General features: G+C 58.7%; 56 protein-coding genes (2 of these 56 running past the window's edge). 30 read left to right on the top strand and 26 right to left on the bottom strand.

Annotated features, from left to right (window positions below; all coding sequences use genetic code 11):
* The 5 genes from AWM69_RS18135 to sdhC form a co-directional block, all read right to left on the bottom strand.
* A protein-coding gene (locus AWM69_RS18135) for a 2-oxoglutarate dehydrogenase E1 component (protein ID WP_048382455.1) crosses the window boundary here: on the bottom strand, positions 1-1,130 show its beginning. It extends 1,702 nt beyond the left edge of the window; 1,130 of the gene's 2,832 nt are visible here — the first part of the coding sequence; its start codon is at positions 1,128-1,130; its stop codon lies beyond the left edge, outside the window.
* A gap of 260 nt (positions 1,131-1,390) precedes the next feature.
* Entirely contained in the window at positions 1,391-2,095 is a 705-nt protein-coding gene (locus AWM69_RS18130; protein ID WP_131653173.1) for a succinate dehydrogenase iron-sulfur subunit, read from the bottom strand.
* Positions 2,096-2,106: 11 nt separating this feature from the next.
* A complete protein-coding gene (gene sdhA, locus AWM69_RS18125; RefSeq protein ID WP_048382453.1) occupies positions 2,107-3,885 on the bottom strand; it encodes a succinate dehydrogenase flavoprotein subunit in 1,779 nt (592 codons plus the stop codon).
* Positions 3,886-3,888: 3 nt separating this feature from the next.
* A complete protein-coding gene (gene sdhD, locus AWM69_RS18120; protein ID WP_048382452.1) occupies positions 3,889-4,257 on the bottom strand; it encodes a succinate dehydrogenase, hydrophobic membrane anchor protein in 369 nt (122 codons plus the stop codon).
* Positions 4,251-4,625 (bottom strand): succinate dehydrogenase, cytochrome b556 subunit, encoded by a 375-nt coding sequence (sdhC, locus tag AWM69_RS18115; RefSeq protein ID WP_074702887.1) that lies wholly within the window; start codon positions 4,623-4,625, stop codon positions 4,251-4,253. Before sdhC ends, sdhD begins: the two co-directional genes overlap by 7 nt.
* 362 nt (positions 4,626-4,987) lie before the next feature.
* Between sdhC and gltA the strand changes: the two genes are divergently transcribed.
* Positions 4,988-6,277 carry a citrate synthase gene (gene gltA, locus AWM69_RS18110; RefSeq protein WP_131653174.1) on the top strand — a complete coding sequence of 430 codons (1,290 nt, stop codon included), beginning with the start codon at positions 4,988-4,990 and terminating at the stop codon, positions 6,275-6,277.
* Between the two features lie 596 nt (positions 6,278-6,873).
* On the opposite strand, the gene AWM69_RS18105 is transcribed toward gltA, so the two are convergent.
* The 3 genes from AWM69_RS18105 to AWM69_RS18095 form a co-directional block, all read right to left on the bottom strand.
* Entirely contained in the window at positions 6,874-8,532 is a 1,659-nt protein-coding gene (locus tag AWM69_RS18105) for a cation acetate symporter (protein WP_218727829.1), read from the bottom strand.
* Positions 8,529-8,840, bottom strand: a complete 312-nt coding sequence (locus AWM69_RS18100; protein ID WP_131653176.1) for a DUF485 domain-containing protein — start codon at positions 8,838-8,840, stop codon at positions 8,529-8,531. Before AWM69_RS18100 ends, AWM69_RS18105 begins: the two co-directional genes overlap by 4 nt.
* A 222-nt stretch (positions 8,841-9,062) precedes the next feature.
* Positions 9,063-9,920 carry a glycine betaine ABC transporter substrate-binding protein gene (locus AWM69_RS18095; RefSeq protein ID WP_218727827.1) on the bottom strand — a complete coding sequence of 286 codons (858 nt, stop codon included), beginning with the start codon at positions 9,918-9,920 and terminating at the stop codon, positions 9,063-9,065.
* 285 nt (positions 9,921-10,205) lie between these two features.
* On the opposite strand from AWM69_RS18095, the gene AWM69_RS18090 reads away from it, so the two are divergent.
* Positions 10,206-11,765: a beta (1-6) glucans synthase gene (locus AWM69_RS18090; RefSeq protein WP_218727825.1), complete on the top strand. Its 1,560-nt coding sequence runs from the start codon at positions 10,206-10,208 to the stop codon at positions 11,763-11,765.
* A 67-nt stretch (positions 11,766-11,832) separates the two neighbouring features.
* On the opposite strand, the gene AWM69_RS18085 is transcribed toward AWM69_RS18090, so the two are convergent.
* Positions 11,833-12,204, bottom strand: coding sequence for a hypothetical protein (locus AWM69_RS18085; RefSeq protein WP_218727824.1), 372 nt, complete (start codon positions 12,202-12,204; stop codon positions 11,833-11,835).
* Between the two features lie 230 nt (positions 12,205-12,434).
* On the opposite strand from AWM69_RS18085, the gene AWM69_RS18080 reads away from it, so the two are divergent.
* Entirely contained in the window at positions 12,435-13,733 is a 1,299-nt protein-coding gene (locus AWM69_RS18080) for a serine/threonine protein kinase (RefSeq protein WP_131653183.1), read from the top strand.
* Complete coding sequence (locus tag AWM69_RS18075) at positions 13,726-14,514, top strand: VacJ family lipoprotein (protein ID WP_131653184.1); 789 nt, start codon at positions 13,726-13,728, stop codon at positions 14,512-14,514. Before AWM69_RS18080 ends, AWM69_RS18075 begins: the two co-directional genes overlap by 8 nt.
* A gap of 36 nt (positions 14,515-14,550) precedes the next feature.
* On the opposite strand, the gene AWM69_RS18070 is transcribed toward AWM69_RS18075, so the two are convergent.
* Both AWM69_RS18070 and AWM69_RS18065 read right to left on the bottom strand, forming a co-directional pair.
* Positions 14,551-15,699, bottom strand: a complete 1,149-nt coding sequence (locus AWM69_RS18070; protein ID WP_218727822.1) for a patatin-like phospholipase family protein — start codon at positions 15,697-15,699, stop codon at positions 14,551-14,553.
* A 15-nt stretch (positions 15,700-15,714) separates the two neighbouring features.
* Positions 15,715-16,647, bottom strand: coding sequence for a lipid A biosynthesis lauroyl acyltransferase (locus AWM69_RS18065; protein WP_131653188.1), 933 nt, complete (start codon positions 16,645-16,647; stop codon positions 15,715-15,717).
* Positions 16,648-16,766: 119 nt separating this feature from the next.
* Between AWM69_RS18065 and minC the strand changes: the two genes are divergently transcribed.
* The 7 genes from minC to AWM69_RS18030 all read left to right on the top strand — a co-directional run bounded on the left by minC (position 16,767) and on the right by AWM69_RS18030 (position 23,587).
* A complete protein-coding gene (minC, locus tag AWM69_RS18060; protein WP_131653190.1) occupies positions 16,767-17,501 on the top strand; it encodes a septum site-determining protein MinC in 735 nt (244 codons plus the stop codon).
* A gap of 199 nt (positions 17,502-17,700) precedes the next feature.
* On the top strand, positions 17,701-18,513 hold the full coding sequence (minD, locus tag AWM69_RS18055; protein ID WP_131653191.1) for a septum site-determining protein MinD: 813 nt from the start codon (positions 17,701-17,703) through the stop codon (positions 18,511-18,513).
* 3 nt (positions 18,514-18,516) lie between these two features.
* Positions 18,517-18,771 carry a cell division topological specificity factor MinE gene (gene minE / locus AWM69_RS18050; RefSeq protein ID WP_048382438.1) on the top strand — a complete coding sequence of 85 codons (255 nt, stop codon included), beginning with the start codon at positions 18,517-18,519 and terminating at the stop codon, positions 18,769-18,771.
* Between the two features lie 90 nt (positions 18,772-18,861).
* Positions 18,862-19,497 (top strand): RluA family pseudouridine synthase, encoded by a 636-nt coding sequence (locus AWM69_RS18045; RefSeq protein WP_048382437.1) that lies wholly within the window; start codon positions 18,862-18,864, stop codon positions 19,495-19,497.
* Between the two features lie 197 nt (positions 19,498-19,694).
* Entirely contained in the window at positions 19,695-20,984 is a 1,290-nt protein-coding gene (locus AWM69_RS18040; RefSeq protein WP_218727820.1) for a M18 family aminopeptidase, read from the top strand.
* Between the two features lie 145 nt (positions 20,985-21,129).
* Positions 21,130-21,312, top strand: coding sequence for a hypothetical protein (locus tag AWM69_RS18035; protein WP_048382435.1), 183 nt, complete (start codon positions 21,130-21,132; stop codon positions 21,310-21,312).
* 118 nt (positions 21,313-21,430) lie between these two features.
* Positions 21,431-23,587, top strand: a complete 2,157-nt coding sequence (locus AWM69_RS18030; protein WP_131653193.1) for a mechanosensitive ion channel domain-containing protein — start codon at positions 21,431-21,433, stop codon at positions 23,585-23,587.
* 131 nt (positions 23,588-23,718) lie between these two features.
* Here the strand turns inward: AWM69_RS18030 and AWM69_RS18025 are convergent, their stop codons facing one another.
* Positions 23,719-24,438 (bottom strand): UTRA domain-containing protein, encoded by a 720-nt coding sequence (locus AWM69_RS18025; protein WP_218727843.1) that lies wholly within the window; start codon positions 24,436-24,438, stop codon positions 23,719-23,721.
* Between the two features lie 346 nt (positions 24,439-24,784).
* Between AWM69_RS18025 and AWM69_RS18020 the strand changes: the two genes are divergently transcribed.
* The 6 genes from AWM69_RS18020 to AWM69_RS17995 all read left to right on the top strand — a co-directional run bounded on the left by AWM69_RS18020 (position 24,785) and on the right by AWM69_RS17995 (position 30,054).
* Positions 24,785-25,852 (top strand): ABC transporter substrate-binding protein, encoded by a 1,068-nt coding sequence (locus AWM69_RS18020; RefSeq protein ID WP_131653194.1) that lies wholly within the window; start codon positions 24,785-24,787, stop codon positions 25,850-25,852.
* Positions 25,853-25,944: 92 nt separating this feature from the next.
* Complete coding sequence (locus AWM69_RS18015) at positions 25,945-26,760, top strand: alkaline phosphatase family protein (protein WP_218727818.1); 816 nt, start codon at positions 25,945-25,947, stop codon at positions 26,758-26,760.
* On the top strand, positions 26,757-27,593 hold the full coding sequence (locus AWM69_RS18010; RefSeq protein WP_048382431.1) for an ABC transporter permease subunit: 837 nt from the start codon (positions 26,757-26,759) through the stop codon (positions 27,591-27,593). Before AWM69_RS18015 ends, AWM69_RS18010 begins: the two co-directional genes overlap by 4 nt.
* A complete protein-coding gene (locus tag AWM69_RS18005) occupies positions 27,580-28,380 on the top strand; it encodes an ABC transporter permease (protein WP_218727816.1) in 801 nt (266 codons plus the stop codon). Before AWM69_RS18010 ends, AWM69_RS18005 begins: the two co-directional genes overlap by 14 nt.
* Positions 28,377-29,366 carry an ABC transporter ATP-binding protein gene (locus AWM69_RS18000; RefSeq protein WP_218727814.1) on the top strand — a complete coding sequence of 330 codons (990 nt, stop codon included), beginning with the start codon at positions 28,377-28,379 and terminating at the stop codon, positions 29,364-29,366. The genes AWM69_RS18005 and AWM69_RS18000 overlap by 4 nt, the downstream gene beginning before the upstream one ends.
* 34 nt (positions 29,367-29,400) lie before the next feature.
* Positions 29,401-30,054: an HAD family phosphatase gene (locus AWM69_RS17995; protein WP_218727813.1), complete on the top strand. Its 654-nt coding sequence runs from the start codon at positions 29,401-29,403 to the stop codon at positions 30,052-30,054.
* A gap of 291 nt (positions 30,055-30,345) precedes the next feature.
* On the opposite strand, the gene AWM69_RS17990 is transcribed toward AWM69_RS17995, so the two are convergent.
* Positions 30,346-31,308, bottom strand: coding sequence for an NAD(P)H-quinone oxidoreductase (locus AWM69_RS17990; protein WP_131653198.1), 963 nt, complete (start codon positions 31,306-31,308; stop codon positions 30,346-30,348).
* A 138-nt stretch (positions 31,309-31,446) separates the two neighbouring features.
* On the opposite strand from AWM69_RS17990, the gene AWM69_RS17985 reads away from it, so the two are divergent.
* Positions 31,447-33,528, top strand: coding sequence for a carboxy terminal-processing peptidase (locus tag AWM69_RS17985; RefSeq protein WP_218727812.1), 2,082 nt, complete (start codon positions 31,447-31,449; stop codon positions 33,526-33,528).
* 114 nt (positions 33,529-33,642) lie between these two features.
* On the opposite strand, the gene AWM69_RS17980 is transcribed toward AWM69_RS17985, so the two are convergent.
* From AWM69_RS17980 to AWM69_RS17965, 4 genes are all read right to left on the bottom strand, one after another.
* Positions 33,643-34,098 (bottom strand): tetratricopeptide repeat protein, encoded by a 456-nt coding sequence (locus tag AWM69_RS17980; protein WP_218727811.1) that lies wholly within the window; start codon positions 34,096-34,098, stop codon positions 33,643-33,645.
* Positions 34,098-34,466 (bottom strand): hypothetical protein, encoded by a 369-nt coding sequence (locus tag AWM69_RS17975; RefSeq protein WP_131653201.1) that lies wholly within the window; start codon positions 34,464-34,466, stop codon positions 34,098-34,100. Before AWM69_RS17975 ends, AWM69_RS17980 begins: the two co-directional genes overlap by 1 nt.
* The gene (locus tag AWM69_RS17970; RefSeq protein WP_131653202.1) at positions 34,463-34,813 is read right to left on the bottom strand and encodes a helix-turn-helix transcriptional regulator; all 351 of its coding nucleotides are present in this window, start codon (positions 34,811-34,813) and stop codon (positions 34,463-34,465) included. The genes AWM69_RS17975 and AWM69_RS17970 overlap by 4 nt, the downstream gene beginning before the upstream one ends.
* A gap of 426 nt (positions 34,814-35,239) precedes the next feature.
* Positions 35,240-35,962, bottom strand: a complete 723-nt coding sequence (locus AWM69_RS17965) for an FKBP-type peptidyl-prolyl cis-trans isomerase (protein ID WP_131653203.1) — start codon at positions 35,960-35,962, stop codon at positions 35,240-35,242.
* 267 nt (positions 35,963-36,229) lie between these two features.
* Here AWM69_RS17965 and AWM69_RS17960 point away from each other — a divergent pair, with 267 nt between their 5' ends.
* Together AWM69_RS17960 and AWM69_RS17955 are read left to right on the top strand one after the other, a co-directional pair.
* A complete protein-coding gene (locus AWM69_RS17960; protein WP_218727810.1) occupies positions 36,230-38,044 on the top strand; it encodes a di-heme-cytochrome C peroxidase in 1,815 nt (604 codons plus the stop codon).
* A 43-nt stretch (positions 38,045-38,087) separates the two neighbouring features.
* On the top strand, positions 38,088-39,224 hold the full coding sequence (locus AWM69_RS17955) for a catalase family protein (RefSeq protein WP_218727809.1): 1,137 nt from the start codon (positions 38,088-38,090) through the stop codon (positions 39,222-39,224).
* Between the two features lie 54 nt (positions 39,225-39,278).
* Here the strand turns inward: AWM69_RS17955 and cysB are convergent, their stop codons facing one another.
* From cysB to AWM69_RS17935, 4 genes are all read right to left on the bottom strand, one after another.
* Complete coding sequence (cysB, locus tag AWM69_RS17950) at positions 39,279-40,253, bottom strand: HTH-type transcriptional regulator CysB (protein ID WP_048382419.1); 975 nt, start codon at positions 40,251-40,253, stop codon at positions 39,279-39,281.
* 113 nt (positions 40,254-40,366) lie between these two features.
* Positions 40,367-40,867 carry a universal stress protein gene (locus tag AWM69_RS17945; RefSeq protein WP_131653206.1) on the bottom strand — a complete coding sequence of 167 codons (501 nt, stop codon included), beginning with the start codon at positions 40,865-40,867 and terminating at the stop codon, positions 40,367-40,369.
* Between the two features lie 94 nt (positions 40,868-40,961).
* On the bottom strand, positions 40,962-41,879 hold the full coding sequence (locus AWM69_RS17940) for a 5'-nucleotidase (RefSeq protein ID WP_218727808.1): 918 nt from the start codon (positions 41,877-41,879) through the stop codon (positions 40,962-40,964).
* Between the two features lie 38 nt (positions 41,880-41,917).
* Complete coding sequence (locus tag AWM69_RS17935; RefSeq protein ID WP_048382416.1) at positions 41,918-42,244, bottom strand: thioredoxin family protein; 327 nt, start codon at positions 42,242-42,244, stop codon at positions 41,918-41,920.
* A gap of 58 nt (positions 42,245-42,302) precedes the next feature.
* Here AWM69_RS17935 and AWM69_RS17930 point away from each other — a divergent pair, with 58 nt between their 5' ends.
* Together AWM69_RS17930 and AWM69_RS17925 are read left to right on the top strand one after the other, a co-directional pair.
* Positions 42,303-42,749, top strand: coding sequence for a PilZ domain-containing protein (locus AWM69_RS17930; protein ID WP_218727807.1), 447 nt, complete (start codon positions 42,303-42,305; stop codon positions 42,747-42,749).
* A gap of 131 nt (positions 42,750-42,880) precedes the next feature.
* Positions 42,881-43,957 carry a 3-deoxy-7-phosphoheptulonate synthase gene (locus AWM69_RS17925; RefSeq protein WP_218727806.1) on the top strand — a complete coding sequence of 359 codons (1,077 nt, stop codon included), beginning with the start codon at positions 42,881-42,883 and terminating at the stop codon, positions 43,955-43,957.
* An 86-nt stretch (positions 43,958-44,043) separates the two neighbouring features.
* On the opposite strand, the gene AWM69_RS17920 is transcribed toward AWM69_RS17925, so the two are convergent.
* Positions 44,044-44,325, bottom strand: coding sequence for a GNAT family N-acetyltransferase (locus AWM69_RS17920; protein WP_048382414.1), 282 nt, complete (start codon positions 44,323-44,325; stop codon positions 44,044-44,046).
* A gap of 453 nt (positions 44,326-44,778) precedes the next feature.
* Here AWM69_RS17920 and oprI point away from each other — a divergent pair, with 453 nt between their 5' ends.
* Positions 44,779-45,030 (top strand): outer membrane lipoprotei OprI, encoded by a 252-nt coding sequence (oprI, locus tag AWM69_RS17915; RefSeq protein WP_003172710.1) that lies wholly within the window; start codon positions 44,779-44,781, stop codon positions 45,028-45,030.
* Between the two features lie 126 nt (positions 45,031-45,156).
* Here oprI and AWM69_RS17910 read toward each other — a convergent pair whose 3' ends face one another.
* The 3 genes from AWM69_RS17910 to AWM69_RS17900 form a co-directional block, all read right to left on the bottom strand.
* Complete coding sequence (locus tag AWM69_RS17910) at positions 45,157-46,170, bottom strand: L,D-transpeptidase family protein (protein ID WP_218727805.1); 1,014 nt, start codon at positions 46,168-46,170, stop codon at positions 45,157-45,159.
* Positions 46,171-46,266: 96 nt separating this feature from the next.
* The gene (locus AWM69_RS17905; RefSeq protein ID WP_003446817.1) at positions 46,267-46,560 is read right to left on the bottom strand and encodes a hypothetical protein; all 294 of its coding nucleotides are present in this window, start codon (positions 46,558-46,560) and stop codon (positions 46,267-46,269) included.
* Between the two features lie 58 nt (positions 46,561-46,618).
* Complete coding sequence (locus tag AWM69_RS17900; protein WP_218727803.1) at positions 46,619-47,224, bottom strand: arylesterase; 606 nt, start codon at positions 47,222-47,224, stop codon at positions 46,619-46,621.
* A gap of 10 nt (positions 47,225-47,234) precedes the next feature.
* Here AWM69_RS17900 and AWM69_RS17895 point away from each other — a divergent pair, with 10 nt between their 5' ends.
* The 3 genes from AWM69_RS17895 to greB are packed head-to-tail and all read left to right on the top strand — an operon-like array spanning position 47,235 to position 50,954.
* Complete coding sequence (locus tag AWM69_RS17895; protein ID WP_218727801.1) at positions 47,235-47,918, top strand: ABC transporter ATP-binding protein; 684 nt, start codon at positions 47,235-47,237, stop codon at positions 47,916-47,918.
* The gene (locus tag AWM69_RS17890; RefSeq protein WP_218727799.1) at positions 47,918-50,422 is read left to right on the top strand and encodes an ABC transporter permease; all 2,505 of its coding nucleotides are present in this window, start codon (positions 47,918-47,920) and stop codon (positions 50,420-50,422) included. The genes AWM69_RS17895 and AWM69_RS17890 overlap by 1 nt, the downstream gene beginning before the upstream one ends.
* 34 nt (positions 50,423-50,456) lie before the next feature.
* Entirely contained in the window at positions 50,457-50,954 is a 498-nt protein-coding gene (greB, locus tag AWM69_RS17885) for a transcription elongation factor GreB (protein WP_048382409.1), read from the top strand.
* A 16-nt stretch (positions 50,955-50,970) separates the two neighbouring features.
* On the opposite strand, the gene AWM69_RS17880 is transcribed toward greB, so the two are convergent.
* A complete protein-coding gene (locus AWM69_RS17880; RefSeq protein WP_131653212.1) occupies positions 50,971-51,744 on the bottom strand; it encodes an AraC family transcriptional regulator in 774 nt (257 codons plus the stop codon).
* Between the two features lie 355 nt (positions 51,745-52,099).
* On the opposite strand from AWM69_RS17880, the gene AWM69_RS17875 reads away from it, so the two are divergent.
* The 4 genes from AWM69_RS17875 to AWM69_RS17860 form a co-directional block, all read left to right on the top strand.
* The gene (locus AWM69_RS17875; RefSeq protein ID WP_131653213.1) at positions 52,100-53,746 is read left to right on the top strand and encodes an APC family permease; all 1,647 of its coding nucleotides are present in this window, start codon (positions 52,100-52,102) and stop codon (positions 53,744-53,746) included.
* A gap of 54 nt (positions 53,747-53,800) precedes the next feature.
* Positions 53,801-54,727 carry a 4-hydroxyproline epimerase gene (locus AWM69_RS17870; RefSeq protein ID WP_131653214.1) on the top strand — a complete coding sequence of 309 codons (927 nt, stop codon included), beginning with the start codon at positions 53,801-53,803 and terminating at the stop codon, positions 54,725-54,727.
* A 75-nt stretch (positions 54,728-54,802) separates the two neighbouring features.
* Positions 54,803-55,750, top strand: coding sequence for a dihydrodipicolinate synthase family protein (locus AWM69_RS17865; RefSeq protein ID WP_048382406.1), 948 nt, complete (start codon positions 54,803-54,805; stop codon positions 55,748-55,750).
* Positions 55,751-55,870: 120 nt separating this feature from the next.
* Positions 55,871-56,967, top strand: the 5' portion of a protein-coding gene (locus AWM69_RS17860) for an aldehyde dehydrogenase (NADP(+)) (protein ID WP_218727797.1). The gene runs 481 nt beyond the window's last position; only the first 1,097 of its 1,578 coding nucleotides appear in the window; the start codon lies at positions 55,871-55,873; its stop codon lies beyond the right edge, outside the window.

The raw sequence follows: 56,967 nt of genomic DNA, 5'->3' as shown, positions 1-56,967 counted from the left end.
TGGAAGGTTTCCATGACCACGCCCTGACCTGCGAATGCAGCGTCACCGTGGATGGAAATCGGCAGAACCTTGTCGCCCGCCGCGTCGTTACGACGGTCCTGACGAGCGCGGACCGAACCTTCAACCACTGGAGAAACGATTTCCAGGTGGGAAGGGTTGAACGCCATTGCCAGGTGAACTTCGCCACCGGAGGTCATGACGTTGGAGGAGAAGCCCTGGTGATACTTGACGTCACCCGAACCCAGCTCGATTTTTTTCTTGCCTTCGAACTCGTCGAACAGGTCGCGCGGGTTTTTGCCGAAGGTGTTCACCAGGACGTTCAGACGGCCACGGTGGGCCATGCCGATAACGACTTCCTTGGTGCCGTAGTTGCCCGAACGCTGGATCAGCTCGTCCAGCAAAGGAATCAGGCTTTCGCCGCCTTCCAGGCCGAAACGCTTGGTGCCCGGGTACTTGGTGCCCAGGTACTTTTCCAGGCCTTCTGCAGCAGTCACACGCTCAAGCAAATGACCTTTGACTTCAGCCGAGTAGGTCGGGCGGCCACGTACGCTTTCGAGGCGCTGTTCAAACCAGTGGCGCTGCTCGGAATCGACGATGTGCGTGAACTCTGCGCCAATGGTGCGGCAATATGTCTGCTGCAACGCTTCGAGAATTTCGCGTAGGCTCGCTTCCTCTTTGCCGATGTACAGGTCGCCGGCACGGAAGGTCGTATCAAGATCGGCATTGGTCAAGCCGTAATGATTGATCGACAGGTCTGCAGGTGCAGGACGCTGCCACAGCCCCAGCGGATCAAGCTGGGCTGCCTGGTGGCCGCGCATCCGATAGGCCTGGATCAATCGCAGCACTTCAACCTGCTTCTTCTCGTGCTCACTGCTCACGCTCCCGGCAGAAACCGGTTGGGCGCGGCGCTGGTTCTTTGCCAGCAGCACGAAATGATCGCGGATTGTGGAGTGCGAAACATCGATGGCAGAGTTGCCGTCATTCGGCAACGTCTGAAAGTAGGTGCGCCACTCTTCTGGCACAGCGTTAGGGTCGTGCAGGTAGAGCTCATAGAGCTCTTCCACATAGGCAGCGTTACCACCTGAAAGATAGCCGCTGTTCCACATGCGCTGCATCACGCTTTCTTGCATGCTTGGTCACCCTCGGTTAGGGGACACCATCGGCGAAAACACCAGAGCATGCTTGAAAAAGTCCGAATACAGCGACTAAAACAAGCCACTTAGGATCACGCTGATAGTCCGGGTACCAGCCCGGATGCCCCTGCTGGTCTCATTTCTTCAAAATAAGAGCCGCAGCTTCATGAGCTGTTGCTCAGGTTAAAACCACGGCGCCGGTTGAAGCCTGCGCCGCAGTATCTACGGTTACAGCGATGCTGCGGTACAGCCGTGTATCAAATGCCGCTTTGCAGCAGCATGCTACGCACGTGACCGATGGCCTTAGTCGGGTTCAGGCCCTTCGGACACACGTTGACGCAGTTCATGATCCCGCGGCAGCGGAATACGCTGAACGGGTCATCCAGTGAAGCCAGACGCTCTGTGGTCCTGGTGTCACGGCTGTCAGCCAGGAAACGATAGGCTTGCAGCAGTGCAGCAGGGCCCAGGAACTTGTCCGGGTTCCACCAGAAGGACGGGCACGAGGTCGAGCAGCAAGCGCACAGGATGCACTCGTACAGACCGTCGAGCTTTTCACGCTCTTCTGGCGATTGCAGACGCTCAATGGCCGGAGCCGGAGTATCGTTCTGCAGGAACGGCTTAACTTTTTCGTATTGCTTGTAGAAGATGCTCATATCGACGACCAGGTCACGGATAACCGGCAAACCTGGCAGAGGACGAACGATCAGCTTGTTGCCTTTAACGACAGCGGACAGCGGCGTTACGCACGCCAGACCGTTTTTGCCGTTGATGTTCATGCCGTCGGAGCCGCAAACGCCCTCACGGCAAGAGCGACGATAGGAGAAGCCCTCGTCCTGCTCTTTGATCAAGGCCAGCACGTCCAGCACCATCAGGTCTTTACCGTGGGTATTGACCTCGAACTCTTGCATGAACGGCGCGGCGTCCTGATCCGGGTTGTAGCGATAAACACTGACTTTCAACATATCGGCCACCCTTAGTAAGTACGAACCATAGGTTCGAAGGTCGGAACGGTTTTCGGCGAGAAGTTCACCGAACGCTTGGCTACGCGCTTCTCACCCGGGAAGTACAGGGTGTGGCACAGCCAGTTAACGTCGTCACGATCTTCGAAGTCTTCACGGGCGTGAGCACCGCGCGATTCTTTACGGACTTCAGCAGCGATTGCAGTTGCTTCAGCCACTTCGAGCAGGTTTTGCAGCTCAAGGGCTTCGATACGGGCCGTGTTGAATGCCTGGCTCTTATCGTTGATCTTCACGTTGGCAATGCGCTTGCGCAGGTCTGCGAGCTGGGCAATACCCTTCTGCATGTATTCGCCAGTACGGAATACACCGAAGTAGTTCTGCATGCAGCTTTGCAGTTCTTTACGCAGGGTTGCGACGTCTTCGCCGTCGGTACGCGAGTTCAGGCCATCCAGACGCGCCAGGGCGGCGTCGATGTCGGACTGGCGAGGACGGGCGTAATCAACGCCTTCTTTCAGGGTCTGCTCAAGGAACAGGCCGGCAGCACGACCGAACACCACCAGGTCGAGCAACGAGTTGCCGCCCAGACGGTTGGCACCGTGTACCGATACGCACGCCACTTCACCCACTGCGAACAGGCCAGGGATGATCTGGTCAACGCCTTCGGCGTCCTGAGTGATCGCCTGACCATGAATGTTGGTGGCAACGCCGCCCATCATATAGTGGCAAGTTGGAACCACTGGAACTGGAGCCAGTACCGGGTCTACGTGAGCGAAAGTCTTGGACAGTTCGCAAATACCTGGCAGACGGCTGTGCAGAACTTCTTCACCGAGGTGATCGAGTTTCAGCATTACGTGGTCGCCATCCGGACCGCAACCGTTGCCCGCGATGATTTCCTTCACCATCGAGCGAGCTACAACGTCACGACCTGCAAGGTCTTTGGCGTTCGGAGCATAACGCTCCATGAAACGCTCACCGTGCTTGTTGATCAGGTATCCACCTTCACCACGGCAACCTTCAGTAACCAGTACACCGGCACCGGCAATACCGGTCGGGTGGAACTGCCACATTTCGATGTCCTGTACTGGCACGCCTGCACGCAGGGCCATGCCGATACCGTCACCGGTGTTGATCAGGGCATTGGTGGTCGACGAGTAGATGCGACCCGCACCGCCTGTCGCCAATACGGTCGCGTTAGCGCGAACGTAAGAGGTCTCACCAGTTTCGATACAAATAACGATCATGCCTACAAAGGCGCCGTCTTCGTTCTTAACCAGATCGACACCGTAGTATTCGTTCAGGAATACAGTGCCAGCCTTCAGGTTGGCCTGGTACAGGGTGTGCAACAGCGCGTGACCGGTACGGTCGGCAGCTGCGCAGGTACGGGCAGCCTGGCCACCTTTACCGAAGTCTTTCGACTGACCACCGAAAGGACGCTGGTAGATACGGCCCTGCTCGGTACGGGAGAACGGCAGGCCCATGTGCTCAAGTTCGAACACGGCTTCCGGACCAACGGAACACATGTACTCGATAGCGTCCTGGTCACCGATGTAGTCGGAACCCTTGACGGTATCGTACATGTGCCAGCGCCAGTCATCGTTCGGATCTGCAGAGGCGATTGCGCAGGTGATGCCACCCTGAGCCGATACCGTGTGCGAACGAGTCGGGAAAACCTTGGTGATTACAGCGGTCTTGTGACCGCCCTGGGCCAGCTGCAAGGCAGCGCGCATGCCGGCACCGCCGCCGCCAATGATAATGGCGTCGAACGAAAGTGTATTAACTGTGTTAGTAGCCATGAATCAGATACCCCAAAGAATCTGCACACCCCAGACGAAGTAAGCGAACATTGCAACGCCGCAGACTGCCTGGAAGAGGAAACGTACCGCTGTTGCGGACTTGCCCAGCGCCATTGGCGTCAGGTAGTCAGTCGCGATGGTCCACATGCCGACCCAGGCGTGAGCGCCCAGAGCAACGAGGGCCAACAGGCTGAAAATACGCATCCAGTTGCTTGCGAACAGCTCATGCCATTGGGCATAGCCCAGGCCCGGGTTCGCAACGAGGTACCCGATCAGGAAAATGAAATAAGCCGCTAGAACAACCGCAGACACACGCTGTGCCATCCAGTCATAGAGGCCCGAACGCGACAGGTTCGTAACGCTGGTTACCATATCCAAACTCCCGCCAGAACGATCATCACCACGGAAATGACGATCACGATTTTCGAGCCCAGCTTGCCGCCTTCCAGCGTCTCACCGATGCCCATGTCCATGATCAAGTGGCGAATACCGGCCACAAGGTGGTACAGCAAGGCAGATAGCAGGCCCCACGCAACGAATTTGGCCAGCGGACTGGTCAAGCATGCCTTCACCTCGGCATAACCTTCTTCGGAACCCAGGGATTTGCTCAATGCATAAAGCATGATGCCCAGGCCGAGGAAAAGAATAATGCCCGATACACGGTGCAGAAATGACGTAACGCCGGTAATGGGGAGTTTGATGGTCCTTAGGTCTAGGTTTACAGGTCGTTGGCTATTCACGGCTTTTTCACACTGAAGAGCCCCTAACAATCAGGGCAAAGTTGTTGGGATGTGCACTGGTCAGGTACCCACCATCCAGGGAGTGACGACCCCCATCTAAACGGGCCCAAAAGCCCCTGGCGGTCGGCTGCCGAGTATAGACAGTTAGGTCGCTAATGACAACGCAATCACCTGCCTCTAATAGCTCATTGCGCTCTTGCGATAAAAGGCGTAAACGGCTGGGATATTCGCGGAAAAAGACTGCCCAAAGCCTTGTACAGCAAGACTTTAGGCAAATTGACATTCAAATTTATCTCACTATAGTGGTGCGGGCCCTGCGTGGGGGGTCTGTCTGATGATTTCAAGCATAAATAGGAGGCCACATGGCTGACAAAAAAGCGCAGTTGATCATCGAGGGCGCAGCCCCCGTCGAGCTGCCCATTTTAACTGGCACCGTGGGTCCCGATGTAATCGATGTGCGAGGCCTTACGGCCACGGGCCGGTTTACATTTGACCCTGGCTTCATGTCGACTGCATCTTGCGAGTCGAAGATCACCTATATTGATGGTGACAACGGTATCCTGCTGCACCGTGGCTACCCGATCGAACAGCTGGCCGAACACTCTGACTACCTTGAAACCGCTTACCTGCTGCTGAACGGCGAACTGCCGACCGCAGAGCAGAAGGCTCAATTTGTCAGCACCGTCAAGAACCACACCATGGTTCACGAGCAGTTGAAGACTTTCTTCAACGGCTTCCGTCGTGATGCCCACCCGATGGCAGTCATGTGCGGTGTAGTCGGCGCCCTCTCGGCCTTCTACCACGACTCCCTGGACATCAATAACCCGCAGCATCGCGAAATTTCCGCGATCCGCCTGGTTGCCAAGATGCCAACACTGGCGGCGATGGTTTACAAGTACTCCATGGGTCAACCCATGATGTACCCGCGTAACGACCTGACCTACGCCGAAAACTTCCTGCACATGATGTTCAACACACCGTGCGAGATCAAACCGATCAGCCCGGTACTGGCCAAGGCCATGGATAAGATCTTTATCCTGCACGCCGACCACGAACAGAATGCTTCGACATCGACCGTACGCCTGGCGGGCTCTTCGGGTGCCAACCCGTTCGCCTGTATTGCTGCCGGTATCGCTGCACTGTGGGGCCCTGCCCACGGCGGCGCCAACGAAGCCGTGCTGACCATGCTCGACGAAATTGGCGATGTTTCGAACATCGACACGTTCATCGCCAAGGCCAAGGACAAGAATGATCCATTCAAGCTGATGGGCTTCGGTCACCGCGTTTACAAAAACCGTGACCCGCGCGCAACAGTGATGAAGAAGACCTGCGACGAAGTGCTTAAAGAGCTGGGCATCAAGAACGATCCGCAACTCGAACTGGCCATGCGCCTGGAAGAGATCGCCCTGACCGACCCGTACTTCATCGAGCGCTCGCTGTACCCGAACGTCGACTTCTACTCGGGGATCATCCTCAAAGCGATCGGCATTCCGACCAGCATGTTCACTGTGATCTTCGCCCTGGCCCGCACCGTCGGCTGGATCTCCCACTGGAAAGAAATGCTCTCCAGCCCGTACAAGATTGGCCGTCCACGCCAGCTGTACACGGGTTACGAGTCGCGCGACCTGATCAAGCTGGAAGACCGCAAGTAAGCCTTTATCCCGCGATAACTGCCTGATTGCATCGAATACGGCCTCTATTTATATAGAGGCCGTATTTTTTTGCGCCCGGAATCCCTCCATCGCAGCCTTCGGCAGCGGCTACAGAAGCACGCAAGTCCGCCAGAGAACCTTCGTAGCCGCTGCCGCAGGCTGCGATAAGGGCCGAAGGACCTTCAAGAGCAGGGTCGCTGCGTAACCCGCCTCAGCCTTCGGCTGCGGCTACAGAAGCACGCAAGCCCGCCAGAGAACCCTGGTAGCCGCTGCCGCAGGCTGCGATAAGGGCCGAAGGACCTTCGAGAGCAGGGTCGCTGCGTAACCCGCCTCAGCCTTCGGCAGCGGCGACAGAAGCACGCGAGTCCGCCAGAGAACCCTGGTAGCCGCTGCCGCAGGCTGCGATAAGGGCCGAAGGACCTTCGAGAGCAGGGTCCTGCGTAACCCGCCTCAGCCTTCGGCAGCGGCGACAGGAGCATTCCGGACTGTCACATCCGCTCGACCGCGGCTACAAAAGGTCTTTGTGACCGCACAAACAAAAATACCCCTGCCTTTCGACAGGGGTATTTCATGAGTGCTTGCAGCGTTTGAGCGTTTTAGTGAGACACCGCCCCGCTCGCCCCCAGCCCAGTCTGTGAACGCACAAACTGCGGGAAGAACAGCGCACGTTCTTTCTCGGCCGACTTGGATTTGTCGGTAATCGAGAAGAACCAGATACCCACGAACGCGATGATCATCGAGAACAACGCCGGGTACTCATAAGGGAAGATGGCTTTTTCATGATGCAGAATCTGCACCCAGATGGTCGGGCCCAGGATCATCAAGCCAACCGCACTTATCAGCCCCAGCCAGCCACCAATCATTGCTCCGCGAGTGGTCAGATTTTTCCAGTACATGGAAAGCAGCAGGACCGGGAAGTTGCAGCTCGCGGCAATGGAGAACGCCAGGCCCACCATGAACGCAATGTTCTGGCTTTCGAACAGGATGCCCAGGCCAATGGCCAGAACGCCCAGGATCACCGTGGTGATTTTCGAAACGCGAATCTCTTCCTTGTCGTTGGCTTTGCCTTTTTTGATCACGCTGGCATACAGGTCGTGAGACACCGCCGACGCACCGGCCAGGGTCAGACCCGCAACCACCGCCAGGATCGTGGCGAAGGCCACTGCCGAAATAAAGCCCAGGAAGATACTGCCACCGACCGCATCCGCCAGGTGCACGGCTGCCATGTTGTTGCCACCCAGCAAGGCACCCGCAGCGTCCTTGAATGCAGGATTGGTGCTGACCAGCAAGATCGCGCCGAAACCGATGATGAAGGTCAGGATGTAGAAGTAACCAATGAAGCCCGTTGCGTAGAGCACACTTTTACGGGCTTCTTTGGCATCGCTCACCGTGAAGAAGCGCATCAGGATGTGCGGCAGGCCCGCAGTACCGAACATCAACGCCAGCCCCAGAGAGAACGCCGAAATCGGGTCTTTCACCAGGCCGCCCGGGCTCATGATGGCTTCGCCTTTAGGGTGAACCTTGACGGCTTCGGCAAACAGCGAGTTGAAATCGAAGTTGACGTGCTTCATCACCATGACGGCCATGAACGTCGCACCGGACAACAGCAGCACCGCCTTGATGATCTGTACCCATGTAGTCGCCAGCATGCCGCCGAACAATACATACAGGCACATCAGGATACCCACCAGGATCACCGCAACGTGATAGTCCAGCCCGAACAGCAGTTGTATCAGCTTGCCAGCACCCACCATTTGCGCGATCAGATAAAACGCGACCACCACCAGAGAGCCGCAGGCCGACAACGAACGGATCTGGGTTTGACCCAAACGGTACGAGGCCACGTCAGCAAAGGTGTACTTGCCCAGGTTACGCAGACGCTCTGCGATCAGGAACAGGATGATTGGCCAACCGACCAGGAAGCCGATCGAATAGATCAGGCCGTCATAGCCAGAGGTGTAAACCAGCGCGGAAATCCCCAGGAAAGACGCCGCAGACATGTAGTCGCCGGCAATCGCCAGACCGTTCTGGAAGCCGGTGATCTTGCCGCCCGCAGCGTAGTAGTCCGCTGCCGACTTGTTACGCTTGGAAGCCCAGTAGGTGATGCACAGGGTTGCGCCGACAAACAGCACGAACATGATGATTGCCGAGACGTTGAGTGGCTGCTTTTGCACCTCTCCGGTCAGCGCTTCCGCCGCCCAGACACCCGGGGCAAAGGCAGCAACGCCCAGTGTTGCCAGTAGACGCCGGCTCATTTCCCTGCCTCCTTGAGAATTGCATTGTTCAGGTCGTCGAACTCACCATTGGCGCGGCGCACATAGATGCCGGTCAAGATGAAGGCTGAAACGATCAGCCCGACACCGATGGGGATACCCCAGGTAATCGTCGAATCGGGGCTGACTCTTGCCCCCATGATGTGTGACCCGTAAGCAATCAAAAGGATAAAGGCGGCATATAGCCCAAGCATGATCGCCGAGAGAATCCAGGCGAAGCGCTCCCTTTTTTTAACCAGCTCCTTGAAACGCGGGCTGTTTTGAATCGAGAGGTAAATGCTGTCGTTCATTATTTTTGTCCTCGCAGCACAGATAAGATGGAACGTTTTCACTATTGGGGCGCTTCAAAATCTAAGCCAGACGACTTTAGTAGTAGAACCTGAAATCTGGCGTAGCCCCCGGTTTCTCTAGGCTGCAAGGAAAATGACCACAAGCGCAAAAGCCAAAAAAAGCAAAACCGTTTGGCGTAAACACCAAACGGTCTTGAGTACTGCGGGCTAGACGCTTCGCCGTTATTTAGCCGTCCACTCGGCTACACGCTGAGGATGTTTGGCCACCCACTCTTTGGCAGCCGCTTCAGGTTTTGCACCCTCTTGAATGGCCAGCATCACCTCACCAATTTCGTCTTTTGAATTCCAGGAAAACTTCTGCAGGAAGTTCGCCACTTCAGGCGCCTTGGCCTCAAGTCCCTTGCTGCCGATGCTATTGACAGTTTCTGCTGCGCCATACACCCCTTTTGGATCATCCAGGAAGCGCAGTTTCCATTTGGCGAACATCCAGTGCGGCACCCACCCGGTCACGGCAATAGGATCTTTCTTGGCGTAAGCACGGCCCAACTCCGAAGTCATGGCAGCCCCCGAACTGGCTTGCAGCTTATAGCCCGTGAGGTCGTAATCCTTGATTGCCTCATCGGTCTTCAGCATGACGCCCGAGCCCGCGTCGATCCCGACAATTTTTTTCTTGAAGCCATCGTCGGTTTTCAAATCCGCAATGGACGTGGCTTTCACGTACTCCGGCACAATGAGACCGATCCGGGCATCTTTGAAGTTCGGACCGTAATCGACCACCTTGTCTTTATTCTTGGTCCAATACTCGCCGTGGGTAACAGGCAGCCAGGCGGAGAGCATGGCATCCAGCTTACCCGTGGCAACGCCTTGCCACATGATCCCGGTCGCCACCGGCATCAGCTTTACGTCATAGCCGAGCTTCTGCTTGATGACTTCAGCTGCGACATGAGTGGTCGCCACACTGTCGGACCAACCGTCAACGTACCCAATGCTCAAGGTGGGCTTATCCTGTGCGCTTGCCTGGCCGGCACTTATTGCCAGCACTACGGCAGCCCCCACGCCCAATAGTCGTCGCATTCTCATTATTGATTCCCCACAGTGCAGGGCCCGACGAGTGCCGGACCGCATAAGGATCGTTTTCAGGGCACAATGTGCGCCCAAGCCGAACCCTCCCCTTGATCATCAACCTCACCCGTCGCCCGTCCTTTGCTGACGACGACATCAAGGCACCCGCCAGCGACATTCAGCAAAGGCGAAAGCCCGCAGTGGCCTACTCTGCCCAAACTTTGCATGTCAAAATCATACGAAGGCGCTGAGCGCTTCTAATTACAGGTAAGATGCGCGGCTTTGTTCCCATACGGCCCGACCATGTCCGCGACTGCCCGCTTCCCCGTCCTGCCTTATCTGTTTGCCTGTCTACTGGGCGCATTTGCCGTTTCCGGTTTCTGGTACGGGCTGGGTCAACCGGTAACACTGCCCGACGCCGCCACCCCGACGCACAAACTGCAGTGCGCGTCCTACACGCCGTTCGATAAGGATCAGTCCCCCTTCGACCAGCCTTTCGTACCTCGCGTTGAGCGCATGGACGCAGACCTGGCGCTGCTCGCTACGCGCTTCGAGTGTATTCGCACCTATTCACAAACGGGCCTCGAAGCCCTGCCGGAACTGGCCCGCAAGCATGGTTTGAAAATCATGAGCGGTGCCTGGGTAAGCCCCAACCCGGTAGACACGGCCAAGGAAGTCGAGGCCTTGATTGCCTCCGCCAATGCCAATCCGGACGTCATCAGCGCGGTCATCGTGGGCAACGAAACCCTGCTGCGTAAAGAAGTTACCCCTGCCCGGCTGGTCATGCTGATCAACCAGGTTAAAAGTCAGGTCAAGCAACCCGTGACTTATGCCGATGTCTGGGAGTTCTGGCTGCAACATCCGGAAATTGCCCCGGCAGTCGACTTCCTGACCATCCACCTGCTGCCTTACTGGGAGGATGACCCTGCCGGTATCGATCAGGCCGTTAATCATGTCGCCCAGATCCGCCAGGTATTCGGTAATAAATTCGCCCCTAAAGACATTCTCATCGGCGAGACCGGCTGGCCGAGCGAAGGCCGTCAACGTGAAACGGCCCTGCCGAGCCGGGTCAATGAGGCCAGGTTCATTCGCGGCTTTGTCACTCAAGCCGAGCAAAATGGCTGGAAGTACAACTTGATCGAGGCCTTCGATCAGCCCTGGAAACGCGGCAGCGAAGGTGCAGTGGGCGGTTACTGGGGACTGTTCGATGCCGATCGCCAGGACAAGGGCATCCTGGCCGGCCCCGTGTCCAACCTGCCGCACTGGCCGATCTGGCTGGGACTCGGTGGCGCATTGTTTATCGCCACTCTGGTATTGGGCGGACGGGTTCGTCATACCCGCGCCGCCTTGCTGCTCCCGGCCTTGGGGGCTGTCGCCGGGTGCAGCATCGTGGCATGGGCCGAACTGGCCTCGGTGACCAGCCGTTTTGTCGGAGAATGGATATGGGCCGGCCTGCTGGTTGCCCTGAACCTGATCGTGCTGGCCCATGCAGCATTGGCGCTTGGCGACAGGAGCGGATGGCGCGGACGCTGGTTCAATGCCTTCGAGCGTCGTGCTGGATGGTGGCTGGCCGCTGCGGGCTTTGCGGGTGCCGTGATGATGCTCGGGCTGGTGGTCGAGCCGCGCTATCGCAGCTTCCCGAGTGCCGCTCTGCTATTGCCGGCGCTGGTTTACTTGTTGCGCCCGGTCAAAGACGGACCTCGCCGGGAATTCGGCCTGCTGGCGTTCATCGTGGGTGCCGGGATTCCATTGCAGCTGTATCGCGAAGGTCTGAACAATCAACAGGCCTGGGTCTGGGCACTGGTCAGCGCGTTGATGGTGCTGGCGCTATGGCGCAGCTTGCGCACGAAGACCGCTCAATAATCAACGCCTTCACAGCCTGCCGGCTTTTGCAGCATGGCCGCAGGCTGTGATCAGGCCTGAAGCCCCCTCAAGGACGAGACATACGTGCCCGAACCAGTCTCAGCCCGGCAATGACCACGGCAAAAACCGCCAGGCTGGCGTTATACAACACCAGTGCAGGCAGCCCGAACAACAGGGCCAGCACTGCCAGTCCGCTGCCGAGCCGACCTGGCACTACGATTGCGAGCACCGCCACCGTCAGCGCCGCCCAACCCATCACCCTGAAATGTATCAGCCACCCCAGGCTCGCACGCAGCTGACATTCCCACCGGGCAGCCTCCGCCACACACGTCCCCACCCATTGCGGATCCTCCATAAAGCCATAGCGCAGGCCATAACTGGCAGCCAGCCATACGGGCAGAGCGATAAGCAGCAAGACAAATGGCATACGAAAACGCATAGATACTCCGATAGGCAAAAGCGGCGCCCAGCTTAATCGCCCTCATTGGGTATGCAAGCCTTGCAATCAGATATCTGTTCACTAAAGTCATTCAACGTGTATCGTCTGGTAGTTTTTGCCTGTCTGCGACTCTTGGGGGATTTATTTAGTGCCTTCGCACGGCACTTCGACGGTAGCCCTGTGGTCATAGCCTGCGAATCTTCTCCGCACCTTTTCTTGGGAAAGTCGTCATGCTTCGTTCTCTACCCCTCGCTGCCTTATTGGCCGGCCTAATATTGAGTGCGTCAGCACAGGCGGTCGATATCGACCCCGCCACCTATGGCTACCCCATTACCAACCCGTTCGAGGCTACGATTGCCACGACGCCACCGGAGATGCGCCCTCTACTGCCCCACGAAGAGGACATCAACCAGTCGGATTACAGCCTTAGCCTGCGACCAGAACGTGAGTTCACGCTGCCGGCCAACTTCTGGGCCGTGAAAAAACTGACCTACCGCATGGCCAAGCAAGACCACCCAGCGCCCTTGATGTTCCTGATTGCCGGTACGGGTGCCGCCTATGACAGCAGCCTCAACGAGTACCTGAAAAAACTCTTCTACCAAGAGGGTTATCACGTTGTGCAGCTGTCATCGCCCACCAGCTATGACTTCATGAGCGCTGCCTCGCGCCTGGCCACTCCGGGCATCAGCCAGTACGACGCCGAAGACCTGTATCACGTCATGCAAGCCATACGCGCTCAGCAAGCCGATGTGCCAGTCACCGACTATTACCTGAGCGGCTACAGCCTGGGCGCTCTGAATGCTGCGTTTGTCAGCCACCTGGACGAAACCCGCAAATCGTTCAACTTCAAAAAAGTATTGATGCTCAACCCCCCGGTCAATCTCTACACCTCGATCAGCAATCTCGACAAGCTGGTCCAGACCGAGGTCAAGGGCATCGACAACAACACCACCTTTTACCAACTGGTACTGGGCAAGCTGACCCGCTTCTTCCAGCAAAAAGGCCATATCGACCTGAATGCGGCGCTGGTCTACGACTTGCAGAGTTCCAAGGAACGGTTGACCAACGAACAGATGGCGATGCTGATCGGCACCATGTTCCGCTTCTCGTCGGCCGATATCGTGTTCACCTCGGACCTGATCAACCGCCGGGGCCTGATCACCCCACTGAATTACCCGATTACCGAAGGCACCAGCCTGACGCCGTTCCTTAAGCGTTCGTTGCAGTGCGACTTTGACTGCTACCTGACCGAGCAGGTCATCCCCATGTGGCGTGCCCGAACCGATGGCGGGGGGTTGTTGCAGTTGATTGACCAGGTCAGCCTCTACGCGCTCAAGGACTACATGCAGAACAGCCCGAAGATTGCCGTGATGCACAACGCCGACGACATTATTCTCGGCCCCGGCGACCTGGGTTTTCTGCGCAAAACCTTTGGCGACCGTCTGACGGTTTACCCCTATGGCGGCCACTGCGGCAATCTTAACTATCGCGTAAACGCTGACGCTATGCTGGAGTTCTTCCGTGGCTAAACGACTATTGCTTCTCGCCGCGCTACTCGGTGCAAGTTTCGCCCAAGCGGACAACAGCAAAGCGCATATCGAGCGCACAGAAGACATCGACGGCTTCACTCAGCCGCTGAAATTGCTGAAGTTCAATCCGGGTCTTGACCAGCGCGAGTTCGAGCGCGCCACCATGAACGCGCTCAACGTGTATGACCCGCTGGAATCGATCAACCGCAGGATCTACCACTTCAACTACCGCTTCGATCAGTGGGTCTTCCTGCCGGTGGTCGACGGTTACCGCTATGTCACCCCCAGCTTTCTACGCACCGGGGTGAGTAACTTCTTCAACAACCTGGGCGATGTACCCAACCTGTTCAACAGCTTGCTGCAGCTCAAGGGCCAGCGCTCGCTGGAGACCACCGGCCGCTTGTTGCTGAACACAACGCTGGGGGTCGCAGGACTGTGGGACCCGGCCACGGCCATGGGCCTTCCCCGCCAGAGCGAAGACTTCGGACAAACCCTGGGGTTTTATGGTGTACCGGGCGGCGCGTACCTGATGCTGCCGATTCTCGGCCCTTCCAACCTGCGTGACACCACCGGGCGGCTGGTCGACTATGGCGCCGAACAGCAGATCAACTTCCTCAATGTGGCTCACGAAAGCACCCGTCATCCGGAAATCTGGGTGCTGGGCGCGGTAGACAAACGCTATACCACCAGCTTCCGCTACGGCCAGTTCGACTCGCCATTCGAATATGACAAGCTGCGCTATATCTACACCGAAGCCCGCAAGTTGCAGATCGCCGAATAGTCACGCGTCATCCGGGCTGCGCTGCGCGCAGCCCGTTCAATCTGTCTGCAAAAAACGACAAAGCGCTTCGCGCTTGGCCATGGCATCACGTCGACCCAGCGCGATCAGTTCCTGACAATAACCCGATTCAAACAACAAATAGCTCAACACACCGGCGCCGCTGGTTTTTGTGGCACCCGGCCCGCGTAAAAACATGCGCAGGGCTGAAGGCAGCTCGTGACGATGACGGGCGGCAATTTCATCGATAGGCTGGCTCGGGGCAATCACCAGTACCTCAATCGGCGCCAATCCCAGGCTATGGGGCTGCGCAGGCAACAAACTGCTGAAGTGGTTAAGACGCTCCAGCAACTCGATATCGCTTTCGAGACTGTCAATGAACGTACTGTTGAGCATGTGCCCGCCAATTTGGGCCAGGGTCGGTTGTTGCGCACTGTACTGACGTTGCTGGCCGCCCTGCATATCCGGGCCTCGCGGGTTGCCGCTCACGCCAACCACCAGCACCCGGGTTGCCCCCAAATGCAACGCAGGGCTGATGGGCGCTGACTGACGCAACGCACCATCGCCAAAATACTCTTCGCCAATCTTGATCGGCGCAAACAGTAGCGGGATCGCCGAGCTTGCCAGCAGGTGCTCCACAGTCAACATCGTGGACAAGCCAATCCGCCGATGCCTTAGCCAGCCATCGATCGCGCCCTTGCCCTGGTAAAAAGTCACCGCCTGTCCGGAAGAGTAACCAAACGCAGTCACGGCAATCGCACGCAACTGCTGTTCGGCAATGGCCTGCTGTATGCCCGAGAAGTTGATTTTTTCATCGAGCAAATCGCGCAAGGGTGAACTGTTGAGCAGTGCCACCGGCACATCGGCGCCAACCCCCAGCAGGCTGTGACCGACGAATCGGCTGGCCTGGTGAATCACTCCCGGCCAATCGCTGCGCAGGACGCGATGACTCTCGAATCCTTGCCAGAATGCGGTCAGGTGCTCGACAGCCCGGGCGAAATCCAGTGCGCCACTGGCCAGGCTGACCGCATTGATTGCCCCCGCCGAGGTCCCGACAATCACCGGGAACGGGTTGGCAGCACCACCAGGCAGCAGTTCTGCGATGGCTGCCAATACCCCCACCTGATAAGCAGCCCGCGCACCGCCACCTGAAAGAATCAGCCCCGTGACCGGCGCGCCCGTGCTCACGGATGACGCCCTTGGTCAGCGACGCTTGTCGTAGAGCTTTGGCTCGCCCGGCGGGCGGGTCTTGAAGCGGCGATGGGCCCACAAGTATTGCTCGGGACACTCACGCACCGCTCGCTCGACCCAGTGATTGATTCGCAGGCAATCAGCCTCATCGCTTTCTCCGGGAAAGTCCTTCAGGGGAGGATGAATGATCAGTTTGTAACCACTGCCATCGGCCAGCCGTTGTTGAGTAAAGGGCACAACCTGCGCCTTGCCCAGTTTGGCGAATTTGCTGGTCGCGGTGACGGTCGCCGCCTGGATGCCGAATAGCGGCACGAAAATGCTTTGCTTGGCGCCGTAATCCTGGTCGGGCGCATACCAGATCGCCCGCCCGGAACGCAGTAACTTGAGCATCCCGCGCACGTCATCACGCTCCACTGCCAGCGAGTCGACATTGTGTCGCTCACGGCCCCGACGCTGGATGAAGTCGAACAGCGGGTTCTTGTGCTCACGGTACATGCCATCGATCGTGTGCTTCTGACCCAGGAGCGCCGCGCCGATTTCCAGCGTGGTGAAGTGAAACGCCATCAGGATCACGCCCTTGCCATCCAGCTGAGCCTGCTTGAGGTGTTCCAGCCCTTCGACATGGGCCAGCCTGGCCAGCCGCGGCCTGGACCACCACCAACTCATGGCCATTTCAAAGAACGCGATACCCGTGGACGCAAAATTGTCCTTGAGCAAGCGCTTGCGTTCAGCGGCGGTTTTTTCCGGGAAGCACAATTCGAGGTTACGGGCAGCAATACGTCGACGGTCCCCCGCTACCCGGTACATCAGCGCGCCCAGCCCGCGACCGATGCACAGCTGGGTTTTATAAGGTAATTGAACGACCAGCCATAGCAGCCCCAACCCTGACCAGAGCGGCCAAAAGCGCGGATGAAAAAAAGCAGCTCGAAAACGCGGGCGATCCATGAGTGATTCCGGACAGACAGATGGCCGGGCATTCTACATCGTTAGACCCCGCTTGCGGCCCGCCAGCGTTCTCGTTATAAGTCTCAGCACTTTAAGTGACAAGCTGTGTTAAACAAACCATGAGCCCAACCGAATCGCTAGACCAAGCCCCTGTGTTCCAGTTAAAGGGCAGTATGCTCGCCATTACGGTGCTGGAACTGGCACACAACAATCTTGAAGCCCTTGATCGCCAACTGGCTGCCAAAGTGGCACAAGCACCGAATTTTTTCAGCAACACCCCGCTGGTACTGGCACTGGACAAGTTGCCCGCCAGCGAAGGTGCAATCGATCTGCCGGCCTTGATGCGCGTGTGCCGCCAACATGGCCTGCGTACCCTGGCCATTCGCGCCAGCCGTATCGAAGATATCGCCGCCGCCATCGCCATCGACCTGCCTGTGCTGCCACCCTCCGGTGCACGTGAGCGGCCGATCGAGCCTGTCGAGGCCGCGCCCAAAAAACCTGAAAAACCGGCCGAGCCCGTGATCAGGCCAACCAAGATCATTACCAGCCCGGTACGCGGTGGCCAGACGATATACGCCGAAGGTTGCGACCTGGTGGTCGTCGCTTCAGTGAGTCCCGGTGCGGAACTTATGGCCGATGGAAACATCCATGTGTACGGGCCTATGCGCGGTCGAGCGCTGGCTGGCCATAAAGGCAATGCCAAAGCGCGCATTTTTTGTCAGCAACTGAGCGCCGAGCTGGTGTCCATTGCCGGCAAGTACAAGGTCAGTGAAGACCTGCGCCGTGATCCCTTGTGGGGAGCAGGTGTTCAAATCAGTCTGTCAAGCGACATGTTGAACATCACCCGTCTTTAACGGATACTCTCGCCATTTTCCAACCATCTCAAAATCGTAGAGAAAACAGATTAAACCTTGTAGGAAGTCAGCAAGCAGGAAGCGCCTACGTCATGTAGACCGACCCGAAACGATGGCCCGCCAAGACTGTTGACCTGCAGTCGTTACAGAGATGTTATTCAGGGGCTAAAAAGTCCTTTTTCCTTAGGGGTGAAACACCTTGGCCAAGATTCTAGTGGTTACATCCGGCAAGGGTGGTGTGGGTAAGACCACCACCAGCGCCGCTATCGGTACCGGCCTCGCTCTGCGCGGCCACAAAACAGTGATCGTCGACTTCGACGTTGGCTTGCGTAACCTGGACTTGATCATGGGTTGCGAACGCCGCGTGGTGTACGACTTCGTCAACGTGGTCAATGGCGAAGCCAACCTGCAGCAGGCCCTGATCAAAGACAAGCGTCTGGAAAACCTCTACGTACTGGCTGCCAGCCAGACACGTGACAAGGAAGCCCTGACCAAGGAAGGCGTCGAAAAAGTTCTGATGGAACTTAAAGAAACCTTCGAATTCGTGGTCTGCGACTCCCCGGCGGGTATCGAAACCGGCGCTCACCTGGCCATGTACTTCGCCGATGAAGCGATTGTCGTGACCAACCCTGAAGTGTCTTCGGTACGTGACTCCGACCGCATGCTTGGCCTGCTGGCCAGCAAGTCGCGTCGTGCCGAACTGGGCGAAGAGCCGATCCGCGAGCACTTGCTGCTGACCCGCTACAACCCCGAGCGCGTGAGCAAGGGCGAGATGCTGGGCGTAGAAGACGTTAAAGAGATTCTGGCCGTAGCCCTGCTGGGCGTGATTCCGGAATCCCAGGCGGTACTCAAGGCATCCAACCAGGGCGTGCCCGTGATCCTTGATGATCAGAGCGACGCCGGTCAGGCCTACAGCGATGCGGTTGATCGCTTGCTGGGCAAAACCGTGGAACATCGTTTCCTCGATGTGACGAAGAAGGGATTCTTCGAGCGCCTGTTTGGAGGCAACTAAGCAATGAATATTTTTGACTTCTTTCGTGCCAACAAAAAGACCACTACCGCGTCGGTCGCGAAAGAGCGTCTACAGATTATCGTGGCGCACGAACGCGGCCAACGCACCAGTCCTGACTACCTGCCAGCCCTGCAAAAAGAGCTGGTCGAAGTGATCCGCAAATACGTCAACATCGAGTCAGATCAAGTACAGGTTGCTCTGGAAAACCAGGGCAGCTGCTCGATTCTGGAACTCAATATCACACTGCCTGATCGCTGATCGATCCGGCTGACACCACGGCGGCTTGGGCGCCTTCTCTGCGGAGGAGGTTCCCACGTCGCCGTTGGCGTTTGTTAAGAGGCTGTTTTAATGCCGTTGTCGAATATCCACATCATCCATCAGGACGCAGGCGTTCTGGTCGTCAACAAACCGACGTTGCTGCTTTCGGTGCCGGGCCGGGCCGAAGACAACAAGGATTGCCTGATCACTCGCCTGCAAGAAAACGGCTATCCCGAAGCGCGCATCGTCCATCGCCTGGACTGGGAGACGTCCGGAATCATTCTGCTGGCCCGGGATGCGGATACCCATCGTGAATTGTCGCGCCAGTTTCACGACCGCGAAACTGAAAAAGCCTACACCGCACTGGCCTGGGGTCAGCCTGAACTCGACAGCGGCACCATTGACCTGCCCTTGCGTTACGACCCGCCCACCAAGCCTCGGCATGTGGTCGATCACGAGTTTGGTAAAAACGCATTGACGTTCTGGAAAGTTCTGGAGCGCTGTGGCGACTACTGCCGGGTTGAGCTGACGCCCATTACCGGACGCTCGCACCAGTTGCGCGTGCACATGCTGTCTATCGGTCATCCACTGTTGGGTGACGGGCTTTACGCTCACCCACAGGCCCTCGCCGCCTGGCCGCGTCTGTGCCTGCATGCCAGCATGCTCAGCTTCACCCACCCGCAGACCGGCGAGCGCCTGCGCTTCGAGTGTCCGGCACCGTTTTAAACCGCCGCCGGCCGCGGCCTTAGTAACCTCCCAGATCCGTAGCCGCTGACGAGCGGAGCAAGGCTGCGTCCGGATCATCAAGCGCCTTGGCCGCTTGATGACCCGCCTTCTGCAGCGGCTACGGATCAAAAGATCGCAGCCTGCCAGCTCCTGAGGGAAATGCGTTAAACTCGCGGCCTTGCTGTCTGGAGTAACTTATGCGCGAAGAGTTGAACCAAGGCCTGATCGACTTTCTGAAGGCCTCCCCTACCCCCTTTCATGCCACTGCCAGTCTTGTTCAACGTCTGGAGGCTGCAGGTTTTCAGCGCCTCGACGAACGCGAAACATGGTTCACCGAAGCCAATGGCCGTTATTACGTCACCCGTAATGACTCTTCCATCGTTGCTTTCAAGCTGGGTCGTCACTCTGCGCTGCAGGGCGGCATCCGCATGGTCGGTGCTCATACAGACAGCCCCTGCCTGCGGGTCAAGCCACAACCCGAATTGCAACGTCAGGGTTTCTGGCAGTTGGGTGTCGAAGTCTACGGCGGCGCCTTGCTGGCCCCCTGGTTCGACCGCGACCTGTCGCTCGCCGGGCGTGTCACCTTTCGCCGCGATGGCCAGGTTGAAAGCCAACTGATCGATTTCAGGGCGCCGATTGCGACCATCCCCAATCTGGCGATCCACCTCAATCGCACCGCCAACGAAGGCTGGGCGATCAATCCACAGACCGAACTGCCGCCAATCCTGGCTCAGGTCGCCGGCGATGAGCGCGTGGATTTCCGCGCCCTGCTCACCGACCAACTGGCGCGCGAGCACGGCCTGAACGCTGACGTCGTGCTCGATTACGAGCTGAGTTTCTACGACACTCAAAGCGCTGCAGTCATCGGCCTCAATGGCGACTTCATCGCCGGCGCGCGCCTCGATAACCTGTTGTCGTGTTACGCCGGCCTGCAAGCGCTGCTCAATACCGAGACCGAAGAAACCTGCCTGTTCGTGGCCAACGATCACGAAGAAGTCGGTTCGTGCTCGGCGTGTGGCGCGGACGGTCCGATGCTCGAACAAATCCTCCAGCGCCTGCTGCCTGAGGGTGACGAGTACGTGCGCACCATTCAAAAGTCGCTGCTGGTATCAGCCGATAACGCTCATGGCGTGCACCCCAACTATGCCGACAAGCACGACGCCAACCACGGCCCGAAACTCAATGCCGGGCCGGTGATCAAGGTCAACAGCAACCAGCGTTACGCCACCAACAGCGAAACGGCCGGTTTCTTCCGGCACCTGTGCATGGCCGAAGAAGTGCCGGTACAGAGCTTTGTCGTGCGCAGCGACATGGGCTGCGGATCAACCATCGGCCCGATCACCGCCAGCCACTTGGGTGTGCGCACCGTGGACATCGGCTTGCCGACATTCGCCATGCATTCGATTCGCGAACTGGCCGGCAGCCATGACCTGGCGCACCTGGTCAAAGTATTAAGCGCGTTCTACGCCAGCCAGCAATTGCCATAACGACGCCTGACCCCGCTGCCGCAACACGTGGCAGCGGGGCTCCTGCAACAGAAATGACCGCCCCTGGCATTTTTTGACCCGCATCACTCCCCCTCTGCACAAAGCCGCCTAGACTTACAGCATTCATTCCTTCAGGTTCATAACCATGATTGAGCTGTCTGCGTTCCACTCCATGATGATTCCCATTGTCTGCGGCATGTTGTTGCTGACCATAGGCTTCAACTTTCGCGAACGCCCTAGCGGTATCGGCGTGCTGATGATCTGGTGTGGGATGCTGCTGATTTTTGGCACCATCATCTTCAAAATCCTGGCCAAACTGAACGAATAGCACCCAGCTTTTTTTGCACCTGCCCTGCGATCATTCATTTTTGTGTGACAAAAAATGAATGATCGCAGGGCCTAGCGTACACTCGGCCAAATCCGTATTTCTCGAGGTTGATCGCCTAGTGTTCCTTCGTCTGTTCGCACTGCCCTCTTACCTGCTTATTTGCTTGCTGGCCCTGCTGCCCCTGGCGTCAACTCAGGCCGCGGGCTTACCGGGCTTGCTTGGCAGCTCGACAACTCAGGCGCAACCGACCGAACCGTTAGGGCAGTCGCTGGACGAGGTGATCAAGAATCTTGAGAACGATCAGCAACGCAGCAAGTTATTGGCTGATCTGAAGAAGCTGCGCGACGCGACCAAACAGGCGCAACCCGAAGCCGAAATCGGCGTTCTGGGGCTGATTGGCAGCACCCTTGGTGACCTCGAAAAACAATTTTCGGGCGCTGACAGTCCAACCTATCGCTGGTCCCGGGAAATTGAACAGGCCAAGGATGAACTCGTCGCCTTGATGCTGCCGGCGAGCCAATGGCTGCCGATCATTTTTGCCTTTGCACTGATTATCATGGTGTGGAGCCTGCTGGCCGCGCTGCTGATTTGGGTCAGCCATCGGGTACGCCTGCGCTTTGGCCTCAGCGAAGAATTGCCACAACACCCCAAAGCCGTCGACATGTTGCGTTTTGCCTTGCGCAAGCTGGGCCCCTGGCTGGTGGCGCTGGTAATCACCGTGTACATGAGCTATGCCTTGCCGTCGTCGCTGGGCAAAGACCTGGCGATGGTGCTCGCGTATGCACTGGTGATCGGCACCTGTTTCTCTGCCACGTGCGTGATTCTCTTCTCTTTGCTTGACGGCCCGCACCGCCACCATGCCCTGCATATTCTTCGGCATCAGGCCTTTCGCCCGCTGTGGTGGATCGGCAGTTTTGCGGCCTTTGGCGAGGCGCTGAGCGATCCGAGACTGGTCGCCACACTCGGCGTGCACCTGGCCCATACCGCCGCCACCTTTGCCAATGTCATGGCGGCATTGTCCACCGGGCTGTTCATCATTCGCTTTCGACGCCCGATCGCCCACCTGATCCGCAACCAGCCGCTGTCCCGGCGCCTGACCCGACGCGCCTTGAGTGACAGCATCGAGCTCATCGGTACTTACTGGTACGTGGCGGCATTGATTCTGGTAGGCGTCTCACTGGTCGCGACATTCATCTCGGCAGGCGATACCAGCACGGCGTTGCGCCAGTCGCTGATCTGTACTGTGCTGGTGGTGTTATGCATGGTGATCAACGGCCTGGTGCGCCGGCATGCGCAAAAGCCGCAGCGCGGACACAAGCGCCATGCTCTGTATTCCGATCGTTTGAAGAGCTTCGTCTACACCCTCGTCCACTTAATGGTCTGGCTCGTGTTTATCGAACTCGGGCTGCGGGTATGGGGCATGTCGTTGATCAGCTTCACCGAGGGCGACGGCCACGAGATCAGTGTCAAACTGTTCAGCCTCGGCGGGACGCTGCTCTTTGCCTGGCTGATCTGGATTCTGTCCGACACCGCCGTGCACCACGCCCTGACCCGCTCGCGCAAAGGCCTGGCCAATGCCCGCGCGCAAACCATGATGCCGCTGATCCGCAACATACTGTTTGTGGCGATCTTCATCATTGCCCTGATCGTCGCCCTGGCAAACATGGGCATGAACGTAACGCCTCTGCTGGCCGGTGCGGGCGTCATCGGTCTGGCCATTGGTTTCGGTGCACAATCACTGGTTGCCGATCTGATTACCGGCCTGTTCATCATCATCGAAGACTCCCTGGCCATCGACGACTACGTGGATGTCGGCGGCCATCTGGGGACAGTAGAAGGCCTGACCATTCGGACCGTGCGCCTGCGGGACATCGATGGCATCGTGCACACCATCCCGTTCAGCGAGATCAAAAGCATCAAGAACTACTCCCGTGAGTTCGGTTACGCGATCTTCCGGGTAGCGATCCCCTACAACATGGAAATAGACGACGCGATCAAGTTGATGCGTGATGTCGGCCAAAAAATGCGCACCGATCCGCTGCAACGTCGCAACATCTGGTCACCGCTGGAGATTCAGGGCGTGGAGAGTTTTGAGTCGGGCAGTGCGATTCTCCGTGCGCGCTTCAAGACGGCACCGATCAAACAATGGGAAGTGTCCCGCGCCTTCAACCTGTCGCTGAAGCGGCATCTGGATGAAGCCGGCCTGGACCTCGCCACCCCGCGCCTGAGCGTGCAGGTGGTGACCACCAGCGGCGGGATATTGCAGAAGGATTGAGCGCAAGCTAAAAAGCGTGGTGTAGCCGCTGCCAAAGGCTGCGAAAAGGGCCGAAGGACCTTCAGTATCGGCCCACTGCGCACAATCCATCGCAGCCTTCGGCAGCGGCTACAAGGTGATTGCGCGCCGTTTCAACGCTCCAGCACATCGGCTCCGACGTGAATCGCATCATGTCGCCAGTATTCCAGGTCGCAGTCGATCAGCCGCTGGTGCTGGTCATAATTGACCCGGGCAATTCTCAGGCCCGGGCTCCCGGCCGATACTTTCAGGGCCGCTGCCGCTTCCAGGGGCAAGGCCGTGGGGACGATCTCGAAACGCACCCGCCCGTACTGCACATCGTAATGCCGTGCATACAACTCGGTGATCGACTGCGTTAAATCGAACTGCAAGATCTGCGGGAAGTATTGCGGATTCAAGTAGTGCTCGACGTACAGCACCAGTCGCCCGTCAATTCTGCGCCCGCGACAAATCTGGATCACGCTGGACAATGCAGGCAACTGCAACCGCTCACACACCACCGCCGAAGCCGGCTGCAAACGCGCCGATATCACTTCGGTGGTGGGCACCCGGCCTTGGGCGCTGACCATGGCGTGAAAGTGGCTGCGCTGCATCAGGTTGTAGGCCAGGCGCGGAGGTGAAACAAACCAGCCACGCCGCTCCTCACGGTAAACCAGGCCTTGGGATTCAAGCTGCAGCAGGGCCTCGCGCACGGTCACCCGGGTGGTGGCAAACAACTCGCTCAGCTTGCGCTCTGCAGGCAGCTGTCGCCCGTACGCCAGCAAGCCGTGTTCAATCTGCTCTTGAAGCGTGCGACTGATCGCTGTAACCGCCTTGGGTGCACCTTCTCGCATCATCGTTACCTATCTGGACTAGGCCAACCTGCAAAGCACGCAGGATGAACCTGCAAACCGTCATTCTCTGAGGTCGCCAGCCTAGGCAGAACACATGACTGTTGGATGACAGCGCCTCCTCCCCAAACCCCTCATAAAACGCCAGACCCCTTGCCCGGCGGGGGCTGCGCAATGGTCTACGCTTACTCGCAATGAGCACATTGGCCTGTGACAGGTCCATCACAGGCGACACCGACATTAAAGTGTCATCCATCCGGCTTAAATTGGCTCAGGTATTGCTGACCTAGACCAACACCCTGCAGAAAATAAATAAAACCCAGCGTTGAAAACGACCAAGGAGCTACGGATGAAACAGTTTTTCCTGGCATCACTGTTAGGTTCAAGCATCGCCCTGTGCACCACTGCCATGGCAGCCGATGTCGATTTGAAAACCCTTGAAGCCGCAGCGCGGGCAGAAGGCGCAGTCAACAGCGTCGGCATGCCGGACGATTGGGCCAACTGGAAAGCCACGTGGGCAGACTTGAACAAACTGTATGGCCTCGCACACATCGACACCGACATGAGTTCGGCACAGGAAGTGGCCAAGTTTGCAGCTGAAAAAGACAACGCCAGCGCCGATATCGGCGACGTCGGCGCAGCCTTCGGCCCGATTGCCGTGGCCAAGGGTGTGACTCAACCTTATAAACCCACGACCTGGGATCAGATCCCGGAGTGGGCCAAGGACAAAGACGGTAACTGGGCGCTGGCCTATACCGGCACCATCGCCTTCATCATCAACAAAAAACTGCTGCACGGCTCCGAGGCCCCTACCAAGTGGGCTGACCTGGCCACCGGTAAATACAAGGTCTCCATCGGTGACGTAAGTACCGCTGCACAGGCCACCAACGGCGTGCTGGCCGCTGCGATCGCCAAGGGCGGCAGCGAAACCAACATTCAACCCGCCCTGTTGATGTTCGCTGACATCGCCAAGCAAGGGCGTTTATCCCTGGCCAACCCGACCATCGCCACTATGGAAAAGGGTGAAGTCGAAGTGGGCGTGGTCTGGGATTTCAATGGCCTGAGCTATCGCAACAAAATGGTCAACCCGGACGACTATGTAGTGCTGATCCCTTCCGACGGTTCGGTGATTTCGGGTTACACCACCATTATCAATAAATACGCCAAGCATCCTAACGCCGCCAAACTGACCCGCGAATTCATCTTCAGCGATGCCGGGCAAACCAATCTGGCGCGGGGCAATGCACGTCCGATTCGGGCCGAACACCTGAAGCTGCCTGAAGACGTGCAAAAACAACTGCTGCCCAACGAGCAATACAAGAACGTGACTCCGATCAAGGACGCGGCTGCCTGGGAAAAAACCTCCAAGGCCTTGCCACAGCTGTGGCAGGAAGAAGTCATTATCAATATGCAGTAACTGACTGGCCAACACCTGTAGCCACGTGCCGCAACCTGCGGCAGTGGCTGCAGAGTGCTGCCCGGCTACCTGTGCCAACGGAGTCGCTGTACATGAAACACACCGTTATTCTGGTCGTGCTCGACGGGTTGAACTACACCGTCGCCCGCCACGCCATGGGCCATCTACAGGCTTATGTCGGGGCCGGACGCGCCGCGCTGTATCAACTCACCTGTGAATTGCCCGCGCTCTCGAGGCCCCTTTACGAGTGCATCCTCACCGGCGTGCCCCCCATTGAAAGCGGCATCGTGCACAACAACATCGCTCGCCTGTCCAACCAGCGCAGCGTGTTCCATTACGCACGCGACAGCGGGCTGAGTACCGCTGCTGCGGCCTATCACTGGGTCAGCGAACTGTACAATCGCTCACCCTTTGTCATCCCCCGCGACCGTCACACCCGGGCCGCCGATTTACCGATACAGAACGGGCATTTCTACTGGAGCGATCATTACCCCGACTCCCACCTGTTCGCTGACGCCGAAAGCCTGCGCCTGGCGCATGCACCGGATTTTATGCTGGTCCACCCCATGAACATCGACGATGCCGGGCACAAGCACGGCCTCGACACGGCGCAGTACCGCAACAGCGCACGTTCGGCCGACATCATTCTGGCGGACTATCTGCAAGGTTGGCTCGATGCCGGGTATCAAGTCCTGGTTACAGCCGATCACGGGATGAACAACGACCGATCCCACAACGGCCTGCTGCCGGAAGAACGCGAAGTCCCGCTCTTTGTATTGGGCGATGCCTTCAGCCTCGACCCGCAAGCCACGCCACGGCAAACGGAGCTGTGCGGCACGATTTGCGAGCTGCTGGGCGTTGCTCACGACAAGCCGGTATGCCGGGACTTGTTGAGACCTGCGTCATGAGCCGGGGTAAATGGCTGGCGCTGTTATGCCTTGTGCCCTTCGCCGTTTTTTTCATCGTGTTTCAGATCGCCCCCTTGGTCTGGGTGCTTATCCACAGCGTGCAATCGGAAGACAGTGGCTGGGGACTGGCCAATTTCAGCAAGATATTCAGCTCGAAATTCTATTTGCAGGCCATCCGGCACAGCCTGGAGATCAGCTTTTGGTCCAGCCTGTTTGGCATCGTGATCGCCGTACTCGGCAGTTATTCGCTGCGCAAGGTGGACTCGCGGCTGCGCAACTTCGTCAACGCATTCGCCAACATGACCAGCAACTTTTCCGGTGTGCCGCTGGCGTTCGCCTTTATCATTTTGCTGGGTTTCAACGGCAGTATCACGATCATGCTCAAACAGGCGGGGATCATCGAGGATTTCAACCTCTACTCCAAAACCGGCCTGATCATTTTGTACACCTACTTCCAGATCCCGCTCGGAGTGTTGCTGCTCTATCCGGCCTTCGATGCCTTGCGTGAAGACTGGCGCGAGTCGGCTTCATTGCTCGGTGCCAGCAGTTGGCAATTCTGGCGGCATATCGGGCTGCCGGTGTTGACTCCGGCGCTGCTCGGTACGTTTGTCATTCTGCTGGCCAATGCCCTCGGGGCCTATGCCACGGTGTACGCCCTGACCACGGGTAATTTCAACGTGCTGCCCATCCGCATTGCAGCGATGGTCTCGGGCGACATCAGCCTGGACCCCAACATGGCCAGCGCCCTGGCGGTGATTCTGGTCGGCTTGATGACCCTGGTCACGCTGGTGCATCAGTGGCTGCTTAAAAGGAGCTACCATGTCGCGCGCTGAATCTTCCCGGGCCAGCCTCTACCACCGCAGCGTGGTGTGGCTGCTGTTTATCATTTTGCTGCTGCCGCTGGCCGGCACCCTGATTTACTCCATTGCCAGCAGTTGGTCAGCGACCGTGCTACCCAGCGGATTCACCTTCAAGTGGTACAGCCAACTGTGGGGCGACCCGCGCTTTCTCGCTGCATTCGGTCAGTCGCTGCTGGTCTGTGTCGCGGCGCTGGTGCTGTCGGTGGTACTGATTTTGCCGTTGCTGTTCGTGGTGCATTACCACTTCCCCAAACTCGACGCGTTGATGAACATCCTTATCCTGCTGCCATTTGCCGTGCCGCCGGTGGTGTCATCGGTGGGCCTGCTGCAACTGTATGGCTCCGGTCCGCTGCAAATGGTGGGTACGCCGTGGATCCTGATCGGTTGCTACTTCACCGTGGCGCTGCCGTTCATGTACCGGGCCATCACCAACAACCTGCAAGCGATCAACTTGCGCGACCTGATGGATGCCGCCCAACTGCTGGGAGCCAGCACCTGGCAGGCGGCGTTCCTGGTGGTGCTGCCCAACCTGCGCAAAGGCTTGATGGTCGCGCTGCTGCTGTCGTTCTCCTTCCTGTTCGGCGAGTTTGTATTCGCCAACATTCTGGTCGGCACCCGCTACGAAACCTTGCAGGTGTTCTTGAACAACATGCGTAACAGCAGCGGCCATTTCACAAGTGCGCTGGTGATCTCCTATTTCCTCTTTGTATTGGTGCTGACCTGGGTTGCCACCTTCCTGAACAAGGACAAAAACCAATGAGTTTCGTCAGCGTCGAACACCTGCAAAAAAGCTATTCAGGCACTCCGGTATTCAGCGAAATCAACTGCAGCATCGCCAAAGGTGAATTCGTCACCCTGCTGGGCCCTTCCGGTTGCGGTAAATCCACACTGCTGCGCTGTATCGCCGGACTGACGCCGGTAGACGGCGGGAAAATCTTGCTGGATGGCCAGGATATCGTGCCGCTGAGTCCGCAAAAACGCGAGATTGGCATGGTGTTCCAGAGCTATGCCCTGTTCCCCAACATGACGGTTGAACAAAACGTGGCCTTCGGCCTGCGCATGCAGAAGGTCCGCGCCAACGACAGCCACAAGCGAGTGGCCGAGGTCCTGCAATTGGTGGAGTTGAACGACTTCGCCAAGCGTTACCCGCACCAGTTGTCAGGCGGCCAGTGTCAGCGTGTGGCCCTGGCACGCTCGCTGGTGACCCGACCGCGCCTGTTACTGCTGGATGAGCCGCTGTCGGCGCTGGATGCGCGTATTCGCAAACACTTGCGCGAACAAATTCGCAGCATTCAGCGAGAGCTGGGCCTGACCACGATTTTCGTCACCCACGATCAGGAAGAAGCCCTGACCATGAGCGACCGCATCTTCCTGATGAATCAGGGACGCATCGTACAAAGCGGCGACGCCCAGACCCTCTATGCCGCACCGGTGGATGCCTTTGCCGCAGGGTTTATCGGCAACTACAACCTGCTGGACGCCGAAACCGCCGGCCGGCTGCTGCAGCGTCCGGTCAGCAAACGTATAGCCATTCGCCCGGAAACCCTGGGGCTGAGCCTGCAAGGCGAGCCCGACACCGTTATTCGCGGCCACAGCCTGCTGGGGAATGTGATTCGCTACCGCGTAGAAGTTCGCGGTGTAAACCTGATTGTCGATGTACTCAACCGATCACCGGACGATCTGTACCCCGATGGTCAACGAGTCGCCTTGTCCATCGATTCGAACACCCTTTGTGAGGTAGCCTGATGCCCCTGAAATCATTGAAGAGAGAGTTGCGCTGATGGCCCTGGCAATTTTTGATCTGGACGAAACCCTGATTCATGGCGACTGCGCGACCTTGTGGAGCGAGCAAATGGGCCGCTTGGGATGGGTCGATGCGGTGCCGTTCATGCAGCGCAACAACGAACTGATGGACGCCTACAGCCAAGGCCGATTGAGGATGGAAGAGTACATGGCCTTCAGCCTTGAGCCGATGGCCGGCCGTACGCCCGAAGAGGTTGAGCACCTGGTCGGCCCCTGGGTTGAAGACTGCATCGAGCCGATCATCTTCAGCGATGCCTGCACCGCCATCGCCGCGCACCGCAAGGCTGGCGATCGCATTCTGGTGATTTCAGCGTCGGGCACTCACCTGGTAAAGCCCATTGCAGAACGACTGGGCATCGATGAAGTGCTGGGCATTGAGCTGGAGGTCAAGAATGGCGTGTACACCGGCAATACCGTAGGCACCCTGACCTACCGCGAGGGCAAGATCACCCGGCTGATGGAGTGGCTCGATGAGCATGAAGAGAACCTGGAAGGTGCCAGCTTTTACTCTGACTCGCGCAATGACTTGCCACTGCTGCTCAAGGTCGACCACCCTCACGTAGTCAACCCCGACCCGGTACTGCGCGAACACGCAGAAAAGGCGGGATGGCCGATTCATCACTGGAAATAACCGGCCTCGGCAGCTGCTACGCAATCCTGTAGCCGCTGCCGCAGGCTGCGACGGGTTGCGCAGCGACCCCCGGCTTGAAGGTCCTTCGGCCCTTTTCGCAGCCTTCGGCAGCGGCTACAAGGACATCCAAAACCCGTAACACGCCGTGACGCGTCCAATCGCTCGACCGCTGCCATGCAATCCTGTAGCCGCTGCCGCAGGCTGCGACGGGTTGCGCAGCGACCCCCGGCTGAAGGTCCTTCAGCCCTTTTCGCAGCCTTCGGCAGCGGCTACAGAGTTCCCGTACTGTTGTTAAACCAGGCTGCTGTCGATCACCAGCACCAGTTTGCCGGACACCTGATTACTGGCCAGTTCGGTAAAAGCCGCCTGGGCCTCTTCGATCGGGAAGGTTTTGGCCAGTTGCGGGCTGAGCCGGCGCTCGGTAAATAATGGCCACACCTGTTGCCCAAGGTCGCTGAGCAAGTCCGCCTTGAACTGGTCGTCACGACTGCGCAAAGTTGAACCCAACAGCTGGATGCGCTTGCCCAGCACCAACGCCAGATCCAGTTCGGCCTTGCGACCGCCCATCAAGCCGATCAATACCCAGCGCCCGTCGAGCGCCAATAACTTGAGGTTGGACTCGGCATAGTTGGCGCCGACCGGGTCCAGTACCACATCGAAAGGTCCCAGCGACTTTAAGCTGTCCAGCCCGTCGGTGCGCACAACCCCGCCCTGGGCGCCCAATGCCTGGCAATACTCAAGACGCTCCGATGAGCCCACGGTCACCCAGCAGGGACTTCCGAACGCCTTGCACAGCTGAATCGCCGCGGAACCCACGCCACTGGCACCGGCATGCAGCAGCACTTTTTCACCGGGCTTGAGGCCGGCCAGCTGGAACAGGTTCAGCCACGCGGTGCTGTACACCTCGGGCAGAGCCGCTGCTTCAAGCAGTGACAGGCCTTCAGGTACCGGCAGTGCGTGACGCGCATCTACCACCACTTCTTGCGCCATGCCGCCACCGGCCAGCAGGGCACAGACCCGATCACCGATTTTCCACGATGAACCCGGGCCCACTTCGCTGACCACCCCTGAACATTCCAGGCCCAATACCTGACTGGCGCCAGGGGGTGGCGGGTACAAGCCGGCACTTTGCAGCAGATCGGCCCGATTGAGTCCTGCCGCGGCCACACGAATCCGAATTTGTCCTACATCACAGGTGGGGCTTGGCTCTTCAACCCACTTCACTTGACCTTCAACGCCTTGCAATGCTTTCACAGTGCCTCCATAGTGAGTCTGGACTGAGCCCGGAGCTGTTGCGCCGGGTTTCTTGCATTATGCGGCCGGTTCTTACGGAACCGGCGACTTCAAAGACGGCCTAATATGCGTTATCAATTGCCCCCGCGTCGAATCAGCATGAAGCATTTATTCCCTAGCACCGCACTTGCCCTCTTCATTGGCCTCGGCGTTTTGCCGTTTTCGGCCAATACGTTCGCCGCTAACAGTTGGGATAACCTTCAGCCCGATCGTGATGAGGTGATTGCCAGTCTTAACGTCGTTGAGCTGCTCAAGCGCCATCATTACAGCAAGCCGCCACTGGATGACACCCGCTCTGCGATCATCTATGACAGCTACCTGAAGCTGCTCGATCCGTCGCGCAGTTACTTCCTGGCCAGCGATATTGCCGAATTCGACAAATGGAAAACCCAATTTGACGACTTCCTCAAAAGCGGCGATCTCAATCCAGGCTTCACGATCTACAAACGCTACCTGGACCGAGTCAAATCGCGCCTGGAGTTCACCCTGGCCGAACTGAACAAGGGTATCGACTCGTTCGACTTCACGGCCAAGGAAACCTTGCAGATCGACCGCAAGGATGCGCCGTGGCTGACCAGCGAAGCCGAACTCAATGACCTGTGGCGCAAACGCATCAAGGACGAAGTCCTGCGCCTGAAGATCGCGGGCAAAGAGCCGGCGAAGATTCAGGAGTTGCTGACCAAGCGCTACAAGAATCAACTGTCACGCCTCGACCAGACACGCAGCGAAGACATCTTCCAGGCGTACATCAACACGTTCGCCATGTCCTATGACCCGCACACGAACTATCTGTCGCCAGATAATGCGGAGAACTTCGACATCAACATGAGCCTGTCGCTGGAAGGCATCGGCGCCGTGTTGCAGAGCGATAACGACCAGGTGAAAGTGGTGCGGCTGGTGCCTGCCGGCCCGGCCGACAAAACCAAGCAGGTCGCACCGGCTGACAAGATCATCGGCGTAGCCCAGGGCGACAAGGAAATGGTCGACGTGATCGGCTGGCGCCTCGATGAAGTGGTCAAGCTGATTCGTGGCCCCAAAGGCTCGGTCGTGCGACTTGAAGTGATTCCGGCGAGCAACGCGCCGAACGACCAGACCAGCAAGGTGGTTTCCATCACCCGTGAAGCGGTGAAGCTCGAAGAACAGGCCGCGAAAAAATCGATCCTGAACCTCAAGCAAGATGGCAAGAACTACAAGTTGGGCGTGATTGAAATCCCGGCGTTCTACCTGGACTTCAAGGCCTACCGTGCTGGCGATCCTAACTACAAGAGCACGACCCGCGACGTCAAGAAACTGCTGACCGAGTTGCAGAAGGAAAAAGTCGATGGCGTGATTATCGACCTGCGCAACAATGGCGGCGGCTCGTTGCAGGAAGCCACCGAGCTGACCAGCCTGTTCATCGACAAGGGCCCTACGGTGCTCGTGCGTAACGCTGACGGTAAAGTCGACGTACTGGAAGACGAAAACCCGGGGGCATTCTACAAAGGCCCGATGGCGTTGCTGGTCAATCGCCTGTCAGCCTCGGCCTCGGAAATTTTCGCCGGCGCCATGCAGGACTACCATCGAGCTCTTATTGTCGGCGGTCAGACTTTCGGTAAAGGCACCGTGCAGACCATCCAGCCGCTGAACCATGGCGAGCTTAAACTGACACTGGCCAAGTTCTACCGGGTATCCGGTCAGAGCACCCAGCATCAGGGCGTGCTGCCTGACCTTGCGTTCCCGTCGATCATCGACACCAAGGAAATCGGTGAAAGCGCACTGCCTGAAGCGATGCCTTGGGACACCATTCGCCCGGCCATCAAGCCGGCGGTCGATCCCTTCAAGCCATTCATTGCCCAGCTTAAAGCTGAACATGAAGCGCGGGTGGCCAAGGATGCCGAGTTCACGTTTATTCGCGACAAACTGGCCCTGGCCGAGAAGTTGATGAACGAGAAGACGGTCAGCCTCAATGAGGCCGAGCGCCGCGCCCAGCATGCCGACATCGATGCCAAGCAACTGGCCATGGAGAACATCCGTCGCCAGGCCAAAGGCGAAGCACCGCTCAAGGAAATGAAGAAAGAAGACGAGGACGCCTTGCCGGTCGAGCCTGAAAAGACCAAGCCGGAAGACGATGCCTACCTGAGTGAAACCGGGCGGGTTCTGCTGGACTACCTGAAGCTCAACACTCAAGTGGCCAAGCAGTAAGGAGCCAAAGCTGCGGGTACACCTGTGTGCCTGCCGCTCAGCATCAAGGGAACGATGCAAAAAGGGCGGGCCGCACAAGCGGACCGCCCTTTTTTATTGGCGAATGAGTGACGACTAACGCATCCCGGACCGGTAACGCAGCGCCAGCTCCGGATCGGCAAGCACGCCCGGACCGCCCTGCTCATATAGCGCCACCAGCCGCGACGCCGCCAAAGGATGCCCGGCCTTGGCCGCTATCGTCCACCAGCGCACAGCCTCGGCTGCATCCGGTGCTTTAGAGGGCGAACCTGCCAGACTGAAAACACCCACCTGGTAGGCCGCCTTGCCATCGCCTCCCAGCGCCGCCAGACGCAATAAGCGCACGCCCTCCTCGCGTGCGCCCAAACCCTGGCCACGAAAGGCCAGGATGTGCCCATAGAAGCTTTGGGCGCGAACGTCCCCCAGATTGGCCATGCGTGCAAACTGGCCCTCCATCCACTGCCAGATACGCGGCTGCCGCACGCACCAGGACTGGTGAAACAACCGGCGCGCCAACCAGTAGCTCAATCGCGCTTTTAGCCGTAACAGCATCAGGCTTCTGCGTGCTCGTAAGTAAACTCAAATACTCGAACCACCTCAGACGCATGCCAAGAGGCGGCCGCCACCCCGTCCGGGGGGCCGGAGAAACGTCCAAGTCGTTCTACACACTCAAAGAAACCGGTACGTGGCAACCGGCTCGCGCCCTGGCTTATCACCAAGGAACTGCGCAACGGCTGTTCCGCCTTGGCATCCATACCGGCCAGATGCTCAAGTGCTGCCGTGAGCGTGAGCATGGCCGGGCTGGGCAATTGCAATCGCTCCAGCAACGCACGATAAGTCAGCAAGTGACGCTGTCGGCGCGCTTGTTCTAGTTCAGCCAACAACCCATCCCAGTGTTGACGACTGATACGTACATTCATGATGCTTCCCTCCAGCCAGCGACACCCAGCTCCCAGGCCAGGCTACGACGAATGGCGAGGTCAGGCAGACGTTCGCCGGTTTCGATCATTCCAAGATAAGAAGGGCTAATGCCTACCGTACGTGCCAGCACTTCAAGGGCCAGGCCCTTGCGTTCGCGCAAGCCACGTAATTGATCGAGCCCGGGCAGCGCCTGTTCAGGCGCAGGGGCAGGTACATCGGTGGGCGGGGCCACAACGGGCGCCGCCTGATCGCCCAGACCGGCTGCCTTGAGCAGTGCCTGATAGCTTTCCCATGAGAGAACCGCGTATTCGGGCTCTCCATTACGCTTGATAATTTGAAGATCCATTGTTAAACCCCGTCAGACTGATAGACAAATCGAGTCAGAACTTTCCTTAGAAGCTTAACCCTAACAGTAGACAAGATCTCGGGGGTTTTTAATCTGCAGCACAGTCTTCATGGAAAACGGAGATAAACAGCCAGGTTCCATGTGCCGAGCGGTAAATGTTATCCACACAAATTGTGGATAACCTTGTGAACAGAGCTGATTTTCATAGCTGAAAGGCCCGTCCCATAAGGGCTTCAGTCAGATCGGGCATTTTTTACACACATAAAAAAACCCACAAATTCATTGACTTGAAGGTCAGTAACCACTAGCCAGGCCCTGGCATGGGACAAATAGACGCAGGTTCATGCCTGCGATAAACGCGGAAACGGATCCTGTAAAAACAACAACGCCCCGTCGAAACGGGGCGCTGGGCGTACAAGGTTTCGCTTACTTGGCAGCGTCGCCTTGTTCGGATTTTGCAGGGTCTTTGATACCCAGCAGTTCCAGTTCGAACACCAGCACCGAGTTGGCCGGGATCGCAGGGCTTGGGCTTTGCGCGCCGTAAGCCAGTTCGCTTGGAATGTACAGCTTGTACTTCTCGCCTACGTGCATCAGTTGCAGGCCTTCAACCCAACCCGGAATCACGCCGCTAACCGGCAGATCGATCGGGCTGCCGCGCTCAACCGAGCTGTCAAAGACCTTGCCGTCAATCAGCTTGCCTTCGTAGTGGACAGTCACAACGTCTGTGGCTTTAGGCTGCGGGCCATCGGCTTTTTTGATCACTTCGTATTGCAAGCCGGAAGCAGTGGTCACTACACCTGCTTTCTTGCTGTTTTCTTCGAGGAATTTTTTGCCAGCAGTAGAGGCTTCTTCGCTCATTTTGGTCAGACGCTCTTCTGCACGTTTCTGCAGGGCTGCGAACGCCTCAATCAGTTCTTCGTCCTTGAGCTTCTGCTCTTTCTTGCCAACAGCATCTTCGATGCCTTGGGCTACTGCCTTGGAATCCAGATCATCCATGCCTTCTTGAGCAAGGCTCTTGCCCATGTTCAGGCCGATGCCATAAGAGGCTTTTTGTGCCGGTGTTTTCAGCTCTACGCTGGTCTGCGAATCACAACCCGCCAGTACCAGGCTTACCAGGGCCACAGCTGCCGCCAACCGATGCTGTTTCATGCTTTTTCCTTGTTCATGCGCCAAATGGGCAATCGAATAAAGCCGCGAGCTTATCAGGCGGCCGCGACCAATGGCTACAGGCATGAGAGGGGCAAATGGCTGATAAGTTCATACCGCAAACACAATTCATAACTACCGCAACTATTGCTAACACTTCTGAGAACCTGTCAAACCCCGCCCTCTTCTCGCAGTAGAAACTTATGCCGACTTGATGCTGGGCGGTAGCTAAGGCATAAGACTGTAAAAATTCTTACAAGGAGCGTTACTGTGCGTCTGTTTTACCGTTTTTTGCTGGTGCTGGTTGTGGCATTGGCCGTCGTGCTTGGCCTGGTGATTTACTTCACCGCCAACCCGAAGCTGCCCGTCTACACCCCCCCGCAGAAGTTGCATTACCTGGATCAGTGGAGCCCTGCTGATCGCCAGACTTATTACTTCACGCCTCAGGGCACACAGGTCAAAGGCCTGCATTACGACTGGTTCAGCGCGCTTGAACTGCCTTTTTCGCAACAGCGTTTCGCTGCACCGGAGTACCTGGCGCGCTTTGGCTTTTTAGTTGATCCCGCGCAACAGGCCAGCCCGGCCAATCCGGCCAATTTGCCCGTAGGATTCACCCGCCATCAGAACCCGGGCAGTGACACGCAGTACCTGGACATCACTTGCGCGGCCTGCCACACAGGCGAATTGCGCTATAAAGGCCAGGCCTTGCGAATCGACGGCGCGCCGGCACAACATGTGCTGCCCTCAAGCGTCCCGACCTTACGCGGTGGCAGTTTTGGCCAGGCACTGGTCGCGAGTCTCGCAGCCACCTATTACAACCCATGGAAATTCGAGCGTTTTGCCCGCACCGTGCTGGGCGAGCGCTATGACGAGCAGCACAAACAGCTCCGTACGGACTTCAAGGCGTCTCTGGATAACTTTCTGGCCGTGGCGTGGAACGACACCCATCGCGGTCTCTATCCGACCCTGGAAGGCCCGGGCCGTACCGACGCATTTGGCCGGATTGCCAACGCCAGCTTTGGTGATGCCATTTCACCCGACAACTACCGTGTGGCTGACGCGCCGGTGGACTACCCGCATTTGTGGGATATGTGGACGTTCGACTGGGTGCAGTGGAACGGCTCAGCCAAGCAACCCATGGCGCGTAACGTCGGAGAAGCCCTGGGGGTCGGTGCGACCCTGAACTTTTTCGACAGCAATGGCCAGCCCCTGCAAGGCGATGCCCGCTACCCGTCCAGCGTGCGAGTGCACGATTTGTACCTGATCGAGCAAACCCTGCAAAAACTCAAGCCCCCGACCTGGCCTGAAACCCTGTTTGGCGCAATCGACAAGCCACTGGCCGCCAAAGGCCGGGCGCTTTTCGCCGAGAACTGTGCTGCCTGCCACGTACCGCCTGAAGTTGAAGAGAACGGGCGCATGGTCAAGCAGTTGCGCATGCTGCCTGTCGACGTGATCGGCACGGATCCCAATACCGCGAATAACATCGCCGACCATCGCTATGACCTCAGCGCCCTGCAATGGGACCCGGCCGAGCTGTCGCAGCTTGATGTGACCTTGTCACCCACGCCCGAAGCGCCGCTGGACATGAGCAAGCTGTCGGTGGCCAAAGGCCTGGCCTATGTGACCGCCTTCGTCGAAGATCATGCTTACCGCCAGGCCGGGGTCAGCCCTGAAGAACGGGCGCGCCTCAATGGTTATGGCTTACCGATTGGCGTCTTGGAGTTGCGTGCCTACAAGGCGCGGCCTCTCGACGGGATCTGGGCCACCGCACCGTTCCTGCACAACGGCTCAGTGCCCACGATTTATCAACTGCTCTCACCCCAGGCGGAACGGGACATCACGTTCTATCGCGGCAGCTTTGAATATGACCCGCGCCACTTGGGCTATCGCACGGAAGCCTTTGACGGCGGGTTTGTCCTCGACACGCGCGTCAGCGGCAATCACAACAGCGGTCATGAATTCCGCGCCGGTCCACGGGGCAACGGTGTGATTGGTCGCCTGCTGCAACCCGAAGAGCGCTGGGCCTTGCTCGAATACCTGAAAGTCCTGGGCGGCCCTCTTGAACAGCAGCTCCCTACCCCATGAAGCGCCCTGAACACACCCACGACTTTGCTAAAAGGATATTTGCATGTTGAGCACTTTCTGGCTTCGCCTCGGCTCCTGGCTGGGCAAGACACTGTTGATCCTGATCGGCCTCGGGTTGCTGGCCTGGGGTCTGGCCAGCGGCTGGTACGCCTGGCAGCATCGCGGCCCGGTCTCGACTCAGGAAGAGATCCCGGCCGATGAAGCCGGCATGACCCAGGACACCCTGCAGACGGCCATCCGCATCGTCGACCAGCATCGCGAAAACACTCGTTATCTGCGCGATGCCCACGCCAAGGCGCATGGCTGCGTCAACGCGCAGGTCCGGGTACTGGATGACCTCGACCCGGAGTTGCGCCAGGGTGTATTCAGCGAACCGGGTAAAACCTGGCAAGCGGTGATGCGCCTGTCCAATGGCAATGCCTACCCGCAGTTCGACAGTATTCGCGATGCGCGCGGCATGGCGATCAAGTTGCAGGATGTACCGGGGACTCAGCTACTGGCCAGTCAGCACGATCGGGCCGAACAGGATTTTGTGATGTTCAACCATCCCAACTTCTTCGTCAGTGATGTAGCCGAATACCGTCAGAACATCGCGGCACAGGCCGAGGGTAAAAAAGTCATGGCGTTCTTCCCGTCATGGGACCCGCGTACCTGGCAAATCCGCCACTTGTTTATCGCCCTGGCTACCTTGTCACCGGCGCCGGCCAGTCCGACACAAACCACCTACTTTTCGGTATCGCCTTACAAGTTCGGCACTGCGAATGCCAAGTTTCGCGTAGCCCCCGACCCTGACAATTGCCCGGCGTACACACTGCCCGAGCAAAATCAGGCGCTGCCCAACTTCTTGCGCAATGCCTTGAATCAGCAATTGTCGACTGATCGGGTGCCCGCGTGTTTTGTGCTGCAGATCCAGCGCCAGAATGCCAATCGCTATATGCCAATTGAAGACACCAGCATTGAATGGCAAGAGTCGGATTCGCCTTTCGAGACCGTGGCCCGCATTGAAGTGCCAGCGCAGGATTTTGATACGCCCGGCCAGAATCTGAGATGTGACAACCTGTCATTCAGCCCTTGGCACGGCCTGGAAGCCCATCAACCCATTGGTGGCATCAATCGTCTGCGCAAGGCGGTGTACGACGCGGTAAGCCAATACCGTCACACCCGCAACGCAGAGCAATAAGACCCGCCCTGCAGGAGCGAGCGGGTTCGCTCCTGCAGGGGGATGGTTGGCTGATCAGTGAACCGGCAGCTCGACACCTTCGAACAGGTCTTCGAGCTCCTGCTTGTTGTGGCAGGCGATCGCCTTGGCCATGACTTCACGGGTCAAGTGCGGGGCGAATTTCTCAATAAAGTCACACATGAACCCCCGCAGGAAGGTGCCACGACGGAAACCGATTTTGGTGATGCTGGATTCAAACAGCTCGCTGGCATCCAGTACCACGAGATCGCTGTCGAGTTTGGTATCAACGGCCATTTTGGCCACGATGCCAACCCCCAGACCCAGGCGCACATAAGTTTTGATCACGTCGGCATCGGCGGCAGTAAACACCACTTTAGGCGTCAGGCCACGATGGCTGAAGGCTTCGTCCAGCTTGGAGCGGCCGGTAAAGCCGAATACGTAAGTCACGATCGGGTATTCGGCCAGCGCTTCAAGGGTCAGTTTCGGCAGCTTGGTCAGAGGGTGGCCCTGAGGCACGACCACACAGCGATTCCAGCGATAGCACGGCATCATCACCAGATCGCCGAACAACTCCAGGGCTTCAGTGGCAATGGCAAAGTCAACCGTACCGTCTGCCGCCATCTCGGCGATTTGCATCGGCGAACCTTGATGCATGTGCAGCGCGACATCCGGGTATTGCTTGATGAAGTTGCTGATCACCGGCGGCAAGGCATAGCGCGCCTGAGTATGCGTGGTGGCGATCGACAAGGTGCCTTTTTTCTCGTTGGAGAATTCTTGCGCGATCTGCTTGATGCTTTCGACCTTGCGCAGGATTTCACCAGCAGTGGTGATGATCCGTTCACCGGCCGGCGTCACACGGGTCAGGTGCTTGCCGCTGCGAGCGAACACCTCGACGCCCAGCTCGTCCTCAAGCAGGCGAATCTGTTTGCTGATACCCGGCTGTGAGGTGTAAAGGCTCTGCGCAGTGGCCGAAACGTTGAGGTCGTGGTGCGCCACTTCCCAGATGTAGCGCAATTGTTGAAGCTTCATATGCATCCCTCAAAGCAGTTAGACGCCAAGGGTATCGGCGGCGATATATAACTATATGGAAGGTAAGAAGAATAAATCTAGAACTTTTTTATCATTCCCGCCGTTCTCTGGCCTCACCTGTCGGCACGGTGACGACGCTGCATTAGCGGCACCAGATACACCGGAACCTGCGCCAGGTCGATAACCCGGGCTGCCGTGCGCCCCAAATGGCTGGTACTGCCCGTGGGCTGACCGTGGCTGCCGAGTATCAGCAGGTCAACCGACAACTTGCGTGCCTGCTCCAGAATGACCTGTGCCGGCTCCCCCTGAACAACCTTGACCGAGCGAATCAGGGCCAGTTCCTGCTGACCTTCTGCCAGTTCATCGCGCAGACTTTCCAGCACCCGCTGTTCGATGTTCGAGAGCATGGTCGCCATGCCCTGTCGGTGCAGTTCGCTGAAGGCCTGCTCATCGAGATAGCTTTGCAGCACCGACTCGGCGAACAGCCCCATAGGTTCAACGACATGAACCACATGCAAATCTGCACTAAAACTGCGAGCCAGCCCGAGGGCATGCTGCAACACAACCGGTGCATAAATCCCGAGGTCAGTGGCGAACAGTATCGAGCGAATCATACGACCTCCTCGACTGCCTGAATGGCCGAGATCAAATGAGCTTAGCAGCGCCATGACAATCGGTATTGCCCGCGCGATGACTTACCCGCCGGGGCTACTCGGGTATCCGGTCAGGCCGCTCGTTGCTGATCCCGTGGGGAACATGACCGGTGGCAACCACCTGACGGGTCTTTTCGCAATGGCCGGTCTGGTCATCGAAAAATACATCGGCCGCAAAAGCCTCCAGGAACGCCGATTTGTCGAGCCCGCCGAGAAACAATGATTCATCCAGACGGATATCCCAGTCGCGCAGTGTGCGAATCACCCGCTCATGGGCTGGCGCGGAGCGTGCGGTCACCAGCGCTGTGCGTATCGGGCACGTCTCGTCGGGGAATTCGCGCTGCAGCAGGTTCAGGGCTTCGAGAAACCCCTTGAATGGCCCACCGCCCAATGGACTGTGCGCTGACGTGCGCTCCAGCGACTGAAACGCCTCTAGCCCTCCGGACTGGTACACCCGCTCGGACTCATCAGAAAACAGCACGGCATCCCCGTCAAAGGCAATGCGCAGCTCGTTGTTTTGCGCACGCCGCGCGCCCCCCGAGAGAATCGTCGCGGCCGCAAAACCCGCATCCAGTGCGCTGCGCACATCCTCAGCGTGGGTCGACAGAAACAGATCACACCCGAATGCGTTGAGATACGGGTGCGGGTTGCGCCCACCGGAAAAAGCCGCCCGGGAGATGGCCAGGCCGTGATGTTGTATGGAGTTGAATACGCGCAGGCCCGTGTCCGCGCTGTTGCGCGAGACCAGCACCACCTCGACCCGCTCACGCCCGAGGCTGGCATTGATGCTGAGGAGTTTTCTGACCAGGGCGAATGCATCGCCTGGCTCAAGCACTTCATCTTCATGTTCGATCTGATATTGGCGGTAAGCCTCGATTCCTTGCGCCATGTACACCTGATGGCTGTCACTCAAATCGAATAACGCCCGGGAAGAGATGGCCAGTACCAGCTTGCCGTTCAAGCCTTTACTCATGTTGCCTCCGCAGGATGGGATAGGTGTGCAACGCCGGTTCAGGGCAGTTCGTCAGGCTCAAGCATCAAGGCAAGCCGAATATGGTGTGCCAACTCGCCCTCGCTCAGGCGCGACTTCAACTCGCCGTGGAATGCCCCGTCCCGCACGACGAACAGGCTTGGCAAATGGAAGATGCCGTAGCGCTCGACCAGCCCGCCGTTATTCCCCGCATCAATCCAGCACAGTTGATCGATGGGCAACTGCATACCGGGCAACAACCTGCGCGCCGTCCGACACCCCGAACAGCCGTCACTGGTAAAGACCACCAGCGAGGTACCGGGCAACGCCAGCAAACGCTGATCGGCATCAAAATCAGTCAGTTCCATTTCGCTCACTATACTCAGGAAAACAATATCGAATCGCTAGCACTTGGAGTGTGCGTTCATGGGTCGTTTCTTACCTCACCCAGATGATGTTCCTGTTGAGATAACACCCCGCAACCAACCATCCCTTTCACGCCGCAAGTTGCACTCTATCAGCCTCGGCGGCGTGTCATGCAATAGTGACCGACGCTGGCGACGTGGCGTCGCGGTGGAGATGCGCATGCCTACCCTGGGTGCGAGTGCCCATTACCCCGGGTATGTTGCCTGGTGCGAGAAAACCCCCGAGGGGTATCGCATCGGGGTGGTCTTTACCGATGAACAAACCCTTTTTGGTGCGCGGATGGGTGAACAGGTGTGCCAGATCGAACACTATTACCGACTCCAGCAACAGCTCAACCTGACGCCCGAAAGCATGGATACCCTGGCCATCGAATGGGTCAGCCATCACGCCCCGGAGTTCTCACGGGCCACTATGGGCCGCAAGCTCGCGCTGCCATTGCTGGATTAAAGCTGCGCCTGCCCATTGTCGAATAACGGGATAACGCGTTAAGGTTCGGCTCCCCGGTGCGCTCAATCATGCTGTGCTCCGCCGCTCGGGGATCGCTGGCGGCCGGCACCCGTGACCTGACGAGTAACACGATGGCTGATTTACCGATCGACGACCTAAACGTTGCCTCCAACGAAACCCTGATTACACCTGCACAACTCAAGCGCGAGATGCCTCTTAGTGAAGCCGCGCTGCAGACGGTGACCAAGGGACGCGAGGTGATTCGCAACATCCTGGATGGCAAGGACCATCGACTGTTCGTTGTCATCGGGCCTTGCTCGATCCACGATATCAAGGCGGCTCACGAATACGCCGAGCGCCTCAAGGTGCTCGCTGCAGAAGTCAGCGATACCCTGTATCTGGTCATGCGCGTCTATTTCGAAAAACCACGTACCACCGTGGGCTGGAAAGGTCTGATCAACGACCCGTACCTGGATGACTCGTTCAAGATCGAAGACGGTTTGCACATCGGCCGCAAACTGCTGCTGGACCTGGCTGAAATGGGCCTGCCAACCGCAACCGAAGCCCTTGATCCGATCTCCCCGCAGTACCTGCAGGACCTCATCAGCTGGTCGGCCATTGGTGCACGCACCACCGAATCCCAGACTCATCGCGAGATGGCGTCCGGTCTGTCTTCGGCCGTGGGCTTCAAAAACGGCACCGATGGCGGCCTGACCGTTGCCATCAATGCCCTGCAATCCGTGTCCAGCCCGCACCGTTTCCTGGGTATCAACCAGGAAGGTGGGGTGTCGATCGTCACTACCAAAGGCAACGCTTACGGTCACGTGGTACTGCGTGGCGGCAATGGCAAGCCGAACTACGACTCCGTCAGTGTGGCTCTTTGCGAGCAAGCCCTGAACAAGTCGAAAATCAGCCCGAACATCATGGTCGACTGCAGCCACGCCAACTCCAACAAAGACCCGGCCCTGCAACCGCTGGTAATGGAGAACGTGGCCAACCAGATCCTTGAGGGCAACCAGTCGATTATCGGCCTGATGGTCGAAAGCCATCTGAACTGGGGCTGCCAGGCAATCCCGAAGAACCTCGAAGACTTGCAGTACGGTGTTTCAATCACTGATGCCTGTATCGATTGGGCCAGCACTGAAAATACCCTGCGCAGCATGCATGCCAAACTCAAGGATGTACTGCCGGCACGTACGCGCGGCTAACAGCGTCCACTGAAAGCAAAAACGCCAGCGACCTTAAACAAGTCGCTGGCGTTTTTTATTGCCTGTTCGCAGGGAGCGCAGTGCGCTCAGAGCTTGGCCATCTTGAGCTGATGGCGCTCCATGTAGCGCTCGACATAAGAACATGACGGGATAACCGAATACCCCATGTCTTCGGCGTACTTGAGTGCAGCCTCGGTCAATGCCGCCGCGACACCGCGACCGCGCAAGGCATTGGGCACAAACGTACGATAGATATCCAGCGTCTGTTTGCCCAGATCCATATAGGTCAGGTAAGCACGATGACCGTCGACAGTGGTCTCAAACTGGTGACCTGCCTGGTCATGGTGGATGGACAACGCCTCGCTCATCATTGCTCCTTAGCGGGTCTTGAACCGTGACCCCTACATTACTGATGTTTTTCCGCCGAGGGAACCACTAGGGGAACGCTCGCAAAACAAATGCTCAATCGCATACGGTCATGGCGTCGAGGTCGTGCGCAGAAACATCTGCTCAACCATCTCATCAGGCAGACAACATGAGAGTAACCCTGAACATTTTCCGGAAGGTTGAGCCTATGACGTACGCGCACACATAAAGTCACGTACTAACGTATCGGGCACGTCTTCTTCAGCAACTCCAGACTGACTATTTTTCAAGCACAATCAGATGAATTTAGCCCATCTATATGGGTTGCCAATTATTTTTTTTGGTTCTTGCACTCGGTCAGTTTACTTACTACAAGTAATGGGTACTATGTACGCCGGCTGTATCCTCACTTTGAAGGAGCAGCTTCAATTAGAAAGTCCTTGAAGGGGAACACGATGAACAACGTTCTGAAATTCTCTGCTCTGGCATTGGCCGCAGTTCTGGCTACCGGTTGCAGCAGCGTATCTAAAGAAACTGAAGCCCGTCTGACTGCAACTGAAGACGCAGCAGCTCGCTCCCAGGCTCGTGCTGACGAAGCCTACCGTAAAGCTGATGAAGCTCTGGCTGCTGCTCAAAAAGCACAGCAGACTGCTGATGAAGCAAACGAGCGCGCTCTGCGCATGCTTGAAAAAGCAAGCCGCAAGTAATAGTCCTTCGGGATTGTTACCAAGCCGCCCCATTTATGGGGCGGCTTTTTTATTGCCCGTCACCCAGTCGGCAGGCAATAAAAAACCGCCGCGGGTATTAACCGCGGCGGTTTTTTTAGTCCATGCTTACTGCACGTAGTCCAGCGACTCTCCGGCTGTTACGGTGGTGTCGACACCCACTTCGGTGGGCACTCCAGTCTCCGCACGAACAACCGCCAATGCCTTGTCCCGATCGATCTGAATATTCATTTTCAGCTCGGGGCGATTCAACACCTTATTGACCACTGCGGCATACCTTTCTGCCACTTCTTCGTCGGAAGCATCCGATGGCGCACCCTGGGCAACCAGAGAACCATCGCTGACATTCAACGGCTGATGAAGCTCAAGGTAAACCTTGCCACCGCTCACGCCGAGCTTGTACGGCTCATTGATGATTCTGACCGGCGTACCGACCGGTACCATGTCTGCCATTTCCAGAACGTTCTTGTTGAACATGCGGAAGCAGCCATGGCTGGTCCCTGTACCGATACCGAACTTCGCATTCGAACCGTGGATCAGATAACCCGGCATCCCGAGGGTGAACTTGAATGGCCCCAGCGGGTTGTCCGGCCCTGCGGGCACGACGTTGGGCAGCGGATCACCATTCATGGCGTGTTCGGCCTTGATCGAAGCCGGAGGGGTCCAGGTCGGATTAGGGGTCTTGGCGGCGATCCGGGTAGTCCCTACAGGCGAACCCCAGCCTTCACGGCCAATGCCCAGCGGGAATGTGTAGACCACATCACGGCCTTTCGGGTAGTAGTACAGGCGGTACTCGGCGAGGTTGATCACGATCCCTTCGCGTTTGCCCGGCGGCAGGACAAACTGGGTCGGCAACACCACGTCGGCCTCTTCACCTTTGGTCTTCACCGGCAGCCAGGCGTCTACCCCGGGGTTGGCCGCGACCATTTCCGAGTACCCCAACTCGTACGTTTCACCCAGATCAGCGAATGAGTCTTCGTACTGAGCCTTGATCACCTGCACCTGGCCGACGACATCCTCGCCAGGCGGCGGCAGCGGAAATTCAAGCGCAGCAACGGGACCCGCAACACAGAGTGCGGCAACTGACAGGTAGCGGGTGACGGCAGGTAGGCGCGGCAACATCCGGAACATCCTTCGCATAATCAACGGGGGATAAAAGAGCGAGTGTACACCTCGCCCACAGGCACCGGGAGGCGCTAAAGCGTCAGATGAATTGCATCATAGTTCAAAGCGCAGTTCCGGCCAGATCGGCTCGGTTCCACGGCGCTGCGATTCGATAATCGCCCGGCACAGCGGACACAACCGATGATCCTGGAAAACCTTGCGCGTGACATCCGACCAACGCGGCTGCGCGGGCAACAACGAACCGCACAAGGTGCGATCGATCGTGCCTCCCAGCTCCAATTGACGCGTCACCAAATGTACCCGAACCTCCTGGCAGGCGAACAAATCGAGCTGCTCATCGGGCTCGATCAGTTGATAGGCATATAAAGACCAGGCAGGACGCGACATCGGGGGCTCCAAATCGGGGGGGCGCCACCTTAGCCGAAACACTGCAACTAGAAAAGCATCAAAGCAGGGGTTTTAGCGCTGGCCACACATTATCCAGCAGTTTGCCCTGGGCACCGACAGCCGGATGCACGCCATCAGCCTGCATCAGCTCGGGATGCCCGCCCACGCCCTCAAGCAAAAACGGCACCAGCGCCACTTTCTTTTCGCTACCCAACTGGCTGTAAACCTCGGCAAAGGCCCGGGTATATCGCGCACCATAATTGGGCGGCAGTTGCATCCCCAGCAGCAGGACTTTGGCACCGGCCTTTTGCGACGCTTCAATCATGCTTGCAAGATTCTGTTTCAATTGAGCGGGCTGCTGGCCACGCAGGCCATCATTGCCGCCCAATTCGAGGATCACCACCTCGGGTTTATACGCTGCAAGCAGCGCGGGCAAACGCGCCAGGCCTCCTGCGCTGGTATCACCGCTGACCGACGCATTGACCACTTTATCGTCGTATCCCTGCTGCCCGAGCCGCTGCTCCAGCAATGACACCCACCCAAGACGGGTATCCAGGCCGAAAGCCGCGCTGATACTATCGCCGACAATCAGGATTGTTCCCGCCGTTGCATTCTGCGCCATGCACATCAGGGCCAGAGCAGCACTTAAAAACCACACACGCATTGGATTCTCCATGGGCGAAAGTATTCTCACCGCGCAGAACCTTAGCAAAGTGGTCCCCAGCACGGAAGGCGCTTTGACCATCCTCCACCCGCTGAGCCTCGAGCTGAACAAGGGCGACAGCCTGGCCATCGTCGGCGCTTCCGGATCCGGCAAGTCGACCTTGCTGGGATTGCTGGCCGGCCTCGACCTGCCAAGCCAGGGTGAAGTGATCCTGGCCGGGCGCGCCTTGAGCACCCTCGACGAAGACCAGCGAGCACGGGTACGGGCCGAACACGTCGGCTTTGTGTTCCAGTCGTTCCAGCTTCTCGACAGCCTCAACGCCCTGGAAAACGTCATGTTGCCCCTGGAACTCGAAGGCCGCAAAGATGCCCGCGAGCACGCCCGGCACTTGCTGGAGCGTGTCGGCCTGGGCCAGCGCCTGAGCCATTCGCCCCGTCAGCTGTCAGGGGGTGAGCAACAGCGGGTCGCCATTGCCCGTGCGTTTGCGGCCAACCCCGATGTACTGTTTGCCGACGAGCCCACCGGCAACCTCGACAGCCACACCGGCGAACGCATCACCGACTTGCTCTTCGAGCTGAACAAGGAAAGCGGTACCACACTGGTACTGGTCACCCACGACGAGCGCCTGGCCCATCGCTGCCGACGCCTGATCCGTCTTGAAGCTGGCCATCTGGTCGGCCCCCTGGAGCCTTGATGGCACGCTTGCCGCTGTCGCGTCTGTTAAGCCTGGCCGTACGCCAACTGCTGCGTGATGCCCGCGCCGGCGAACTGCGCGTACTGTTCTTTGCGCTGCTGGTCGCGGTGGCTGCCAGCACCGCCATCGGCTATTTCGGGGCACGCCTCAACGACGCAATGCTGCTGCGCGCCACCGAGTTCCTGGGCGCCGACCTGGTACTCGATGGCAGCTCTCCTGCCCGCGACGAGCAAGTCCGGGTCGGTAAGGAACTGGGGCTCGAACATGCCCGGGTGGTCGAGTTCTCCAGCGTGATCGCAACCGACAACGGGATTCAGCTGTCCAGCATCAAGGCTGCCGATGAGGCCTATCCATTACGCGGGGAGCTTAAAAGCGCGGCCCGGCCTTATGCCGAAGAACAACCGGGTGGCGGACCCAAATCCGGAGAGGCTTGGGCCGAAGCCCGTCTGTTGACGGCGCTGGACCTGAAGATCGGCGATGAGATCGATGTCGGCTCCAAAACCGTGCGCATCACCCGGGTCCTCACTTACGAACCCGACCGCGCGGGCAATCTGTACAGCCTGACGCCACGGGTCCTGATCAACCTTGACGACCTGGCGGCCACCGGTATCGTGCAGCCCGGGAGCCGGGTGACTTTCCGCGAGCTGTGGCGCGGTGAAACCCCCGCGCTGGCGTCGTATCACCAGGTGATCGAAGCCGGTCTCGAACCTAACCAGCGCCTGCTGGATGGCCGTGATGGCAATCAACAGATCGGCGGTGCGCTGGGCAAGGCCGAGCGTTATCTGAATATGGCCAGCCTGGTGGCGGTGCTGCTGTCCGGTGTCGCGGTGGCCTTGTCGGCCACCCGTTTCGCCAATCGACGTTTCGATGCCAGCGCCCTGTTGCGCTGCCTGGGCTTGTCCCGCAGCGAAACCCTGCTGCTGTTTACCCTGCAACTCACGATCCTCGGGCTGCTGGCCAGCCTCGTCGGCGCAGCGCTCGGCTGGCTGGCGCAACTGGGGCTGTTCGCCTTGCTGCACGACCTGCTGCCGGCCAACGTCCCCGGCGGCGGCCTGATGCCCGCCATTGCCGGCATTGGCACCGGGCTGGTGGCATTGGCCGGCTTTGCCCTGCCACCGCTGGCCGCTTTGGGCCGCGTACCGCCACTGCGTGTCTTGCGCCGCGACATGCTGCCCGTCCCGGCCGGCACCTGGGCCGTTTACGGTGCCGCGCTGCTGGCACTCGGGCTGATCATGTGGCGCATGAGCCTTGACCTGGTGCTGACTTTCGCCCTGCTCGGCGGCGGTGTGGTGGCCGCGCTGGTACTCGGCGGCCTCTTGCTGCTGGGTCTGCAAAGTCTGCGTCGCCTGCTGGCCCGCGCTTCATTGCCCTGGCGCCTGGGGCTGGGCCAGTTGCTGCGTCACCCGTTGGCAGCGGCAGGCCAGGCCCTGGCCTTCGGCCTGATTCTGCTGTCGATGGCCCTGATCGCCCTGCTGCGCGGCGAACTGCTCGATACCTGGCAAAACCAGCTGCCTGAAAACGCTCCGAACTATTTCGCCCTGAATATCCTGCCGGCGGACAAGGACGCCTTCGGTGCCCGCCTGCATGAACTGCAAGCCCAGGCTGCGCCGCTGTATCCCGTGGTACCGGGGCGCCTGATCAGCATCAACGGCCAGCCGGTGCAAGACATCGTCAGCAAGGACTCCAGCGGCGACAAAGCCATCCAGCGTGACCTGAGCCTGACCTGGGCCGCCAACCTGCCTGCAGGTAACGTGTTGACCGCAGGCAATTGGTGGGATCAACCGCCCGCCGGAGAAGTACCCGGGGTATCCGTCGAAGCCAAGGTTGCCGAAAGCCTGAAGCTGAAACTGGGGGACCACTTGATGTTTACGGTCGCCGGGGTCAACCGTGAAGCCCGGGTCACCAGCTTGCGCAGCATCAACTGGGACAACTTCCAGCCGAACTTCTTCATGATCTTCCAGCCCGGTACGTTGCAGGATCTGCCCGCCACCTACCTCACCAGTTTTTATCTGGCACCGGGGCACGACCCGCAAATCATCGAACTGTCGCGCAGCTTCCCGGCCGTCACCATCCTGCCCATCGAAGCCTTGCTGGCACAGCTGCGCAGTATCCTCGCGCAAGTGACCATGGCCGTTGAATATGTGCTGCTGTTTGTGTTGGCCGCAGGGATGGCGGTGCTGTTTTCCGGATTGCAATCCACCCTCGACGAACGGATTCGTCAAGGTGCGTTGCTGCGTGCGCTGGGGGCCGAGCGACAGCTGCTGATCAAGGCACGGCGCATCGAGTTCGGCTTGCTCGGTGCCACCAGCGGCTTGCTCGCTGCGCTGGGCGCCGAACTGGTCAGCCTGGTGCTCTATCGCTTCGCCTTCGACCTGCCCTGGCATCCACATCCGTGGTTACTGCTGCTGCCTGTCATCGGCGCCTTGATGGTCGGCGGCGCAGGCGTGTTCGGCACCCGCCGGGCGCTCAATGCCAGCCCGCTGACAGTGTTGCGCGAGGGCTGATAGACTCGCGCCCTTCCCTGCAAACGGATTGCCCATGAGCCGCTATCGCCCTCCTCGCCCTGCCGGCACCGCGCTGATTACCCCTGAAGGTGAAGCGCGGATGCGTGCCGAGCTGCACGAGCTGTGGCACGTGCGCAGACCCAAAGTCACCCAGTCTGTCAGCGAGGCGGCGGCTCAAGGCGACCGTTCGGAAAATGCCGAATACACCTACGGCAAGAAGATGCTGCGCGAGATCGACAGCCGCGTGCGCTTCCTGACCAAACGCCTTGAAAGCCTCAAGGTGGTCAGCGAAAAGCCCAGCGACCCGAACAAGGTCTACTTTGGCGCCTGGGTCACCATTGAAGACGAGGACGGCAAGCAGTCCCGCTACCGCATCGTCGGTCCCGACGAGCTGGACCTCAAGCTGGGCCTGATCAGTATCGATTCGCCTCTGGCGCGGGCGTTGATCGGCAAATCACTGGACGCTGAAGTCCGGGTGCAAACACCCACCGGTGAACAGTGGGTGTACATCGTCGCGATTGAATACCTCTAGACCGTGAGCCGGCTGCTCACTGCGCCGTTGCCTGCCGGTACAGGCGCGGAGTGAAGCCGGTCAACGCTTTGAACTGCCGGGTGAAGGCACTGTGGTCGGTATAGCCGCATTGCAGTGCCACTTCGGTAATCGGAATGTCGGTATGCAGCAGGCGATGCGCATGCTCGAGGCGAACCTTCTGGATCATCTGACGCGGTGTCAGATGGAACACCCGCTTGCAGTACCGCTCGAGCTGGGCCACCGAGATCCCGGCGATCCGCGTCAGCTCCCCCAGCGTGATCCGTCGATTGAAATGCGCACGAATATGTTCGTCGACAGCTGCCAGCCGCTGGTAGGCCGGGTGCGTGTCGCTGGCCGACTGCAGGTCGACCGAAATGCCGGCCAGGCCGATGATTTCACCGTCACGGTTATACAGTGGACGCTTGTGGGTCAGGCACCATCCGGGTTCCCGGCTGCCATACAGGTGCAACTCCAGCTGATCCTCCAGAACCCAGCCTTGCTCCAGAACACGCCGGTCCTGTTCGGTGTAGCCAGGCCCTAACTGTTCCGGAAACACCTGCGCGCTGGTCTTGCCCAGCAACGGTTGCAGATGCTTCAAGCCACAGCGCTGCACCAGGGTGCGATTGGCCATGACATACCGTGCCTGAACATCCTTGATGAAGATCGCCGCATTCGGAATCACATCCAGCATCGGTAACAGCAGCGCCACTCCCCTCAGTAATTCCTCAAGGGTTTCAGGACGATTCATGTCGTCGCCCTGGCACAGGATCGCAAACGCGCTCTGCGTCATGAACCTCATTCCCCGCTGTCCGGATGGTGAAAATGTGCTGATTTCGTCATCAGCACCTCTAGAAAACATCAATCGCGTGCCTGCTCGGCGGTTCACTCTATAGCCATTGAACGCCGGGCTAAAACCTCTGGCGACATGACAAACGAATATCACCCCGGACACAAGGAAACGAAGATTACCTGCCCTGGGGATGGGAAGCACAACAGTTGCCGGCGATCAGGACAGGCCGGCATTTGAACCGATTTTTAATAAAAACGCGGCTGTTTGGCCGCATCGCCATCTTCGGTAGTTCGAGGCTGGCGCTTCCAAGTGACATCACACCTGCCTATCCAATAACTCACAAGAAGGCGACCCAATGTCAGGCAAAGGCAAATTCAAAAAACAGCTCTCACTGATGGACCTCACCTTTATCGGTCTGGGGGCCATCTTCGGTTCAGGCTGGCTGTTTGCAGCCAGTCACGTTTCGGCCATCGCCGGGCCCGCGGGAATTTTCTCCTGGTTGCTGGGCGGCTTTTCCGTGTTGCTACTGGGCATTGTTTACTGTGAACTCGGCGCCGCGCTGCCCCGAGCCGGGGGCGTGGTTCGCTATCCGGTGTACTCCCACGGCCCGCTACTCGGTTACTTGATGGGCTTCATCACGCTGATCGCCTTTTCCAGCCTGGTGGCGATCGAAGTGGTTGCGGCTCGTCAATATGCCGCGGCCTGGTTCCCCGAACTGACCAAGGCCGGCTCAAGCAATCCGACAATCCTTGGCTGGCTGCTGCAATTTGCCCTGCTGTGCCTGTTCTTCATGCTCAACTACCGCAGCGTGAAGACCTTTGCCACGGCCAACAACCTGGTCAGCGTGTTCAAGTTCATCGTCCCGCTGCTGGTTATCGGCGTGCTGTTTACCTTCTTCAAACCGGACAACCTCCACTCTCAGGGCTTTGCTCCCTTTGGCCTGTCGGGTGTCGAAATGGCCGTTTCCGCTGGCGGCATCATCTTTGCCTATCTCGGCCTGACCCCCATCATCTCGGTGGCCAGCGAGGTCAAGAACCCGCAACGGACGATTCCCATTGCGTTGATCCTGTCCGTGCTGCTCTCCACCGCGATCTATGTGTTGTTGCAGATCGCTTTTATCGGCAGCGTGCCCATCGAAATGCTGGCCAACGGCTGGGCCGGTGTCACCAAAGAACTGGCACTGCCTTACCGCGACATCGCCCTGGCGCTGGGCGTGGGCTGGCTGGCTTATCTGGTGGTGGCTGATGCGGTGATCTCCCCCAGCGGGTGCGGCAACATCTACATGAACGCCACCCCCCGGGTGATCTATGGCTGGGCGCAAACCGGCACATTCTTCAAGATATTTACCCGCATCGATGAAAAGTCCGGTATTCCACGCCCTGCGCTGTGGCTGACCTTTGCCCTCTCGGTGTTCTGGACCTTGCCGTTCCCGTCCTGGGAAGCGCTGATCAATGTCGTCTCCGCTGCACTGGTCCTGAGCTACGCCGTCGCTCCCGTGTCCGTGGCCGCGCTGCGCCGCAATGCACCTGACATGCCGCGCCCGTTCCGGGTCAAGTGGATGAGTGTGCTGGGCCCGCTGTCCTTCATCATCGCGTCGCTGATTGTCTACTGGTCAGGCTGGAACACCGTGTCCTGGCTGCTCGGCCTGCAGATTCTGATGTTCGTCGTGTACCTGCTGTGCGGGCGCTATGTGCCCACCGGCCACCTGAGCCTGGGCCAGCAAGTGCGGTCGTCCGCCTGGCTGATCGGTTTCTACATCACCACCATCGTGCTCTCAAAACTCGGCAGTTTCGGCGGCCTGGGCATCCTCAGTCACCCCTTCGACACCCTGATCGTAGCGGCCTTCGCGATGGCTATCTATTACTGGGGCGCAGCCACCGGTGTGCCGGCGCACCTTGTCCGCCTGGAGCAGGAAGACGATGAAAGCGAGGCCGAGCCCGCTCCAGTCAGCCCTGTTTCAGGTCAGCGCCCTGCGGCCGCATACCGCCAGGCGTCGTCATGAAATTCCGGCAGCACTGCCTTTTCACGTCTTGGCGCTCTTCTAATGGATAGATTTATGAAACGAGTACATGTCATTGACTCCCACACCGGCGGCGAACCGACTCGCCTGGTCATGGATGGCTTCCCGCCCTTGTCCGGCCAGACCATGGCCGAGAAGCGCGACGCCCTGCGCGACCACCATGACCAATGGCGCCGGGCCTGCCTGCTGGAGCCCCGCGGCAATGATGTGCTGGTGGGCGCGCTCTACTGTGAGCCGGTCTCGGCGGATGCCACCTGCGGTGTGATCTTCTTCAACAACACCGGCTACCTGGGCATGTGCGGGCACGGCACCATCGGCCTGGTCGCGTCGCTGCACCACCTGGGTCATATCAGCCCGGGCGTGCACAAGATCGACACTCCGGTGGGCCCGGTCAGCGCCACGCTGCATGAAGACGGCACCGTCACCCTGTGCAACGTGCTCGCCTATCGCTACCGCCAGCAGGTGCCGGTGGACGTCCCGGGGCATGGCCGCGTGTATGGCGATATCGCCTGGGGTGGCAACTGGTTCTTTCTGGTGAGCGATCACGGCCAGGTCGTGCACATGGACAACGTCGAAGTTCTGACCGAATACACCTGGGCAATGCTCAAGGCGCTGGAAGCCCAAGGCATTCATGGCGAAGACGGCGCCTTGATCGACCATGTGGAACTGTTTACCGACGACGACGTGGCCGACAGCCGCAACTTTGTCATGTGCCCGGGCAAAGCCTACGACCGTTCGCCCTGCGGCACCGGCACCAGCGCCAAGCTGGCGTGCCTGGCGGCGGATGGAAAACTGGCGGCCGGTGAGTCGTGGATTCAGGCCAGCATCACCGCCAGCCAGTTCGAAGGCAGCTACCAATGGGAGGGGGAACGCATCCGCCCTTTCATTACCGGACGCGCCTACATGACCGCCGACAGCACGCTGCTGATCGACGAACAGGATCCCTTCGCGTGGGGCATTTGAGCAGCCACGCGGGATGCCGCCCTGGCGGCCAACTTATTAACACCCTCTGAATAAACGCCTCAAGGAGTTACAACAATGAGCGATAACATCTTCACTGGCTGCATTCCTGCACTGATGACCCCCTGCACCGCAGAGCGCAAGCCGGACTTTGATGCACTGGTGGCCAAGGGCCGCGAACTGATCGATATCGGCATGAGCGCCGTGGTGTATTGCGGCTCGATGGGCGACTGGCCTCTGCTCACCGAAGCCGAGCGCCAAGAAGGTGTCGCACGTCTGGTGGCCGCGGGTATTCCGACCATCGTCGGTACCGGTGCCGTCAACAGCCGCGAAGCGGTGGCCCATGCCGCCCATGCTGCCAAAGTCGGCGCCCAGGGTCTGATGGTGATTCCTCGATTGCTGTCCCGTGCAGCGTCGCCGGCCGCGCAAAAAGCTCACTTCGCCGCCATCCTCAAAGCGGCCCCGGGTCTGCCTGCCGTGATCTACAACAGCCCGTATTACGGCTTCGCTACCCGTGCGGACCTGTTCTTCGAATTGCGTCGTGAGTACCCGAACCTGATCGGTTTCAAGGAATTCGGCGGCGCCGCCGACATGCGCTATGCCGCCGAGCACATCACCTCCCAGGACGATGACGTAACGCTGATGGTCGGCGTCGACACCCAAGTGGTGCATGGCTTCGTCAACTGCAACGCCACCGGGGCCATTACCGGTATCGGCAACGCATTGCCCCGCGAAGTGCTGCAACTGGTGGCCCTGAGCAAGCAAGCCGCGCAAGGCGATGCCAAGGCCCGTCGTCTGGCCAGAGAGCTGGAGTCTGCATTGAGCGTGCTGTCGTCGTTCGACGAAGGCACCGACCTGGTGCTCTATTACAAGCACCTGATGGTGCTCAATGGCGACCAGGCCTACAGCCTGCATTTCAACGACACCGACGTCCTCAGCGATGCCCAGCGTCGCTATGCCGAGAACCAGTACGCGCTGTTCCGCCAGTGGTACGAAATCTGGTCGGCCGAACAGAACGTCGCCTGATCCCTGCCTGTATGGCGGCGCGCCGGATGCGCGCCGCCCCTGTTTTTGCCCGTGGCGTAACACCCCTGTTTCGCAACGGCGCCCAGCTTGTTTCCAGCCTTACTTATCCAGGAGCACGTCATGACTCTGACAGGCAAGATGCTGATCGGTCAGCACGCCATCACCGGTAACAGTGCAGTAATCAGGGCGATCAATCCTGCCACAGACCTGCCGCTCGAACCGGCCTACCCGGGCGGTTCCGGCGAGCATGTCGAACAGGCCTGCGCCTTGGCGCAGGCTGCTTTTGACAGTTATCACGCGACCTCGCTGGCCACCCGCGCCCGTTTTCTCGACACCATGGCCGATGAGATTGAAGCCCTTGGCGATGAGCTGATCGAGCGCGCGGTTGCCGAGTCCGGTCTGCCGCGTCCGCGCATCCTCGGTGAACGAGGGCGGACCTGCCAGCAACTGCGCACCTTTGCCCGCACCGTACGGGCGGGCGAATGGCTGGATGTACGGGTCGACCCGGCATTGCCGGAACGCCAGCCCCTGCCCCGCTCAGACCTGCGTCAGCGCCAGGTGGCCTTGGGCCCGGTGGCCGTGTTCGGTGCCAGTAACTTCCCGCTGGCCTTCTCGGTCGCCGGCGGTGACACCGCTTCGGCACTGGCCGCGGGCTGCCCGGTGATCGTCAAGGCTCACAGCGCTCACCCCGGCACCAGCGAGCTGGTGGGGCGCGCCGTCGCTCGCGCCGTGGAAAAATCAGAACTGCACCCGGGGGTCTTTTCATTGCTGTTCGGCTCGGGGCGCGAAGTGGGCATCGCTCTGGTCAGCGACCCGCGCATCAAAGCCGTGGGCTTCACCGGCTCGCGCAGCGGCGGGATGGCTCTGTGCCAGGCAGCTCAGGCCCGTCGCGAGCCGATCCCTGTGTACGCGGAGATGAGCTCAATCAACCCGGTCGTACTGTTTCCGTCAGCCCTGCAGGCACGGGGCGAAGCACTGGCACAGGGTTTTATCTCCTCCCTGACCCAGGGCGCCGGCCAGTTCTGCACCAACCCCGGTCTGGTCATTGCCCGTCAGGGCCCGGCCCTGGAGCGCTTCATCCGCGTGGCGGCAGACCTTGTGCAGCGCAGCCCGGCGCAAACCATGCTGACGCCCGGTATTTTTCAGGCCTATGAGTCCGGTATCGGTTCATTGCTTGAGCATGCCCATGCACAGCCGGTTGCAGTCGGACTGAAGGG

It is taken from the genome of Pseudomonas sp. D1HM, assembly GCF_019266105.1.
Classification (GTDB): Bacteria; Pseudomonadota; Gammaproteobacteria; order Pseudomonadales; family Pseudomonadaceae; genus Aquipseudomonas; species Aquipseudomonas taetrolens.
This window is presented reverse-complemented; position numbering and strand designations above follow the sequence as displayed.

Bases quoted from the DNA above. Each gene is read 5' to 3' on its own strand.
- AWM69_RS18130 (WP_131653173.1), bottom strand. From the start codon at position 2,095: ATGTTGAAAGTCAGTGTTTATCGCTACAACCCGGATCAGGACGCCGCG.
- sdhA (WP_048382453.1), bottom strand. From the start codon at position 3,885: ATGGCTACTAACACAGTTAATACACTTTCGTTCGACGCCATTATCATT.
- sdhD (WP_048382452.1), bottom strand. From the start codon at position 4,257: ATGGTAACCAGCGTTACGAACCTGTCGCGTTCGGGCCTCTATGACTGG.
- gltA (WP_131653174.1), top strand. From the start codon at position 4,988: ATGGCTGACAAAAAAGCGCAGTTGATCATCGAGGGCGCAGCCCCCGTC.
- AWM69_RS18105 (WP_218727829.1), bottom strand. From the start codon at position 8,532: ATGAGCCGGCGTCTACTGGCAACACTGGGCGTTGCTGCCTTTGCCCCG.
- AWM69_RS18100 (WP_131653176.1), bottom strand. From the start codon at position 8,840: ATGAACGACAGCATTTACCTCTCGATTCAAAACAGCCCGCGTTTCAAG.
- AWM69_RS18095 (WP_218727827.1), bottom strand. From the start codon at position 9,920: ATGAGAATGCGACGACTATTGGGCGTGGGGGCTGCCGTAGTGCTGGCA.
- AWM69_RS18090 (WP_218727825.1), top strand. From the start codon at position 10,206: ATGTCCGCGACTGCCCGCTTCCCCGTCCTGCCTTATCTGTTTGCCTGT.
- AWM69_RS18085 (WP_218727824.1), bottom strand. From the start codon at position 12,204: ATGCGTTTTCGTATGCCATTTGTCTTGCTGCTTATCGCTCTGCCCGTA.
- AWM69_RS18080 (WP_131653183.1), top strand. From the start codon at position 12,435: ATGCTTCGTTCTCTACCCCTCGCTGCCTTATTGGCCGGCCTAATATTG.
- AWM69_RS18065 (WP_131653188.1), bottom strand. From the start codon at position 16,647: ATGGATCGCCCGCGTTTTCGAGCTGCTTTTTTTCATCCGCGCTTTTGG.
- minC (WP_131653190.1), top strand. From the start codon at position 16,767: ATGAGCCCAACCGAATCGCTAGACCAAGCCCCTGTGTTCCAGTTAAAG.
- minE (WP_048382438.1), top strand. From the start codon at position 18,517: ATGAATATTTTTGACTTCTTTCGTGCCAACAAAAAGACCACTACCGCG.
- AWM69_RS18045 (WP_048382437.1), top strand. From the start codon at position 18,862: ATGCCGTTGTCGAATATCCACATCATCCATCAGGACGCAGGCGTTCTG.
- AWM69_RS18040 (WP_218727820.1), top strand. From the start codon at position 19,695: ATGCGCGAAGAGTTGAACCAAGGCCTGATCGACTTTCTGAAGGCCTCC.
- AWM69_RS18035 (WP_048382435.1), top strand. From the start codon at position 21,130: ATGATTGAGCTGTCTGCGTTCCACTCCATGATGATTCCCATTGTCTGC.
- AWM69_RS18025 (WP_218727843.1), bottom strand. From the start codon at position 24,438: ATGCGAGAAGGTGCACCCAAGGCGGTTACAGCGATCAGTCGCACGCTT.
- AWM69_RS18020 (WP_131653194.1), top strand. From the start codon at position 24,785: ATGAAACAGTTTTTCCTGGCATCACTGTTAGGTTCAAGCATCGCCCTG.
- AWM69_RS18015 (WP_218727818.1), top strand. From the start codon at position 25,945: ATGAAACACACCGTTATTCTGGTCGTGCTCGACGGGTTGAACTACACC.
- AWM69_RS18010 (WP_048382431.1), top strand. From the start codon at position 26,757: ATGAGCCGGGGTAAATGGCTGGCGCTGTTATGCCTTGTGCCCTTCGCC.
- AWM69_RS18005 (WP_218727816.1), top strand. From the start codon at position 27,580: ATGTCGCGCGCTGAATCTTCCCGGGCCAGCCTCTACCACCGCAGCGTG.
- AWM69_RS18000 (WP_218727814.1), top strand. From the start codon at position 28,377: ATGAGTTTCGTCAGCGTCGAACACCTGCAAAAAAGCTATTCAGGCACT.
- AWM69_RS17995 (WP_218727813.1), top strand. From the start codon at position 29,401: ATGGCCCTGGCAATTTTTGATCTGGACGAAACCCTGATTCATGGCGAC.
- AWM69_RS17985 (WP_218727812.1), top strand. From the start codon at position 31,447: ATGAAGCATTTATTCCCTAGCACCGCACTTGCCCTCTTCATTGGCCTC.
- AWM69_RS17980 (WP_218727811.1), bottom strand. From the start codon at position 34,098: ATGCTGTTACGGCTAAAAGCGCGATTGAGCTACTGGTTGGCGCGCCGG.
- AWM69_RS17975 (WP_131653201.1), bottom strand. From the start codon at position 34,466: ATGAATGTACGTATCAGTCGTCAACACTGGGATGGGTTGTTGGCTGAA.
- AWM69_RS17970 (WP_131653202.1), bottom strand. From the start codon at position 34,813: ATGGATCTTCAAATTATCAAGCGTAATGGAGAGCCCGAATACGCGGTT.
- AWM69_RS17965 (WP_131653203.1), bottom strand. From the start codon at position 35,962: ATGAAACAGCATCGGTTGGCGGCAGCTGTGGCCCTGGTAAGCCTGGTA.
- AWM69_RS17955 (WP_218727809.1), top strand. From the start codon at position 38,088: ATGTTGAGCACTTTCTGGCTTCGCCTCGGCTCCTGGCTGGGCAAGACA.
- cysB (WP_048382419.1), bottom strand. From the start codon at position 40,253: ATGAAGCTTCAACAATTGCGCTACATCTGGGAAGTGGCGCACCACGAC.
- AWM69_RS17945 (WP_131653206.1), bottom strand. From the start codon at position 40,867: ATGATTCGCTCGATACTGTTCGCCACTGACCTCGGGATTTATGCACCG.
- AWM69_RS17940 (WP_218727808.1), bottom strand. From the start codon at position 41,879: ATGAGTAAAGGCTTGAACGGCAAGCTGGTACTGGCCATCTCTTCCCGG.
- AWM69_RS17935 (WP_048382416.1), bottom strand. From the start codon at position 42,244: ATGGAACTGACTGATTTTGATGCCGATCAGCGTTTGCTGGCGTTGCCC.
- AWM69_RS17930 (WP_218727807.1), top strand. From the start codon at position 42,303: ATGGGTCGTTTCTTACCTCACCCAGATGATGTTCCTGTTGAGATAACA.
- AWM69_RS17925 (WP_218727806.1), top strand. From the start codon at position 42,881: ATGGCTGATTTACCGATCGACGACCTAAACGTTGCCTCCAACGAAACC.
- AWM69_RS17920 (WP_048382414.1), bottom strand. From the start codon at position 44,325: ATGAGCGAGGCGTTGTCCATCCACCATGACCAGGCAGGTCACCAGTTT.
- oprI (WP_003172710.1), top strand. From the start codon at position 44,779: ATGAACAACGTTCTGAAATTCTCTGCTCTGGCATTGGCCGCAGTTCTG.
- AWM69_RS17910 (WP_218727805.1), bottom strand. From the start codon at position 46,170: ATGTTGCCGCGCCTACCTGCCGTCACCCGCTACCTGTCAGTTGCCGCA.
- AWM69_RS17905 (WP_003446817.1), bottom strand. From the start codon at position 46,560: ATGTCGCGTCCTGCCTGGTCTTTATATGCCTATCAACTGATCGAGCCC.
- AWM69_RS17900 (WP_218727803.1), bottom strand. From the start codon at position 47,224: ATGCGTGTGTGGTTTTTAAGTGCTGCTCTGGCCCTGATGTGCATGGCG.
- AWM69_RS17895 (WP_218727801.1), top strand. From the start codon at position 47,235: ATGGGCGAAAGTATTCTCACCGCGCAGAACCTTAGCAAAGTGGTCCCC.
- AWM69_RS17890 (WP_218727799.1), top strand. From the start codon at position 47,918: ATGGCACGCTTGCCGCTGTCGCGTCTGTTAAGCCTGGCCGTACGCCAA.
- greB (WP_048382409.1), top strand. From the start codon at position 50,457: ATGAGCCGCTATCGCCCTCCTCGCCCTGCCGGCACCGCGCTGATTACC.
- AWM69_RS17880 (WP_131653212.1), bottom strand. From the start codon at position 51,744: ATGACGCAGAGCGCGTTTGCGATCCTGTGCCAGGGCGACGACATGAAT.
- AWM69_RS17875 (WP_131653213.1), top strand. From the start codon at position 52,100: ATGTCAGGCAAAGGCAAATTCAAAAAACAGCTCTCACTGATGGACCTC.
- AWM69_RS17870 (WP_131653214.1), top strand. From the start codon at position 53,801: ATGAAACGAGTACATGTCATTGACTCCCACACCGGCGGCGAACCGACT.
- AWM69_RS17865 (WP_048382406.1), top strand. From the start codon at position 54,803: ATGAGCGATAACATCTTCACTGGCTGCATTCCTGCACTGATGACCCCC.